We start from the raw sequence: 57,671 nt of genomic DNA, 5'->3' as shown, positions 1-57,671 counted from the left end.
GACGGTAGGTACGTCGGCGCGGAAGAAGGCGGTCGCGTCGCTCACGCCCGGGGTCTTCAGTGCGCTCGCGCGCAGCAGCAGCGGGGCCTGGTCGAACCAGGGCGCGACCGGGTCGACGTTGAAGCGCTGCTTGACCACATAGATCTGTTCCACCTGCGGCACGTGCGCGTCGTAGCGCCAGGAATACTGGACGAAGCCTAGCAGCAGCAGGCAAGCCGCGAAGGCAAATGAGAGGCCCAGGATGGCGATCGCGCTGTAGCCGGGCTCGCGCACCAGGTGGCGCAATCCGATACGGAAATCGTCCAGTCTCATGATGCCACCTGCATCAGGACAGCACCATCGGCTTCGATCCGGCCGTCGCGCATGCGCACGGTGCGTCCGGCCTGCGCGGCGTGCTCCGGCGAGTGGGTGACCATCACCACGGCGGTCCCTTCGTCGTTGATCTGGCGCAGCAGGCGCATCACCTCGTTGCCATGTGCGGTATCGAGATTGCCGGTCGGTTCGTCGGCCAGAAGCAAGGCGGGACGCGCCACCAGCGCGCGTGCGATCGCGACGCGCTGCTGCTGTCCGCCCGAGAGCTGGGATGGGCGGTGTCTGGCACGGTGGGCGATGCCGAGCCTGTCGAGCAGCGCTGCCACCCGTTCGCGCCGTTCCTGCCTGGGTACGTCGGTGTACGCCAGCGCCAGCTCGACGTTTTCGGCCACGCTCAGTTCTTCCAGCAGGTTGAAGTCCTGGAAGATGAAGCCGATGCGACCGCGCCGCAGCTTGTTCAGTTCCATCTCGCTCCAGCCGGCGATATCCCGGCCGTCGAACCAGTATTCGCCGCTGTCGCAGGTTTCGAACAGGCCCAGCACCGAGAGCAAGGTCGACTTGCCGCATCCCGAGGGGCCGGTGATGGCGAGGTATTCGCCGGCGCCGATGTCAAGCGACACACGATCCAGCGCGGTGGTCTTGACCTCGCCTCCCGTGAACGATTTATTGAGGCTGACTAGCTTGAGCATGCATTCTCCTTTGTTAGACGTCGCGGGCGAGCCGTGTGGATGAAGTGGCGTACTTGGTCGAGCGTTCGTGGTTCGGCCAATCGAAGCGATACAGCAGGAACCGTATTGCCAGCTTAGCACGCCATTTCGTCTATATAGCAATATTTTTACCTAGACCTAGCACTCCAGGCTTACCCATACAGTATTCATGCATTCCACATAAAAGAAGGTATATTGTCTATTCGGACGAATATTGATATTAGATGCGCAAACATTTCTAGCTACACTCAGTGCCCCGTACAAGGAAGCGAACACCATGGCACTCACCCCACCCGACGCAGGCGACAAAATCATTCACTCGGGTTCTCTGTCCTGCTCGCCCGCATCGTCGGGGTCTGAAGTGCATGCGATGAGCGCGGTGACCTTTGCGCCGCAGGACGCCCGACGACCTGGCATATGCCGCGTCGCTGACCCTGGCCGAAAACTGGCACAGTGAAACACTGGAAGAGTTCGAAGGGTTCTACTCACATGCTCCGGCAGGCTGTCTGGTCGCGGAACGGGACGGCCGAGCGGTCGCGATCGGCGTCGCGACGCCCTACGGGGATGCCGGTTTCCTGGGCCAGATCGTGGTCGCGCCCGAGGTACGCGGACAGGGAGTCGGCAGCCTGGTCGTCAACGCCCTGCTGTCCTGCCTGCAGAGCCAGGGCGTGCGCAGTGTCTACCTGAACGCCACCGCAGCCGGGGCTCCCCTCTACGAACGACACGGTTTCCGCATGATTCAGCCGTCGCTGCGCTATGCGGGCAAGGTACGTGGGGCGTCTCACGCGCATGTCCGTTCCATGCGCGCGGGAGATCTCGACCGGGTGTGCAGTCTTGACCGGCTGTGGTGGGGACAGGACCGCGGTTTCTTCCTCAATCGACGCTGGGGTCTGTACCCCGACCTCTGCCAGGTCCTGGAACAGGATGGCGCGATCGCGGGTTATGCGATGGCCCGCCGCCGTGGCGAAAAACTCTGGATCGGACCGTGGTGCGCTGCCACCCACGTCGCAGCGCCGGAAGCATTGCTCGAAGCGCTGGCGCAGCCGGGCGTCGAGGTCCAGGTGCATGCGGGCGTTCTCGCGTCGAGTGCGCGCGCGATCCGTGCGCTCGGTTGCCTGGGACTCGCGCAGTCCGCTACTGCGCCATGGCGGATGGTGTGGGGCCACGACGCCGCGCTCGGGCAGCAGATGGAAATACTGGCAAACGGCACGTCAGCCAAGGGCTGAACCGACCGGACGTCTCGAAGAAAAACCGGCACTCTGCCAGGTACGCGAGGTCAGGGCGTAATGCGCACGTAGTCGATATCTGCCCAGGCATCGCGGGCGCCGGTGGCGAACAGCCCGATCTGTGCGCCCACCCAGCGGCCCATGGTGGAGTCGAACGGCTCGCCCAGTGCCGTGAAGCGCACGCCGTCAGCGCTGTACGAGAACGCTACCCGTGCGCCATGCGTGACATGCATGCGCAGCGAGACCGCATACCCAGGCAGTGCCGCACCGATCGTCTCGGCGCAGGCACCATCCAGCGCGCAGCGCACCGACACAATGCGCGGTCGCCCCTCGACCCGGCGCACGCCGAACCAGTCACTCTCCAGGCCCATCGTTCCCAGGCCAACCTGGTCGCCATCACGCTGCGCGCGCAGTTCCACGCGCGCCGTGACGCCAAAGGCCGGCGCCGGGAATTTCTGCGTCAGCACCGATGGCAATGCGCGTACCGGCAGCGCAGGTTGCGCGAACAGGCGCAGGTGGCCGGCGCGCGCATCCAGCGCATGCCAACCCGGCTGCGGATTAGCCGCCCATTGCCACTGCGGCCCGAGCACCGCGCCGTCGAACTCGTCGCCGACGGCCGGCGCGCGGCGCGCGAACTCTCCCCCCACCGGCTTGGCATGCTCGCGCACCGGCTGGCCGACGCCGGGTTTACCGGATGGCTCTCCGATCAGCGGCCAGTCGTCAATCCAGCGCAGCGGCTGCAGTTGGACCACGCGGCCATAGGCGCGCCGGTCCTGGAAGTGAAAGAACCAGTCGCCGCCCTGCGGCGTCGTGACCCAGGCGCCCTGGTGCGGCCCGTTGATGTCGGTCGCGCCCTGCTCCATCACGATCCGGTCTTCGTACGGCCCTTCGATGCGGCGCGAACGGAATACCGATTGCCAGCCATGCTCCACGCCGCCGGCCGGCGCGAAGACGTAGTACCAGCCGTTGCGCTTGTACAGCTTCGGTCCCTCGAGGGTCCGATAACCCGGCAAACGGTTGCCGTCGATGACGACGCTGCCTTCGCGGTCCAGCAGCGAGCGCCCGTCCGGCGCCATGCGGCGCAGCGTCAGCACATTGTTGAAGCCCGCGCGGCTCTTGGCCCAGGCGTGGATCAGCCAGGCCCTGCCGTCGTCGTCCCACAGCGGCGCGGGGTCGATGATGCCCTTGCCCGGCAACAGCAGGTGCGGCGCGCTCCAGGGGCCAGAGAAATCAATGGCGGTGGTGACGTACACGCCGTGGTCGGGATCGGGATAGAAGATCCAGAAGCGGCCGTCATGGTGGCGCAGGCTCGGCGCCCACACGCCCTTGCCGTGCTGCGGCGTCGCGAACGCGGCCCCGGGCACCAGCTGCGGCAAGGCGTGGCCGACCAGCTCCCAGTTGACCATGTCGGTTGACGTCAGCAGCGGCAGGCCCGGTGCGTTGGCAAAGCTCGACGACACCATGTAGTAACGGTCGCCCACGCGGATCGCGTCGGGGTCGGAGTAATCGGCGTGCAGGATCGGGTTGCGGTAGCGGCCATCGCCCAGGTCGGGCGACCATGGAGCGCGCGCCGCCACCGGCCCGAGCGTGCGAGCCAGGAAGCCGGTCATGGCATCGACCGTGGGCGCTACCCACGGGTCGAACAGCCAGAACGAATGGGGTGCGCCGTCCAGTGCCACGGTGTCGGTCGGGATGCCGTATGTCGCCAGCCTGGCGGCCAGCGCCTCGCGTCCGCTCGAAAAACGCGGCACGCTGCTGACGATGAACTGCACCGGTGGGCTGTCCTTGCCGGCATGCGTCAGCGGCGACGCCTCGCGCCACAGCGCCGCCTTGTCGGCATAACGCCCGCCGAACCAGGCACCGGCGGCGGATGGATTCTTGGCCGGGTCGTCCTCGTGGCGCAATGCTTCCTGCGACGTGAAGTCGGACAGGCCGTCGATATTGATCACGGCGCGCACATCGTGCGGACGCGTCAATCCGACCAGGGCCGCGATCTGGCCGCCGGCCGAGCCGCCGGCGATCGCGACCCGCGCCGGATCGATCCTGTAGCCGCCCGCCTGCGCGCGTAGCCAGTCGAGCGCCGCCTTGACGTCGTCGATCGCGGCCGGATAACGGGCCTGGCCCGACAACCGGTAGCTGACCGTGGCGGCGGCGTAGCCGTGCGCCGCTAGGCGCGCGGCCAGCGGGGCCATGTTCGAACGTTCGCCGCTGCTCCAGCCGCCGCCGTGCACCAGCAGTACCAGCGGCGCCGGCGCCGCGCCGGGTGCAGGCAGGTACAGGTCGAGCGCCAGTGCCAGCTCGCCGCGCCGCACGTACACCAGGTCCTTGCGCACCTGCACCGGCGCAGGCGCCTCGGCGCTGGCGATGCGGAGGAAGGGGTAATCGCGTACCAGCTTGCGGTAGGTGGTCTCGGCGTTGTAAGGCGTTTGCGCCGCCGCCGGGACGGCGACAGCGGCCAGCATCAGCGCTGTCGCCAGCTGCGTGCACCTCATGTCGACGATCCGGTGAACACGCAGCGCCGCCGCAGCGTGGCGCCGGGCGCCAGCACGCTCAGGCCGGGATGCCCCGGCAGATTATGCGCATTGATCGGATGGTCGACCGGTTCGAAGCAGAAGAAGTCGCGTCCGGGCGGCGCGTACAGGATGAAGTAGTCCATGTCGGCTTCGATGCCGAGCGCCACGCCGCGCGCCGGCCAGTCGATGCGCGCCAGGCCGGACCAGCCGTCGAACACATGGTCGACGCCGTCCGGCGGCAAGGCGGCCGGCGCATCGAAGCGCCAGCACACCGGAATAGCGGTGCGCTCGACCGGCAGTTTATCGGGTCCGCTTTGCCAGACGCCGTCGGCGCCGGCCTGCAGACGCGCGCCCTGCGGGTCGGACATCCAGGGATGCAGGCCGATCCCGAACGGCAGGCTCTCCGTGCCCGTATTGCGCACTGCGATGTCGACCGCCAGCGCCGCGCCCTCCAGCGTATAGCGCAGTTCTGACTCGTAAGAAAAAGGTGTCGCGTCGCGGCGCTCGAGGACCAGCGTGAGCGAGGTATCGGTGTGCGCCGCCACCCGCCACTCCTGCTGCCAGCCGTCACCATGGATCGGGCACGGCTCGCCAACCCGGTTCGGCGCGGGCACATAGCAGCGCCCTTCGAAAACGAAGCCCGACGGCGCCATGCGGTTCGACCAGGGCAGCAGCGGGAAGCAGGCCAGCTGGCCCGGCGCCGGCTTGCCCTCGAAGTCGGCCGGCAAGGGGCGCAGCAGCGGTTCAGGCCGCGCGCCGCCGAGCCAGTCGAGCCGCGCCAGGCCACCGCCCACCTGCGGCACGACCTCAAGCAGCAGTCTGTCGTTACGCAGGATGAGGCGATCGATCATGGCGCCAAGGCGGAACTCAGTACTGCGGACCGTCGAGCAGGAACTTCCCGCCCTGGTACATCGTGGTGACGTCGTCCTTGGCCGGATACTCGGACGTGTCCGGGAACAGGTGCGCGAATTTACTCGAGCTGTCCTTCGGCTTGTAGCCCAGGTGCGAAGCCAGGCGGTTGTCCCACCAGACGCTGTCGTTGTCCGACACGCCGTACACGATGGTGTGGCCGACGCGCGGCGCGAACAGCGCACAGCGCAGCAGTTCGGTCAGGTCGTCGTAGGACAGATAGGTGCTCATCATGCGCTTGTTGGCCGGCTCCGGGAAGCTCGAGCCGATGCGCACGCACACGGTCTCGATGCCGAAGCGGTCGAAGTAGTAGCGCGCGATCTGCTCGCCGAACACCTTCGACAGACCGTAGTAGCTGTCCGGCCGGGTCGGCGAATCGGCATCCAGCACCGTGGTCACCGGGTGGTAGCCGATCGCGTGGTTCGAGCTGGCGAAGATCACGCGCCGGGTGCCGGCCTTGTGCAGCGCTTCGTACAGGTTGGCCACGCCGAGGATATTGGCCTGCATGATCGGCTCGAACGGCTTCTCGGTCGAGATGCCGCCGAAGTGCAGCACCGCGTCCACACCCTCCAGCAGCGCCAGCACCGCGTCCTTGTCGGCCAGGTCGCACTGCACCACTTCTTCGCCCTCGCCCGCCGGACCGAGATCGGCGATGTCGGACAGGCGCACCACCTCGGCCCATGGCTTGATGCGCTCGCGCAGCACCTTGCCCAGGCCACCGGCGGCGCCGGTCAGCAGGATGCGTTTGAAGGGTTTTACTTTTGCTTCGGACATGCAGGTCTCCTCTGTATTCGGTCAGGTCACGGGCGCAGGATTGAACAGCGCCAGTGCATTATGCAGCTTCCAGTGCTCGGCCCAGGTCTTGCGCCCGCTGGCCACGTCCAGGATCAGGCGGAACAGCTCCCAGCCGACGTCTTCGATGGTCGACTGGCCGCTGGCGATGGTGCCGGCGTCGAGGTCCATCAGGTCGTGCCAGCGCTGCGCCAGTTCAGTGCGGGTGGCAACCTTGATCACCGGGACCGCGGCCAGGCCGTACGGCGTGCCGCGACCGGTGGTGAAGATGTGGACGTTCATGCCGGCCGCCATCTGCAGCGTGCCGCAAATGAAATCGCTGGCCGGCGTGGCCGCGTAGATCAGGCCTTTCTGCTGCAGGCGGTCGCCCGGCGAGAGCACGCCGGTGATCGCGGTGGAGCCGGACTTGACGATCGAACCCATCGCCTTTTCGACGATGTTCGACAGGCCGCCCTTCTTGTTGCCGGGCGTGGTGTTGGCACTGCGGTCGACGCCGCCGCGCACTAGGTAATCGTCGTACCACTGCATCTCGCGCACCATTGCCGCCGCCACGTCCGGGCTCGAGGCGCGCGCGGTGAGCTGGTCGATGCCGTCGCGCACTTCGGTCACTTCCGAGAACATGACGGCGCCGCCGGCACGCACGATCAGGTCGGTGGCGAAGCCCACTGCCGGGTTGGCGGTCACGCCGGAGAAGGCATCGCTGCCGCCGCACTGCACGCCCACCACCAGGTCGGACGCCGGGCAGGTCTCGCGCCGGCGCGCATTCAGTTCCTGCAGGTGCTTTTCGGCGGTGGTCATCAGCGAATCGACCATCGACATGAAGCCGACGTGCTGCGGATCCTGCAGCGTCACCACCGACGGCGCACCGGTACCGATGGGGATTGCTCCCGCCGGGAACAGCCGCGCGGGCGGCAGCTTCTCGCAGCCCAGGCTGACCGCCATCACGCTGTCGCCGAAGTTCGGATTCTTCGAGAGGTTACGGATGGTGCGGATCGGGATGTCGGCGCCGGGCGCGTCGATCGCCACGCCGCAGCCGTACACGTGTTCGAGCGAGACCACGTCTTCGACGTTCGGATAGCGCGGCAGCAGTTCGGTCTTGATGCGCTGGACCGCGTAATCGATCACGCCCGAGACGCACTGCACGGTGCTGGTGATCGCCAGGATGTTGCGGGTGCCGACCGAGCCGTCCTTGTTGCGGTAACCCTCGAAGGTGTAACCCTCCAGGCGCGGGCCGGCGTCGACCGCGTGGGTGCCGACCGGCAGGTCGTCGAGCGAACGCGCCGCCGGCATGCGCAGCACGCGTTCGGAGATCCAGCTGCCGCGCGCGATGGGCCCGTCGGCGTAGCCGATCGTGACGCCATAGCGGATCACGGCGTCGCCGTCCGCCAGGTCGGTCAACGCCACCTTGTGCCCCTGCGGCACGCCCTCGATCAGCTCCAGGCCGTCCGGGAATACGGTGCCTGCGGGCAGTCCGCCGTCGTTGACGACGATGGCGACGTTGTCGCTTGCCTGCATGCGGATAGTGCGCGGAACTTGCTGGTTCATGTGTCTTGCCTGTCTGGTGGCCGATTGGGGAGGTTCTTTTTCAGTATGCCATAAAATATTCGAATGCGGCTAGTCCACCTTGTGATTTTGGCCGGACCAAATTAGAATGGCCTGACCAAAACGCAATACAAGATCAGTACGCAAGCACCCCGTAAGCAGCGCCTAGCAAAGTACCAGGCAAAGTACCGACAACCGGTAACACTAGAAAAGCGATTGGAGACAAATGAAAGGCCAACTGACACTGCGCCTGCTCGCAGCCTTGATAGGCTGCGCGCTCGCCTGCGGACCCGCCCTTGCCGAGGGCAAGTACCGCAATCCCGACAACAGCAACCTGGGCGACCCGGGCGAAGGCAGCTATCCGATTCCGTACAAGAAGCCGGTAGTGGCCGAAGTCACGGCCCAGCTGCAGTCGATCCGCGCCTTCATGGACCGCGCCACGCCGACCCGCATCGTCAGCAAGAAGACCGGCCAGCCGGTCACGGACCTGAAAACTCCGAGCGCCGACGCCATCTTTGAAAAGAGCGCAGGCGACTATGGCATCCAGGTATACGAAATGGGCGTGGTGCATTCGGGCCTGCTGAAGGCGGCGCAGGTCACCGGCGACGCCAGCTTCACCAGCATGACGCGCCGTCACTTCGGCTTCTTCAACGACACGCTTCCCTACTTCCGCGCCCAGGAGCAGAAGTTCAAACTCGAGCGCGGCAACAGCTTCTCGCGCTTCCTCGATCCACGCTCGCTCGACGACAGCGGCTCGATGTGCGCGGCGCTGATCCGCGCGCGCCTGGCAAAAGTCGGCCCGGATCTGAAATCGATGATCGATACCTGCAGCGACTGGGTCGTCAAGCGCCAGTTCCGGCTGGACGACGGCACCATGGCGCGCAAGCGTCCGCAGGAAGTCTCGCTGTGGGCCGACGACATGTACATGAGCATCCCGGCGCTGGCCGAGATGGGCCGCTTGAGCGGCAAGCGCGAACACTTCGACGATGCGGTCAACAATGTGCTGGGCATGTCGAGCCGCATGTTCAACCCGCAACTCGGCCTGTACACCCATGGCTGGCATGCCAACAACCCGGACGCGCCGCGCTTCTACTGGGGCCGCGCCAACGGCTGGGCGGTGCTGGCCATGTCCGACCTGCTCGACGTGCTGCCGAAGGATCATCCGGGCTACCCGAAAGTGCTGGCGCAGCTGCGCGCTTCGCTGAAAGGCATTGCCGAGCTGCAAAGCGGCAGCGGCCTGTGGCACCAGATGCTGGACCGGAACGACTCGTATCTGGAAACCTCGGCCAGCGCCATCTTCACCTATGTGATCGCACACGCCGTGAACGAAGGCTGGATCAGCGCCACCACCTACGGCTCGATCGCGCAGACCGGCTGGAACGCGCTCACCACCCGTATCAACGCGCTGGGCCAGGTCGAAGGCACCTGCGTCGGCACCACGCTGGCAAGCGACATGGTCTATTACTACCATCGCCCGACCAGCGCCGATGCGCTGCATGGCTACGGCCCGATGCTGCTGGCCGGCGCCGAGATCATCCGCATGGTGAGTAACCCGGCGTTCGAGATCCAGCACAAGGTGCGCACCTACCACTACCTGCCCAAGGGCGGGCAGACCGACTACCGCGAACATCACTGATCGGGGAAGATCATGCAAAAACTCATACTGGCAACGCTGCTGGCGGCGGCGCTCGCCCCTACCCAAGCTGCGGACCGGATCGCCGTCACGGTGCAGCACGACCTGGCCATCGCCCGTCCATCGGAAACCATCTCGATCCCATGGAAAGAGGTGAATGCCGCCATGCCGGGCGCGCTGGTCCAGAAGATCGCGGTCAAGGATGCAAGCGGCCGCGTGCTGCCGCACCAGGTGACGAACATCGCGCCGCAGGCCAAGGACCCGAAGAACGAAGGCATCGCCTATGGCGAACTGCTGTTCCAGCACAGCTTCGCCGCAGGAGAAAAGAGCGCCGGCTTCACCATCGAGCGTATCGATACGGTGGCACCGCCCTTCCCCACCAAGGTGTTCGCACGCCAGGTGCCGGAGCGCCTCGACGACTTCGCCTGGGAAAACGACAAGGTGGCGCACCGCACCTACGGCCCGGCCCTCGCCGCCCCGGCTCCGGCGGGCGTGGTCAAGGAAGTGCTGGTGACCAGTGGCCTCGATATCTGGTTCAAGCGGGTCGATTATCCGATCGTCGACCGCTGGTACAACAAGGGCCATGACCACTACCACAAGGACCAGGGCGAAGGCATGGACATGTACAACGTCGGCAAGTCGCGCGGCGCCGGCGGCAGCGGCGTGTGGGACGGCAAGACCTTGTATACCGGCGTGAACTACGCCAGCCACCGGATCCTGGCGAATGGCCCGATCCGCACCATCTTCGAGCTGCACTATGCAGCATGGGACGCGGGCGGACGCCAGGTCAGCGAAGTCAAACGCTTCACGGTCGATGCCGGCCAGTGGTTCGACCGCATCGACAGCACCTTCACCACGAACTCCGGCGACAGCGCCCCGCTCACTGTCGCGGTGGGCCTGAACAAGACCCCGGCCGACAAGGGCCAGGACGCCAAAGTCGCGGTCGGACGTGACGGCAAGGTGCTGCTGCAGTGGGTCGAGCAAAAGAGCAACGACGCCTTCGGTGTGGCGGTCGTGCTGCCGAGCGCCGGCGGCTTCGCCCAGGACACGCTCAACGAACTGGTGGTGGCGAAAGCCACGCCAGGCCAGCCGCTGCGCTACTACGCGGGCGCCGCCTGGAGCCGCGCCGGTGAGATCACCAGCCGCGCCCAATGGCAGCAGGCGGCGCAGGATGTCCTCGCGCGCGACGCCAGCCCGGTGCGCGTCAGCCTCAAACCACAGCAATAAGGAACACCATGCCATTTCAAGCAAAACGCCGCGCCCTGCTGCGCACCATGCCGGCGGCCCCGCTGCTGCTGTCGGGAGTGAGCGCCGCGCGCGCGGCCCAGGATGGCGCGGCGGCTGCCGCCGGCGCCGCCGTGGCGAACGCCAAGGCCGCCGCTGCCGGCGCCCAGGCCGATCCGTGGCAGCGCGCCGCCGCCATCGTCGCCCGCTTCGACGCGCCCTTCAAATTCCGCGACGAGGATTTCGTCATCACCGACTACCAGGCCAAACCGTGCAAGCTGGTCCAGGTCAAGGGCCAGGTGGCGTCGCTGGTGGACGGCACGCTCGACACCCCGGGGCCCGGCTCGCCCGACTGCTATCCGGCGATCGCCGCGGCGATCGCCGCCTGCCACGCCAAGGGTGGCGGCCGGGTCCTGATCCCGAAGGGCGAGTGGTACTGCGCCGGCCCGATCGTGCTTCGCTCGAACGTGCACGTGCACCTGGCCGCCGGTGCGCGCGTGCACTTCGCTGCCAACCCGAACCACTACGCGCGCCACGGCGAGCACGATTGCGGCGCCAACGGCAAGCTGGTGCTGTCGCGCTGGCAGGGCAACGATTGCCTGAATTATTCGCCGATGGTGTACGCCATCAACCAGAACAATATCGCTCTCACCGGCGAGGACTGGACCAGCATCCTCAACGGCCAGGGCGGCGTGCCGTTCGAGCCCGGCTTTGCGCCCGGCCCGGAATGCTGGTGGGACTGGAAAGGCCGCGGCAAGCCGCAGCGCCAGCGCACCGAAGTCCATCCGAACCCGGACAATCCGGCGCTGGACAAGGTGGTACCCGGCATCGACGCGCGGCGCCAGGCCAGCATCCAGGGCAGCGGGGGGCGCTGGCAGACCGATTCGCGCTACCTGCCGGCGCTGTCCGAAGCGGGCATGCCGGCATCCAGACGCGTGTTCGGCCACGGGCACTTTTTGCGCCCCTGCATGATCGAGCTGATCGGCTGCAACCGGGTGCTGCTGCAGGGCTATCAGGTCAATGCCGCGCCGTTCTGGCTGCATCACCCGGTCAATTGCCGCGACCTGTTGATCCGGCGCGTCAACATGGAAAGCCTGGGCCCGAACAGCGACGGCTTCGACCCGGAAGCCTGCGACGGCGTGCTGGTCGACGACTGCCTGTTCAACAACGGCGACGACTGCATTGCGATCAAGGCAGGCAAGAACCTCGACACCGGCCACGGACCGACGCGCAATGTGGTGATCCGCAACTGCGTAATGAACAGCGGTCATGGCGGCGTGACCCTGGGCAGCGAAATGGCCGGCGGCATTGAGCATATCTATGCCGAGAAGCTCGAGTTCCGCAACATCCATTGGAAGGATGACCCGCTCAATACCGCGATCCGCCTCAAAACGAACATGAACCGCGGCGGCTTCCTGCGCCACCTGTACGTGCGCGACGTCACTCTGCCGCACGGCGTGGCGCTCGAGCCGGGCCTGTACAAGCCGCTGCCCGGCGCGCAGGAGATCAAGGAACCGGTGGCGTCGGGCGCCGGCGCCATCGTCACCATCGACTGCGACTACGTGCCAGGCGACGACACCATGCGCATCCGTCCGCCGCAGGTGTCGGACATCGACATCCGCAACGTGCGCACCACGAACGTCGATACCGGCAACGGCAGCTTCTCGTGCTACCAGGCCTTCGTGCTGCTGGGACCGGTGGCATCGAGCTTCAACGGCAAGGCGGGCACCCCGATCCCGCCGATCACCCGCGTACGCATCAGCGACTCCGACTTCGGTACACCGCGCAATGCGGAAAAACCATGGTTCATGCATAACGCTGTCGACATCACGCTCGACAACGTGACCATTGACGGCAAACGCTACAACCAGGTACTGGGCAAAAAGACCTGATCGTCAAAAAATGCACCAAAACAGGTCAGGCCAGTCATGTAAATATTTATCATCTGGCCTGACCAAAATAACCATAACTATCATAGAATTCCAAAACTGGCCCGACCAGAAATAATAAGCAATTGCGGCACCGGCTTCGCGCCACCCCGACAAAAACGCATGGAGACAGCATGACCCAACCCTCGCAACGCGCAGCCTTGCGCAAACTTACCCTGTGCCTGCTCGGCACCGCTTCGATCTCGGCACTCTCGCTAGGCCCGGCCTTTGCCCAGGAGGTGCAAGCTTCCCCTGCCGGTGCCCCCGCCGCCGCGCCATCGAGCGCCCAGACCGTGGTCGTGACCGGCCTGCGCGCCTCGCTGGAAAGCGCCCTGAGCGCCAAGCGCCAGGAAAACGGCATCGTTGACGTGATCAAGTCCGAAGACATGGGCAAGTTCCCTGATACCAACCTGGCCGAGTCGCTGCAGCGCGTGCCGGGCGTGGTGATCGACCGCGATGCCGGCGAGGGCCGCAACATCACCGTGCGCGGCCTGGGCCAGGACTTTACGCGCGTGCGCATCAACGGTATCGAGGGCCTGGCCACCACCGGCGGCACCGACAGCTCGGGCGGCACCAACCGCGGCCGCGGCTTCGACTTCAACGTGTTCGCTTCCGAACTGTTCAGCTCGCTCACGGTGCGCAAGAGTTCGTCGGCCGACGTCGACGAAGGCTCGCTCGGCGCCACCGTCGACCTGCAGACGCTGCGCCCGTTCGACCTGCGCGGCCGCAACGCCACCATCGCGGTCAAGGGCAAGTACAACGACGGTTCGGAAAAGACCGATCCGCGCGTCGCCTTCATGGTGTCGGACACCTTCTTCGACCGCAAGGTCGGTGTGCTGCTGTCGGGCGCGTTTTCCAAGCGGCGGGTGCTGGAAGACGGCTTCTCCACCGTGCGCTGGGACAACGGCCCATCGTCCGGCGGCTGGTGCGCGCCGCAGGGCGTGACCGCCAACCCATCGAATTCGACCGCCACCACCTGCGGCCCGGCCGCGCAAGGCGCCGAGCGCCTGCCCGGCACGCCGCAGAACATCGCCGCCTACAACGCCGCCAGCGACCCGAACAACTTCCATCCGCGCCTGCCGCGCTACGGCCGCCTGACCCACGACCAGGACCGCCTCGGCCTGACCGCCTCGGTGCAATGGCGCCCGCAGCGCGGCACCCTGCTCACCTTCGACATGCTGTACTCGAAGCTCGACGCCACGCGCCAGGAAGACTTCCTGCAGGCGACTTCGTTCAGCCGCAGCGCCAGCCAGGGCGGCAAGCCGCAGGTGGGCGTGCTGGAAGCGGAATACTCGCCGAGCGGCCAGCTGCTGTACGGCCGCTACAACAACGTCGACCTGCGCTCCGAACAGCGCTACGACGAACTGAAGACCACCTTCACCCAGCCGACCCTGACGCTCGAGCACAAGTTCAACGACGCCTGGAGCATGAGCGCCAAGTACGGCCGCGCCAATTCCAAGTTCCGCAATCCGGTGCAGACCACGGTCACGCTCGACGCCCTGAACGTGGATGGCTACGCGATCGACTTCCGCGGCAACGACCGCCGCCCGGTGATCACCTATCCGGTCGACGTCAACGGCGCCGGCCTGGGCCTGATCGGCGTGCCGCAGGTGGCGGGCGGCGCCCAGCCGACCACGGTGCCGAACACCACCACCAGCGAGATCCGCATCCGTCCGCAAGGCACCGACAACGTCAACAACGTCGGCCAGTTCGACCTGGCCTTTGAGGCCAGCGAGTCGCTCACCTTCAAGGGCGGCGTCAACGCCAAGAAGTACAGCTCGGACACCTATGAATTCCGCCGCGTCAACCAGAACGACACCATCTTCGCGCCGCCCGCCGGCGCCACCGGCCTGACCAGCAACCTGACCGGCTTCGGCAGCAACCTGAGCATGCCGGCCGGGAACGCCACCGGCTGGGTGGTGCCGAACCTGCAGGCCATCGCCGCCGCCTACGACATCTACTGCAACTGCATCAAGAGCGGCCCGGCCGGCGGTCCCGGCGACTTCACGCTGTCGTCGATCGAGAACGGCAATGCGCGCGGCAACAACCGCTCGGTTACCGAGAAGTCGAACGGCGTGTACCTGATGGGCGAATTCCGCACCGAGCTGTGGAACATCCCGCTGCGCGGCAACTTCGGCGTGCGCCACGTGAAGACCGAACTGGAAACCATCGGCTACCAGGCCGCCGGCGGCGGCACCGCCGTGAAGGTCGAGCACGACTACAAGGACACCCTGCCGTCGTTCAACGTCGCCGCCAACCTGAGCGACGAATTCATCGTCCGCTTCGGCGCCGCCAAGGTGATGACCCGTCCGCAGCTGGGCTTCCTGTCGCCGGGCGGCAGCATCGCCACCACCGGCAACCTGTCGATCAACTCGGGCAACCCGTTCCTGAAGCCGTTCCGTGCCAAGACCTTCGACAGCAGCTTCGAGTACTACTTCGCCAACAAGGCATTCGTCGGCCTGGGCCTGTTCCAGAAGAACATCGACACCTATATCCAGAGCCTGCGCACCAACGTCGCGTTCCGCGATTCGGGCCTGCCGCTGTCGCTGCTGCCGTCGAACTTCACGGGCGAGGAAGTGTTCCAGCTGACCCAGCCGGTGAACACCGACGGCGGCAAGCTGAAGGGCTTCGAGATCAACTGGCAGCAGCCGTTCACCTTCCTGCCAGGCTGGGGCCGCAACTTCGGCACGCTGCTGAACTACACCAAGGTGTCGTCGAAGATCAATTACGCGGTCTCGCCGACCAGCAACGAGAGCATCACCGACGACCTGCTGAACCTGTCGCCGAAATCGTGGAACGCCACCTTCTTCTACGACGACGGCAAGTTCAGCGCGCGCCTGTCGGGTTCCAAGCGTTCGGGCTTCATCACCCGCGTGCCGGGGCAGAACAACAACGATGTGGAAGGCAAGAACGAGACCTTCAACGTCGACCTGTCGATTTCGTACAAGGTCAATGAGCGCCTCGAGTTCACCCTCGAGGGGGTGAACCTGACCAATGAGGAGAACGACCAGTTCATCAGCCGGGCGCGCAACAGCGTGGTGGTGAACAATGTGACCGGGCGCGAATATCTGGCCGGGCTGCGTTACAAGTTCTGACCAGACTTCCTGCTGTCTCTCCACGGCCCGCCCTGTGCGGGCCTTTTTTTCGTCCCTGCAAGCCCTTGGTGCGGCTTGTCAGCTTATTCAGAGAATTTGCCACAGGTAGGCTACAATCAGGTGGAACATGCACCATGCAGGGGCGCTCGCACAGCGCCACGCAGCTTCCACTCAACCGTTAGCGAAAGACCCATGACCACCTCGACCGAGCACGACACCGGACTTCCCCTCGACATGACCATCTTTGGCGGCATGGGCGACCTTGCGATGCGCAAGCTGCTCCCCGCGCTGTACATGGCCTTCTTGCACGGCAACCTGCCGCCATCGACCCGCATCCTGTCGACCGGCCGCCAGGACTACGACCGCGCCGCCTACCTAGCGTTTGTCGAGGAACATTCGCGCTCGTTCATTTCCGAAGCTAACTTTAACGACAAGACCTGGGCCGGCTTCCTCGACCTGCTGGTGTACGTTCGCCTGGACGTGTCGGCCGTCGAAGTCTTCGACAGCCTGCGCGAAGCCTCGCGCGACGGCGCCCAGCGCGTGTTCTATCTCGCCACTGCGCCGTCGCTGTTCACGATGATCTGCGACAAGCTGGCGGCCACCGGCCTGGTCGACGACAACGCGCGCGTGGTGCTGGAAAAGCCGCTCGGGCGCGACCTGGCGTCGGCGGTCGAGATCAACGAGGCGGTCGGCAAGCATTTCGCCGAGTCGCAGATCTACCGCATCGACCACTACCTGGGCAAGGAAACCGTGCAGAACCTGATGGTGCTGCGCTTCGGGAACTCGATCCTGGAACCGCTGTGGCGCGCGCCGAACATCGCCAGCGTGCAGATCACGGTGGCCGAGGAAGTGGGCGTGGGCAGCCGCGCCGGCTTCTACGACAGCGCCGGTGCGATGCGCGACATGGTGCAGAACCACCTGCTGCAGCTGCTGTGCATCGTCGCCATGGAGCCGCCGACCTCGCTGTCGCCGGACGCGGTGCGCGACGAAAAGCTGAAGGTGCTGCGATCGCTGCGCCGCATGACGCTGGCCGACATCGCGCGCGACACCGTGCGCGGCCAGTACAGCAAGGGCGTGAGCGGCAACCAGGAAGCCAAGGGCTACCACGACGAGAGCAACGTGCCGGCGGACAGCCACACCGAGACCTTCGTCGCCCTGCGCGCCCACATCGATACCTGGCGCTGGTCGAAGGTGCCGTTCTACCTGCGCACCGGCAAGCGCATGCAGCGCCGCTCGTCCAAGATCGTGGTCGAATTCGCCAATCCGCCGTTCCCGCTGTTCCCGCAGTCGCAAGGCAGCGTCGCCAACCGCCTGGTGATCGAGCTGCAGCCGGAAGAAGCGATCAAGCTGCAGATCATGGCCAAGCAGCCGGGCAGCGGGATGGAGATGCAGCAGGTGGCGCTCAATCTCGACCTGCAATCGGCATTCGCCCAGCGCCGCGCCGAAGCCTACGAGCGCCTGCTGATCGACGTGGTGCGCGGCCGCCTGACGCATTTCATGCGCCGCGACGAGCTGGAGGCGGCGTGGGAATGGGTGGAGCCGATCATCAATGGCTGGGAGTCGCTGAACGAGAAACCGCATGCGTATGCGGCCGGGTCGTGGGGGCCGGCGGAGGCGTTCGCGCTGATGGCGCGCGATGGGCACGCGTGGGTCGAGTAAGCGCCGCACTCGCACCCTGATCGTTCTTCCTTGCAGGCCATCCACGCGCGGGCGCGGATGACCTGCCGATGGAACAGGCGGCGAGTGCCCTTCAGTCTTCCTGCCGCTCCAGATTCGCGCGCACCCGGCCCAGCAACGCCATCAGCTGGGCCTTTTCATCGCCCGACATCCCCGCCAGCGCCACCTCTCCCAACGCATCGTTGTGCCGATGCAGCGACGCAAACACCTCCCGCCCCGCTTCGCTCAGCGACAAGCGCGTACTGCGCCGGTCCATCGCGTCCGCCACCGCATCGAGCAGCCCGCCGTCGCGCAGGCCCTTGATCAGCCGCGCCACCTGCGCCTTGTCGCGCCCCGAATGCGACACCAGCTCGCTCTGCGTGGCACCGGGGTTGCGGGCAAAATACATCAACGCTTTCACTTCCATGTGCGCCAGCTCGTGCGAGCCGGCGCGCAGGCCGCGCAGCTGCTGCGAACGGTAGAGATGCATGATCGCGTGCATCGTCTCCAGCGGATCGTCGCCCGACGTACCCCGCTTCGATTCATGTTTTTGGTTGACTCTATCAACTTCATTTCGCATAATGGTAGACACTATCAACTAATTCTGGAGTGTAGCATGTCCGAATCCAGTACCGCTGCCAATACCTCCGTCAACATTCCCGCCATCGAGCGCGTGCGCCACGACCTCAAGCTGCGCGACGTCGAAGTGGTCCGCGTCGAGCGGATGAGCCCCGGTTTCGCCGCCGTCACCTTCAAGGGTGAGGCGCTGGCCGACTTCATTTCGCTCTCGTTCGACGACCACGTCAAGTTCATGTTCGACGGCGCCGACGGCCAGCAGGTGCGGCGCGACTATACGCCGCGCCGCTTCGACCCTCAAGCGCACGAACTGACCCTGGAATTTGCTTTGCACGGCCACGGCGGCGCGGCCGAGTGGGCGCGCCAGGCGGCGGTTGGCCAGCGCGCCATCATCGGCGGCCCGCGCGGCTCGATGATCCTGCCGCTGGAGATGGACTGGCACCTGCTGATCGGCGACGATAGCGCGCTGCCGGCGATCACGCGCCGGCTGGAAGAGCTGCCGCAGGGCGCGCGCGCCCAGGTGGTGATCCTGGCCGCCGAAGCGGACCGCCGCGGCTTCTTCACCAATGCGAACGCCGACATCCACTGGGTGGAGTCGGGCGAGCAGCTGCTGGAAGTGCTGCAAGGATTGCCGCTGCAGCCGGGCGCCGGCCTGGCCTGGGGCGGCGGCGAAGCGGCGCTGATGGTGCGCGTGCGCCAGCTGTTGCTGGACAAGGGACTGCCGCGCCAGGCGGCGCGGGTGTCGGCCTACTGGAAGCAAGGCGTGCCCGACCACCACGAGCACCTGGAGTAAAACGTTACCTGATCGTTATTTCACCGGCGTCGGCAGCGGCTCGCCCGCGAAGTGCGCCGTCAGGTTGGCCACTGCGAGGCGTCCCATGGCGCGCCGCGCTTCGACCGTGAAACTGCCCACGTGCGGACTCAGGACCACGTTGTCGAGCGCGCGCAGCGCGGCCGGTACCTGCGGCTCGTGCTCGAACACGTCCAGCCCGGCCGCACCCAGGCGGCCGCTTTCGAGCGCCGCGATCAGCGCCGCTTCATCCAGCACCGAGCCGCGCGCGATGTTCACCAGCGTCCCTTCCGGACCCAATGCCTCGAATACCTCGGCGCCGACCATGCGCGTGGTCTCGGCGCCGCCCGGCATGCACAGCACCAGCATGTCGCTCTCCTGCGCCAGCGCCAGCAGCGATTCGCTGCGGCGTTCGGGCGCCGGGCCGGCGCTGCGCTGATAGTAGCGGATCTCGATGCCGAATCCCTGCAGGCGATTGGCCACCGCCTGGCCGATGCGGCCGAAGCCGACGATGCCGGCCACCTTGCCGCGCAGGCTGCGCGCCTGCGTCAGCGGCGCCTTGGCCGGCCAGCGCTCATCGCGCACGTAGCGGTCCAGCAGCGGCAGGCGGCGCACAGCGGCCAGCAGCAGGAGCACGGCGAAGTCGGCCACGTCGTCGGTCAGCACGTCCGGCGTGTTGGTGACGTGGATGCCGCGCGCGGCCAGCAGCGGCAAGGGAACCGCATCGACGCCGACGCCGTGCACCGACACGATTTCCAGCGCCGGCAAGGCTGCCACCAGGTCCGGCGTGATGCCGACGGTGCCGCTTGTGAGCACGGCACGGATGCGCGGCCCGATGGCCTCGAATCCGGGGCCGGATGCTTCGGCGATACTGCTCACGAAGTGGCATTCGAACGCCGCCTGTACCTGCTCACGTACCTCGGGCGACCATATGGTTCCCAATACTAGAATTTCCGGTTTCATTCGTCCTCTTCCTGCCTGGTTTGATGAGATATCGGTTCGAGTATGCCAGAGCGGTCGGCAGTGTGCAGGCGTGGGCGCTTTGCCGGGACTGGATATGCAGTACAATTTTTGGTTCGATTCAGCGCAGATAAGCATGACGTTCATTTCAACATCCAGTTTCCCGTTCATCGGCGCGCGTCGCCACGCGGAGCGCGCGCCATGAGCCCCACTACAAAACGCATCGCCTCGATCGACGTCGCACGCGGTCTCGTCATGCTCCTGATGACGGTCGACCACGTGCGCGAGACCTTCTTCCTGCAGCACCAGGTGAGCGACCCGATGAATGTCGCCGGTACCGATCCCGGCCTGTTCTTTTCGCGCATGGCAGCGCACTTCTGCGCGCCGATGTTCGTGTTCCTGACCGGGCTGTCGGCCTGGCTGTATGCCAATCCGCCGGGCGGACCGCGCGATGCGACTGGTTTCCTGGCCAAGCGCGGCGCCTTCCTGATCCTGCTCGAGATCGTGGTGATCAACTTCGCCTGGACCGGCAGCTTCACGCCGCACACCATCTATTTGCAGGTGATCTGGGCGATCGGCCTGTCGATGCTGGCGCTGGCGCTGCTGCACCGCTTGCCGCTGCCGGTGCTGGCGCTGCTCGGGGCCGCGATCGTCGGCGGCCACAATGCGCTGGCCGGCATCTCGTTCGAACCGGGCACGCTGGCCGCCGGCATCTGGACGGTGCTGGAACAGCGCGGCTTCCTGCTGGATGATCCGGTGCGGGTCAGGATCAGCTATCCGCTGCTGGCCTGGATCGGCGTGATCCTGCTCGGGTATGCCTGCGGTCCGCTGTACGCGCGCGCTACCGCACCCGACCTGCGCCGGCGCGCGCTGGTGCTGGCCGGCCTGGCCGCCCTGGCGCTGCTGCTGGTGCTGCGCACCTGGAACATCTATGGCGAAGCGCTGCCATGGGCGCCGCAAGAAGACCTCGTGCGCAGCGCGATGTCGTACCTGAACCTCACCAAGTACCCGCCCTCGCTCGACTTCCTGCTGCTCACGCTCGGCGTCGGCCTGCTGGTGCTGGCCTGGATCGAGCGCATCGACGCCGGCTGGACCCAGGTGGCGGCGGTGTTCGGCGGCGCGCCGCTGTTCTTCTACATCCTGCACCTGTACCTGCTGCTGGCCGCGCAGCGCATCGCCGCCGCCGTGCTGGACGTGCCGCGCGCCGACTTCGATCACCTGTGGCAGGTGTGGCTCGGCGCGGCGTTCGTATCGGCCTTGCTGTACTGGCCGACGCGCCGCTTCGGCGCCTACAAGCGTGTCACGGATAAAGCCTGGGTGAAGTACCTATAACGTACCTGTAACCGCCGAAACGCGCCGCGCCGGCGGCGGCTCGACTATACTGGCCGCATCGACCCGCCAGGAGCTGTGATGCCAGAACCGCGCCGTGCCCGTATCGTCTGTTTCGGTGAATTGCTGCTGCGCCTGTCCGCGCCGCAGGGCCGGCTGCTGCAGCACGCCGCCGCGCTCGACCTGTGCGTGGGCGGCGCCGAAGCCAACGTCGCGGTGTCGCTGGCCAGCCTTGGCCACGACGCGGCAATGGTCAGCACGGTGCCCGACAACGCGCTCGGCCAATCTGCCGTCGATGGGTTGCGCATGCACGGCGTCGACGTCGCCAGCGTAACGCGCGCCGCCGGGCGCATGGGCCTGTACTTCCTGACGCCGGGCGCGGTGCTGCGTCCTTCCGAAATCGTCTACGACCGCGCCGGCTCGGCCTTCGCCGCTGCCGATCCGGATGCCTACGACTGGCCCACCCTGCTGCGCGGCGCAGACTGGCTGCACGTGTCCGGCATCTCGCCGGCCGTCGGCGAGGGGCCGGCGCGCGCGGTGCTGGACGCGATGCGTGCCGCGCGCCAGCTTGGCATGCGGGTCGCCTTCGACGGCAACTACCGCGCTTCGCTGTGGGCGGCGCGCGGCGACGACGGCGCCGGCACCCTCAAGTCATTGTTCGAGCAGGCCGACCTGGCGTTCGCCGGCGCGCGCGACTTCGCGCTGGTACTGGGCCGGCCCGAACTGGCCCAGCCCGGCCGCGAAGAAGAAGCCGTGGCCGCGGCCTTCGATGCGTTCCCGAACCTGGCGCGGATCGCGCACACCGGCCGCCGGCAGCACGGCGTCGACCGCCACGATCTGGACGCGCACCTGCACACCCGCGACGGTATCCATTCGGCCGGCCCCTGCACGCTGCAGCACATCGTCGACCGCATTGGTACCGGCGACGCCTTTGCCGCCGGCATCCTGGACGGCCTGCTGCGCGGCGCCGCACCGGGTGAGGTGACCGCCTTCGGCCTGGCGGCAGCGGCGATGAAGCATTCGATCGCTGGCGACTTCAGCCCGGCGTCGCGTGCCCAGATCGAGACAGTGATGGACGGCGCGCTGGACGTGCGGCGCTGATGCATCGCGCAGGCGTGCTGCCTGCGTGCAAGTGAAATAGCTCTGCGGCCAGACTCCAGTAGGAAGGATTTGGCCGACCGCAAACCCCCGCGCGGTTCTGCGCGTGCGCGCTTGGACAGTGCGCGCACCAGGCGTACAGTCGCGTGATTGCCATTCAGACGGGACCGCCATGTACGCAATGAACTGGAACACCCTGGATCCATTTGGCACGCAAGCCCTGAAGGACATGGACCGCCGGCGCCAGGCCAGGGGCGCGATGCTGGAGCGCGCCGGCTACGGCCCGCAGCGCACACCGTCCAGCGTGTTGCACGCCGAGCCGGGGCTGAACCTGCTGAGCTACGACGGCGCGCGCAACGACGGCCCGCCGGTACTGCTGGTGCCGGCGCCGATCAAGCGCTCGTATATCTGGGACATGTCTCCCGAGATCAGCGTGGTGCGGCGCTGGCTCGAACGCGGCTACCGCGTGTATCTGGCCGAATGGGTGCCGACGCCGGACGGCGACAGCGAGGTCGGCCTGGCCGACTACGGCGACCGCCTGCTGGCTCTATGCGAAAGCAAGATCCGCGAGGACAGCGGTCAGGCCCGGATTACCATCGCCGGCCATTCGCTGGGCGGCATCCTGGCCGCGATCTACAGCGCCGCCCACCCGCAGCAGGTGGCGGCGACGGTGCTGCTGGAAGCGCCGCTGCGCTTCGCCCATGCCGCCTGCTGCTTTACGCCGCTGGTGAAGGCCACGCCCGATGCGCGCGCCATCGCGAATGCCTTCCGCCATGTGCCGGGCGCATTCCTGAACATGATGAGCGCGATGGCCGAGCCGCAAGCCTTCGGGTGGGAACGCATCATCGACCGCTACCTGTCGCTGACCGACCCGCGCGCGCTGGCCACCCACATGCGGGTCGAGCGCTGGACCCACGACGAATTCGCGCTGCCGGGCAAGCTGTTCACCGACATCGTCGAGTCGCTGTACCGGCGCGACGACTTCATGCAGGGGCGGCTCGAGGTCGGCGGACGCGCCATCGGTCCGCACGACCTGCGCGCACCGTTGATGAGCGTGGTCGACTTCCGCAGCAAGGTGATTCCGCCGCAATCGGTGCTGCCGTTCCACGAAGCGGCGGGCAGCGAGCGCAAGCAGGTGCTGTCGTACGGTGGCGACGTCGGCGTCAACCTGCAGCACGTCGGCGTGCTGGTGGGACGCAATGCGCATGCGGCGCTGTGGCCGCAGATCTTCGACTGGCTGGGCGCGCCGGCAGCGACGCCGCTCCTGACTGCACCGGCACCGGCGGCCTGACCTGGGTCCGTGGCGGCGCGAGCGCGCTCGCCACGGCGCCCGCGCATCGCTACCCGCCGCGCATTCAAATGTGCGCCCCCTGCTGGGCAGGCTCGCTATGATCCCAACCTGATCCGAACCTGTTCCGAAAAGCGGGTGAGCGCCGGTGGTTCGACACGTTCCCCTCCGTCAACCACGTGCGGCATCCGCCCTTGTTGTTTCGCGGTTGCCTCACCCTTGCGCAACCCCTTTCGACATGGATGCTATCGAAGCAGAACGCACCGCATCAGCCCTGCCCGGCACGCGCGTGCGGCCCACCATCGGCCTGCGTGAAGCAGTCGCCGTCATCGTCGGCGTCGTCATCGGCGCCGGCATTTTCAAGTCCCCTTCCATCGTCGCCGGCCTGAGCGGCGGCGCGAGCCAGATGTTCGCGCTGTGGATCGCAGGCGGCGTCATCTCCCTGATCGGCGCGCTGTGCTACGCCGAGCTGACCACCGCCTACCCGCACCCGGGCGGCGACTACCATTACCTGCAGCGCGCCTACGGCCGCTCGGTATCGTTCCTGTTCGGCTGGGCCCGTTTCTCGGTGATCACCACCGGCTCGATCGCCCTGCTCGGCTTCGTGTTCGGCGACTACATGCAGCAGGCGATTCCATTGAGCTTCCTGCCTGCCGGCTGGGGCAGCACGGTGTATGCGGTAGGCGTGATCGTCGCCCTGTCCCTGCTCAACCTGCGCGGCATCCGCACCGGCACCGGTACCCAGTCGGTCCTGACGCTGGCCGAAATTTTGGGTCTGCTCCTGATCGTCGGCGCCGCGGCGCTGTTCACCGATGCCGCGCCTGCGCCGGCTGCCGGCCCCGTGCCGGAAGTGGCCGGCGACGCCGCCGCCATTGGCGCCTCGCTCGGCATGGCGATGGTTTTCGTCCTGCTCACCTACGGCGGCTGGAACGAGGCCGCCTACATCAGCGCCGAAATGCGCGGCGGCCCGCGCCGCATGGTCAAGGCGCTGGCGCTGGGCATCGTCATCATCACCGCGCTCTACCTGCTGGTAACCTGGGCCTACTGGAAGGTGCTGGGCATGGAGGGCATGGCCGCTTCCGAGGCGGTGGCGGCCGACGTCATGCAGCAAGCCTTCGGCACCAATGGCGGCAGGCTGATCTCGGTGCTGGTGGCGATCTCCGCGCTCACCTCGATCAACGCCACCATGATCGTCGGCGCTCGCACCAACTACGCCATGGGCTGCGACTGGGGCCCGCTACGGCGCATGGCCGAGTGGGACAGCGAGCGCGGCACGCCGACGGTGGCGATGACGGTGCAGTGCGTGGCCGCGCTGGTGCTGGTCGCCATCGGCGCCGCGCTGGGCGGAGGCTTCAAGTCGATGGTCGAATTCACGGCGCCGGTGTTCTGGCTGTTCTTCCTGCTCACCGGCATCTCGCTGTTCGTGCTGCGCCGGCGCGAACCGCGTACGCCGCGTCCGTTCAAGGTGCCGTTGTATCCAGTGCTGCCGCTGCTGTTCTGCGCCAGCTGCGCCTACATGCTGTGGTCGAGCCTGTCCTACGTCTACAGCCAGACGCTGGGCGGGCTGAATGCGGCCTGGATCGGCGTCGCCGTGCTGGCCTGCGGCGGCGTGCTGTTGCTGTTGCTGCGCGCGCGCAGCCGATAACGATTTTTTCCGAAGCGTCCAACCTACCCAAGGAGATGTCCCGATGAAGCCGCAAGCACGCCGCCGTACCCTGCTCCTGTCCGCCGCCGCCCTGGGCGGCATGTCGATGATTCCCTTCGGGCGCGCCCTGGCCCAGGCCAGCGCCACCGCCACCCCGCCGCGCCTGGACGTGCCCTACGTGCCGACGCCGCAGGAAGTGGTCGACAAGATGCTCGACCTGGCCAAGGTCGGCAAGAACGACGTGCTGTACGACCTCGGCTGCGGCGACGGCCGCATCGTGGTCACCGCCGCCAAGGAGCGCGGCGCACGCGGCACCGGCATCGACCTCGATCCGGCGCGCATCGCCGAGGCCAAGGAAAACGCCAAGAAGGCCGGTGTGTCCGACCGCGCGGCATTCCGCGTGGGCGACCTGTTCAAGACCGACGTCTCCAGCGCCACCGTGGTCACCCTGTACCTGCTGCCGACTGTCAACGCCAAGCTGCGTCCGCAACTGTGGAAGCAGCTCAAGGTCGGCACGCGCGTGGTGTCGCACGCCTTCGACATGGGCAGCGAATGGCCGGCCGAGAAGACGGTCGAAGTCGACGGCCGCACGATTTATTACTGGACCATCACCGAGGCCAACAAAAAAGAAGTCGCCTGACCTCACGCGTTACAGCCATCCTCGCCGGCCAGCATGTCCGCGGCCGGCGAACCTGTTGCATCCTCGCCGCGTAGTGATAGTAAAAACGCCATGTTGCATTCCGGTATTGACAATTAAATGAGAATGGTTATCATTCATGGATTCATGATAGCCGGCGGCGTCGCATGCTATGCCAGGTCCGGCAACAACCACCGTCAACAACAGGAAAAAAGATGGAACAGCAGGTCTACGCAGCAGGTCGTCGCAGCATGAAAACCCTCGCAGCCGCCGTCGGCATGGCCTTCCCCGCCATCGCCATGGCGCAGGTGACCGATGCCGGCATCACCCGCATGCAGCAGGTGGAAGTGCAGGCGCAAAAGGTCAGCGACAACGGTGCCTACACCATCGGCGCTACCCGCACCGCGACCCCGCTCGACATGTCGCTGCGCGAGACCCCGCAATCGGTGTCCGTGATCACCCAGCAGCGCATCATTGACCAGAACCTGCTGAGCATCACCGACGTCGCCAACAACGTGACCGGCGTCTCGGTCAACCAGTACGAAACCCACCGCGGCGGCTTCACCGCGCGCGGCTTCGACATCGACAACCTGCAGGTCGACAGCATCCCGACCACCTGGAACCAGGCCTGGAGCTCGGGCGAAGTGATGGGCAGCCTGGCCCAGTACGACCGCGTGGAAGTGGTGCGCGGTGCCACTGGCCTGATGACCGGCGCCGGCAACCCGTCGGCCGCGATCAACCTGGTACGCAAGCGCGCGACCAGCAAGCAACTGGCGGGCAGCGCCGAAGTGACGGTCGGCCGCTGGGACAAGCGGCGCGTGATGGGCGACGTCTCCACCGCCCTGAACCAGGCCGGCAGCGTGCGCGGGCGCGTGGTGGCCGAGTACGTCGACAGCGACAGCTGGGTCCAGTACATCAAGAACAACGAACACACCTTCTACGCGACGGTCGAGGCCGACCTGGGCACCGCCACCAGGCTGAGCGCGGGCTTCAGCCGCCAGCAGATTTCGCCGGAAGGCTCGATGTGGGGCGGCCTGCCGTACCGCTATTCGGACGGCTCGCCGACCAACTGGGACCGCTCGAAGACCACCGGCACCCCGTGGACGCGCAACGCCAGCTCGGCCAACAACACCTTCGTCGAACTGGACCATAACTTCGCCAACGGCTGGAACCTGCGCGCCACCTATACCCGCGGCGAGCGCGAAGGCGACTCGCACCTGCTGTACCTGTCCGGCGTGCCGGATCGCGCCACCGGCGTCGGCCTGGGTTCCTTCCCGAACTCCTACCTGACCCACTCGCTGCAGAACGACGTCAGCCTGCACGCGAGCGGCGAATTTGCCCTCGGCGGCCGCCAGCACGAGGCCGCGTTCGGCTACCTGCACGCCAAGAACAAGTTCAATTCGGACCAGCGCGCACCGAGCTACGCCGGCCTCGGTCCGGGCGAAGCGCCGGCCGTCGGCGACTTCAACAACTGGAACGGCGCCGCCTATCCCGAGCCGACCTGGGCTCCGCGCGCCTTCTACGAGCGCAGCGAGCTGACCCAGCAAGGTCTGTACGGCATGGCGCGCTTCGCCCTGAGCGACACGCTCAAGCTGATCCTGGGTGCGCGTTTGACCAACTACGAGAAAGAAGGCTTCGGCGTGTTCACTCCGGCCTACCGCCTGAAGTACACCAATGAAGTCACGCCGTATGCCGGCCTGGTGCTCGACCTGAACGACACCTATTCGGTCTATGCCAGCTACACCGACATCTTCCAGCCGCAGAACCTGAAAGACGTGAACGGCAACCTGCTCGACCCGATCGTCGGCGAAAGCTCGGAAGTCGGCATCAAGGGCGAATTTTTTGACCGCCGCGTGAATGCCGGTCTGGCGGTGTTCTACATCAAGCAGGACAAGCTGGGCCAGGCGGCCGGCGTGTTCGAACCGGGCCAGGCCGGCGCGATCGGCGAAGCGTACTACCGCGCCGCCGACGGCGCCACCAGCAAGGGCATCGAGATCGACGTCTCCGGCGAACTGGCGCCGGGCCTGAACGCCAGCCTGGGTTACTCGATCTATCGCGCCGAAGACGCGGCCGGCAACGGCTTCAACACGATCTACCCGCGCGGCCTGCTGCGTACCTACGCCACCTACCGCCTGCCGGGCGACTGGAGCAAGCTGACCGTCGGCGGCGGGGTCAACTACGAAGGCCGCACCTGGACCGTCGATCCGGCGGTGCCGGCCGGCGTGAATGGGCTGATCCTGCAGAAGTCCTACGCGCTGGTGAACCTGATGGCGCGCTACGATTTCAGCAAGCAGCTGTCGGCCCAGCTCAACTTCAACAACGTCACCGACCGCAAGACGTTCGCGATGTTCGCCGCCTATAACCAGATCACGTATGCCGCGCCACGCAATGCATCGCTGACGCTGCGTTATCGCTTCTAAGCTCGCTTTCAAGCACGCCATTAAGCATCACCGCCTGCCAGCGCATTAGCGCTGCAGCGCTCCGACGCCGCGCGCCTCACGGCACGCGGCGCCCACCCTCCGGCACGCTCCGTCCGCTGCGCCACGCGCGCAGCGCGCGGCCACGCGTGCTGTTTCGTCCATTGGAACCACGATGACACAAGCAAGCAGCGCCACCAGGCGCTTTTCCCTGAACACTCTGACCGCCTGCGTCGGCCTTGCGCTGCCGTTCCTGGCCCAGGCCCAGTCCACCGAAGCCGGCACCACCGATATGCCGCAGGTCCAGGTCCAGGCCCAGAAGATGAACGACGTCGGCTCGTACACCATCGGCCGCACCCGCACCGCGACCCCGCTCGACATGTCGCAGCGCGACACCCCGCAATCGGTCTCGGTCATCACCCAGCAGCGCATCGAAGACCAGCACCTCTTGACCATCACCGACGTCGCCAACAACGTCACCGGCGTCTCGGTCAACCAGTACGAAACCCATCGCGGCGCGTTCACCTCGCGTGGCTTCGACATCACCAACCTGCAGATCGATAACATCCCGACCACCTGGGACGCGGCCTGGAGCGCCGGCGAAGTGCTCGGCAGCCTGGCCCTGTACGACCGGGTCGAAGTGGTGCGCGGCGCCACCGGCCTGATGACCGGCGCCGGTACTCCGTCGGCGGCGCTGAACCTGGTGCGCAAGCGCGCCTTCAGCAAGAAGCTGGCCGGCTCGGCCGAGGCCAGCGTCGGACGCTGGGATGCGCGCCGCGTGGCGGCCGACGTCTCGACGCCATTGAACGCCTCGGGCAGTGTGCGCGCGCGCGTGGTCGGCGAATACAGTGCCGGCGACAGCTGGGTCAAGTACCTGGAAAACAAGGACCGCACCTTGTACGCCACCATCGAAGCCGATATCGGCCTGGACGGCACCTTCGCGGCCGGCTTCAGCCGCCAGAAGATGAGTCCGCGCGGTTCGATGTGGGGCGGCCTGCCCTCGCGTTTCCGCGACGGCAGCTTCGCCAACTGGGACCGCTCGAAGACCACCGCCACCCCATGGGCGGGCTACGAAAATCAGTACGACAATTTCTTCGCCGATTACGAACACCGTTTCACCAATGGCTGGAACCTGCGCCTGACCTATACCGACGCCACCCGCGACGGCGACTCGCACCTGCTGTACCTGTCGGGTGTGCCGGTGCGCGCCACCGGCGCCGGGCTTGGCAGCTTCCTCGGATCGTACGTGATCCAGACCGCGCAGAAGGACATCGGCGTGCACGCCAGCGGCACCTTCGCATTGGCCGGCCGCGAGCACCAGGCCGCCTTCGGCTACCTGCATGCCAAGACCGATTTCCATGCCAACAACCGTCTCGGCAGCTACCCGAACGGCAGCCCCGTCGTTGCCGATTTCCGCAGCTGGGATCCGGCCAGCTTCACCGAACCGGCGTGGGGCCCGCAAAACCGCTACGAAACCGTCGACACCAAACAGGAAGGCCTGTACGGCATGGCGCGCTTCTCGCTCAGCGACCGCCTCAAGGCGATTGTCGGCGCGCGCGTGACCAATTATGAAAAGGCCGGCGGCCGGGTCGGCGGCGAACAGTACGTGCTGAAGTACGATCATGAAATCACCCCGTACGCGGGCCTGGTGTTCGACCTGGACGACACCTATTCGCTGTACGCCAGCCACACCAGCATCTTCCAGCCGCAGAACCGCAAGGACCTGGCCGGCGACCAGCTCGACCCGATCGAGGGCAAAGCGAGCGAAGCCGGGATCAAGGGCGAGTTCTTCGACCGCCGCGTGAATGCATCGCTGGCCGTGTTCCACCTTAAGCAGGACAATCTGGGCCAGGCCGACGGCAGGATCGACCGCGACGGCCCGACCGGCCCGCTGCTTGAAGAGACCTATTATCGCGCCGCCGATGGCGCCACCAGCAAGGGCATCGAGCTCGACGTATCGGGAGAAATCGCGTCGGGGCTGAACGCCAGCATCGGCTACGCGATCTTCCGCGCCAAGGATGCGGCCGGGGTCGACGTCAACTCGCTGTACCCGCGCAAGACGCTGCGCGCCTTCGCCAGCTATCGCCTGCCGGGCGCCTGGCGCAAGCTGACCGTGGGCGGCGGCGTCAACTGGCAGGGCAGCGTCTACACGGTCGACCGCACCGTGGCCGCCGGCCTCGACGGCCGTACCGAGCAGGAATCGTATGCGCTGGTCAACCTGATGGCGCGCTATGACTTTACCCGCCAGCTGTCGGCCCAGCTGAACGTCAGCAATGCGACCGACAAGACCAGCTTCGGGATGTCGGCCGGCTCCAATCAGATCACGTACAACGCGCCGCGCAATGCGACGCTGACGCTGCGTTACCGCTTCTGATCGATCACCAGGAAGCACCGGGGCGGCGCCGTGTCATCCGAAGCGGCGCCGCTTTTTTGTTCATGGATGAACAAGGCGTTCAGCGCTGCACCACGTCGACCGGTGTGTCCGGCAAGGTGCAGCTCTGCGCCACCGCCATCCCCTTCAGGAATGCCCGGCGCGCGGTACCCGCCGCAATGCAGGCGGTGACTTCGCGCGAGTGGCGCTCGGCGCCGCTCAGTTTGCGCACCCAGCCGCGGAACGGGATCAGGTCTTGCGCGGTGCGCTGCAGCGCGCCGACCGCGTGGTCCTGGGCCGCGCTCGAGGCCTTCCCCATCAGCGAGGTCCGTTTCTCGGAGACCGGCTTATCGAGGTCGGGGCCCAGCGCCACGTCAAGTTCCCGGACCTCAAGGCCGATCGCGACGCAATTCTGCTGCGCAGGAATCAGGTAGGGCTGCTGCTTGGCGCGTGCCAGGATGGCGGGAATGTCGGCCTTGGCGATGTTCAGGTCAGACAGCGGCGTGGTGGCGGCCGTGCCCATGCGGGAGGCAGTGTTCGAGGCGCAGGCGCCGAGCGTGCACGTTGCGGTCATGGCCAGGATAAGCGAGCGATAGGAAGACATGGTGGGGATCGAGGTTGGTTTCTGTTGGGCAACGACAGAACTCTACTGTTCGATTTCACGGCTGTCCATCGGAGAAGCTCGCCACACTGCATGTATATCGTCTGGATCAAATTCCGCGTTGCAAAACAGTCGTTCCGCCGGTCAGAACGACCTGTGCTCCTTTGGACACATTTCACTGACCCCGCCAGCTGTTATTGCCGAGCGGACGAATACTTGTTGACAGTGTCACCCCGGAAAAATACAGTTTCATTATAGAAGACTGCATTCCGCAAAGAGAAACAGCTTTTATGCATCCGGCTTGAAGCCTGGCATGACAACAATATTGGAGACAGCATCAGTGAAGAAACACATTCTCGCAGCCGCGGCGCTGTGCGCCTGCGCGTCGACCGCCTCCGCGCAGTCGGCGGTGACCATCTACGGCATCATCGATGCCGGCCTCACCAGCCTCGATAACGACGGTCCGCAGGGCCGCATGACCAAGGTCGATACCGGCCAGATGCAGGTGTCGCGCTGGGGCATCAAGGGGCAGGAAGACCTGGGCGGCGGCTACCGCGCACGCTTCGGCCTGGAAGGCACGCTGCTCAACGACACCGGCGGTGCCGGCGTCGGCTTCGGCACGCCGACCAGCACCAGCCTGTTCGACCGCGAAGCCACGGTCGGCATCTCGGGCGGCTTTGGCGCCATCGACATCGGGCGCCAGAACATCGTCGGCATCATGTCGGTCGGCATGGCCGATCCGCTCGGCCTGGGCTTCGCTTCCAGCAGCCCGAACGTCTTGTTCGCGGCGATGAACAACGCCGCCGTGTACGGCCCTTATGGCGCCAATAACGGCGGCACCGCGCTGCGCCAGAATAACTCGATCAAGTACACCTCGCCGGTGTTCAAGGGCTTGAGCTTCGCCGTGATGCGCGCCTTCGGCGAGCAGTCGGGCGATGCGCAGAAGAGCTCCTACCAGGGCGGCGCGGTGCTGTACAACACCGGCAAGCTGGCGGTGGCCGGTGCATACGCGCGCATGAAGAACAACACCAATACCGACCTGCTCACCTCGCACGCCTACGGCATCAAGTATGCCTTCCCGGCGGTGACGCTCAAGTCGACCTATTCGATGAACGAGTTGCGCAGCACCGGCCGCAAGATCGCGATCTTCGGCGCCGGCGCCGACGTGCCGGTGGCGCAGCAGTTCCTGGTCACGGCCGCGTACTACAATACCAAGCGCTCGGGCGATCTGGCGGACAACTCGCAGCAATACATCCTGATCGGCCGCTACCTGATGAGCAAACGCACCACCGGCTACGTCTCGATCGGCCGCGCCGTCACCGACGAGGTGGTGACGGCGGATCAGATCAACCTGGCCCAGAACTTCGTCGCGGTCGGCAGCGATTCGGCCAACCGCTTCACGATGGGCATCATGCACATGTTCTGATGCGTCGTCACTGCCCGGCCGTCTGGTGCCGGGCCGTGACCGATGCAGGAACACCAGACTTTCGACTATGACGACAAACGACAACGCACTTCCTGTACCACCCGGCTTCGAGCGCCTCAAGCGCGGCGGCCCCTACATGGCCAACCTGGGCGAGCTTTATTGCCGCCGCAACGACGGCGCAGGCGATGACAACATCGTGATCGCGATGCGCATCGACCAACGGCACACGAATATGCGCGGCATCGCCCATGGCGGCATGCTGGCCAGCCTGTCCGATTCTGCGCTCGGCATCGGCCTGACCCTGTATTGCGAAGGCAGGCACTCGTTCGTGACGGTCAACCTGAGTACCGATTTCGTCGATGCGGCGCGGCCCGGGGATTGGGTCGAGGCCCATGTCGACATCCAGAAGCTGGGCGGACGCATGGCGTTTGCCAACTGCTTCCTGCAGGTCGGCGAACGCCGCATCCTGAGGGCGAGCGGCGTGTTCGCGGTGATGAACGCGCTCAGTCCCGAGCAGCTGGCGGCGGGTTACTGAACCTCAGCTTTCGAGCCGCCGCGCGATCTCGATCAGGCGCGGCCGCACCTGCTCCAGCAGGAATTCCTTCGACACGCTCGACGACGGCCCGCCGCAGTTGATCGACATGAGCTGGCTGCCGCCGATCGGCATGAAGCCGACCGCGATGCCGTTGACATCCTTCTGCCAGTCGCCGAACGAGGTCGTGCAGCCATACTGCTCGTAGTCGCGCAGCCCCTGGTCGAGGCCCGCGCGCATGGTGTCGAACGCCGTCTCGTCCAGCTCCAGCGCGCGGCTCAGGATATCCTTGCGTTCCTGTTCCGAGGCGCGGGCCAGGTAGGCGCGGCCGATGGCGGAAGTCGCGAGCGGCATGCGCGAGCCGACCTGCAAGGCCAGCGCCAGCGCCGCGCTGCTGCGGCAGACTTCCACATAGATCATCGACAGCCGGTCGCGCATCGCGATCGACACCGTGGTGCCGGAGAATTCGGCCAGGTCCTGCATCATCGGCCGCGCCAGCTGGCGGATGTCGAGCCGCGCCAGCATGGCGCTGCCCAGGCCGAGCGTGGCGGTACCGAGCATGTAGCGGCCGCCGCTTTCCTGGGCCAGGTAGCCGAGCGTGGTGAGCGTATAGGTGATGCGGGTGACGGTGGACTTGGGCAGGCCGCAGCGTTCGGCGATCTGCTGGTTGGTCAGGCCCTTGTCGGCCGAGCGGAAGCAGGCCAGCACGTCGAGGCCGCGCGCCAGCGCCGTGATGTAGTAGCGGTCTTCCGCGCCGCGCGGCGCGTCGGCACTGTCCAGCAGCTCGTCTTGGTTGGTGCGGGTGGTGGCGCTGGCAGGCATGGTTCGGAACCCATAGAGAATTATTCTCGTTCCATTCTAAACCAGTTTATTTCACACTGCAAAACAGCTGAGCTGAGCGACCCACGGTCGCTCATTCTGCGTTTAGAGCACGCCGCGTTCTTTCAGAGCCGCCAGCTTGTCTTTCGACAGCCCCAGCAGATTCTGCAGCACGTCTTCGGTACCTTCGCCCAGGCATGGCGGCGCGCTGCGCACGGGCAGCCGTTCGCCATCGAAGCGGTACGGCGACGCCAGCACCGGCACACTGCCCACCTCGGGATGCGGCATGTCCTTCACCAGGCCACCGTCGACGGCGCGCTGCGAGGTCAGCGCCTCATGCAGTCCCGCCACTTCTCCACACGGAATGCCGACGCGGCTCATGGCGTCCAGCAGATCCTTGCGCTTACGCCGCGCCAGTTCGCGCTTGATCTCGGGCATCAGCTCGTCGCGGTGGGCGGTGCGGGTCAGGTTGGTCTTGAAGCGCTCGTCGGCGGCGATGTCGGGCCGGTCGATGACGTCGGTGCAGAAGCGGACGAACTGGCCGTTGTTGCCGACCGCGACCACCAGCGGACCGTCGGCCGCCTCGTACACGCCATACGGCATGATCGACGGGTGGGCGTTGCCGAAGCGCGGCGGGTCGTTCCCGCGCAGCAGCGCTTCCAGGCCGTAGTAGGCGGTGATCATCAGGCCGCAGTCGAACAGCGCCATGCCGATGTGGCGGCCCTTGCCGGTCTTTTCGCGCTCGTACAGCGCGGCCAGCACGCCCTGCGCCGCGTACATGCCGGTCATCATGTCGACCGCAGCGACGCCGAATTTCAAAGGCGGCTGGGTCGGTTCGCCGTTCAGTGCCATCAGGCCGGATTCGCCCTGGATCACCAGGTCGTAGCCGGGCCGCGCCGCTTCCGGACCGGTGCGGTCGTAGCCGGTGATCGAGCAGAAGATCAGCTCGGGCTGCTCCTGTTTCAGGTCGTCGTAGCCCAGGCCGAGGCGCTCGATGTCGCCGAACTTGAAGTTCTGGATCACGACGTCGCTCTTGCGAATCAGTTCGCGCGCGATCTCCTTGCCTTCTGGCGTCTTCAGGTCGAGGCACACGGAACGCTTGTTGCGGTTCACGCTGTTGAAGTAGGCGGTCTCGGTGGAGCCGACGCGCATGCCCCAGTCGCGCGTGTCGTCGCCCCGCTCGGGGTGCTCCACCTTGATCACTTCGGCGCCCAGGTCGCCCAGCACCATGGCGCACCACGGACCGGCCAGCACGCGCGACAGGTCCAGGACCCGCACACCGGCCAGCGGCAAAGCAGATTTGTCAGTCAACATAACACTCCAGATACCCGGCGTCTCCAAGGGGGAACCGGAAAAACTTTATTCTTGTCGTTGCCCGGCGCTCGATTGGCGCAGCGCCGTGAAATCAGGTGCGCGCTTGGCGAAGAAGGCCTTGATGCCTTCCTGCGCCTCGTCGCCGCCCTGCGATTGCACCATCAGCTCCGCTTCCAGGTCGAGCTGTTCGTCCAGACCGGCGGCGCCGGCATTCTCGCACAGACGCTTGATGCGGGCGTTGGCATTCGCCGGGCCGTCGGCCACGCGCGCTGCCAGCGCCAGTGCTTCCGTCAATGCCTGCCCGGGTTCACTCAGCCGGTTGACGGCGCCCAGCTGGTGCAGGCGCTCGGCCGGCAAGCGCTCGCCCAGCAGGCACAATTCGGTCAACAGCTGGCGCGACAGGAAGCGCGACAAGAAAGCGGTCGCTCCGCCGTCCGGACTCAGGCCGACTTTTACATAGGCCATCGAGAAGAACGCGCCCCTAGCAGCCACCAGCATGTCGCAGGCCAGCGCCAGCGACATGCCGGCGCCGGCGGCTCCGCCCTCCACCGCAGCGATGACCGGCTTGGGGCAGGCGCGGATCGAGCGCACCAGGTCGTGCAGGCGCTCGACCTTGGCGCGCCGTCCTTCCGGCCGCAGCTCGCGCCGCGTGGCCAGCTGGCGCAGGTCGCCGCCGGCGCAGAAGAAGTCGCCGTCGCCGGTCAGGACGATGGCGCCGATCGCCGGGTCGCGCGCCGCTTCCTCGAGCGCAGCCGGCAGCGCGTCGTACAGCGCCGGCGTGATGGCGTTGCGCGCCGCGTGGTTGCTGTTGACGAGGATGCGGACCGCGCCTTCGCTGCGGACCAGGAGCCCGGGCTCGCTCATGCCGCCGCCGCTTCCAGCTGGCGTCCGAGCGCGATGTAGCGTTCCAGGTGATGGTCTTCGTCGCCCAGCTGATGGTCGATCATCACCAGGCGCTTGGCGAAGTGCGCCATCGGCAGTTCCCAGGTCATGCCGATACCGCCGTGCAGCTGGATGCATTCTTCCGCCACCAGCGTGCCGATGCGGCCGATGCTGTACTTGGCGCTCGACAGCGCGCGCTCGCGCGTCATACGGTCCGCATCCAGGCTGGACGCGGCATTGATCACCGCCGAGCGGGCCTGCTCGATCTCGAGCAGCAGGTCGGCCATGCGGTGCTGCAGCGCCTGGAAGCTGCCGATCGGGACGCCGAACTGCTTGCGGGTACGCAGGTAGTCGAGTGTCGCTTCCTTGGCCGCTTCCATCGCGCCCAGCGCTTCGGCGCACAGGGCCAGGATGCCGCGGCCGACGGCGCGTTCCAGCACCGGATAGCCTTGGCCTTCGGCGCCCAGCAGCGCGCCGGCGTCGAGACGGATACTGTTAAAAGTCAGCTCGCCCACGCGGCCACCGTCCATGGTCGGGGTGCCGACGACCGACAGGCCGGCCGCATCAGCAGGGACCAGGAACAGCGAGATGCCGCTTTCGTCGCCGATCGCGCCCGAAGTACGGGCCGAGACGACGAACACTTGCGCGTGTTCGGCGTTGAGCACCACGGCTTTGGCGCCGTCGAGCACCCAGCCGTCGCCGTCGCGGCGTGCGGCCGTGGCCACGCGCGGCAGCTCATAGTGGGTATTCGGTTCGTCGTGCGCGAACGAAGCGACGATGCTGGCTTCCGCGATCTGGCCCAGCACTGCCTTCTGTTCGTCGCTGCCGGCCGCCGAAATCGCTTCCGCCGCCAGCACCGCGCTGCCCAGCAGCGGCTCGATCACCAGGCCACGGCCCAGCGCCTCGAAGACCACGGCGATGTCGAAACCGGCGCCGCCGAAGCCGCCGTCTTCTTCGCGCAGCAGCGCGCCCACCACGCCCAGCTCGGCGAACTGCTGCCACTTTTCCGGCGAGAATCCCTGGCTCGAGGCGGCAACGTGGTTACGCTTCTCGATGCCATACTGTTCGGCGATGAAGCGGTTCAGGCTATCGGCCAGCATGCGCCGTTCTTCGGTATGTTCGAAGTTCATGTCCTTGTCCTTACAGTCCGAGGATCATCTTGGAGATGATGTTCTTCTGGATCTCGTTCGAGCCGCCGAAGATCGACAGCTTGCGGTTGTTGAAGTACTGCGCCGAGGCGGCCGCCGCGAAGTCGTGGCCGAAGCTCGGGCCTTCGTAAGCAGCATCGAGCATGTCCTGGCTGAATGGGCGCGCATACACGCCCATCGCGCGCCGGGTCAGGGCGTTGATCTCCTGGCGGATTTCGGTGCCGCGGATCTTCAGCATCGAGCTCTCCGCGCCCGGCACACCGCCGCCGGCCACCGCCGCGATCACGCGCAGGTTGGTGGTCTTCATGTTCTCGAGGTCGATCTCGACCTTCGCCAGGCGGCGCGCGAAGCTCGGGTCCTCGCTAAGGGGCTTGCCGTTGCGGGTCTGCTCCTGCGCGATGCGCTTCAGGCGCGCCAGTGCCGCCACCGAGAAGCCGACGCCGGCGATGTTGGTGCGCTCGTAGGTCAGCAGATACTTGGCGCAGGTCCAGCCGCGGTTTTCCTGGCCCACCAGGTTTTCGGCCGGCACGCGCACGTCGGTGAAGAACACCTCGTTGACTTCGTGCTCGCCGTCGAGCAGCGTGATCGGGCGCACATCGACGCCCGGCGAATTCATGTCCACCAGCAGGAAGCTGATGCCTTCCTGCTTCTTGGCGTCACGGTCGGTGCGCACCAGGCAGAAGATCATGTTGGCGTGCTGGCCGAGCGTGGTCCAGGTTTTCTGGCCGTTGACGATGTAGTGCTCGCCGTCGGCGTCGACGCCCTTCACCGCGCTGCACTTGACGGCGGCCAGGTCGGAACCGGCGCCCGGTTCCGAGTAGCCCTGGCACCACCAGTCGGAGCCGTCCAGGATGCGCGGCAGCCAGTACTGTTTCTGCGCCTCGTTGCCGTACTTGATCAGCACCGGTCCCAGCATGTTGACGCCGAACGGCACTATGCGCGGCGAATTCGCCAGCGCGCACTCGTTCTCAAAGATGAACTTCTCGATCGCAGTCCAGCCCGGGCCGCCGTATTCTTCCGGCCAGTGGTTGGCCAGCCAGCCACGCTCGTTCAGGATCGCGTGCCAGCGCTCCATGTCCTGTTTCGAGAGATGCTTGCCGTTGGCGACCTTGCTTGACAATTCCTTCGGCAGTTTCTCGGCCAGGAAGGCACGGACCTCGTCGCGGAAGCGTTCTTCTTCAGGGGTGAAATTCAGATCCATGACTATCCTTTAGAAAATCTCGAACAGGCCCGCGGCGCCCATGCCGCCGGCGACGCACATCGTGACTACCGCATACTTGGCGCCACGACGGCGGCCTTCCAGCAGGATGTGGCCGGCCAGGCGCGCGCCGGTCATGCCAAACGGGTGGCCGATCGAGATCGCGCCGCCGTTGACGTTCAGGCGCTCGTCGGGGATGCCGAGGCGCTGCTGGCAGTAGATCGCCTGCGAGGCGAAGGCTTCGTTCAGTTCCCACAGGTCGATGTCGTCCACCGTCAGGCCAAAGCGCTTGAGCAGCTTCGGCACCGCGAACACCGGACCGATGCCCATCTCGTCCGGCTCGCAGCCGGCCACCGCCAGGCCGCGGAAGGCGCCGAGCGGAGTCAGACCAAGGCGCTCGGCCTCTTTCGCTTCCATCATCACGCAGGCCGAGGCGCCATCCGACAGCTGCGACGCATTGCCGGCGGTGACGAATTTACCTTCGCCCATCACCGGCGCCAGCTTGGCCAGGCCTTCGTAGGTGGTGCCGCGGCGGTTGCAGTTGTCTTCATCCACCGTCACTTCGCGCTTGGTGACTTCCTTGGTTTCCTTGTCGGTCACCGCCATGGTCGTGGTGCAGGCCACGATTTCGTCCTTGTAGCGGCCGGCCAGCTGCGCCGCTTCGGTCTTGCGCTGCGATTCGGCCGAGAAGCGGTCCTGCGCTTCGCGGCTGATGCTGTAGCGCGCAGCGACGATGTCGGCGGTGTCGATCATCGGCAGGTACAGCTCGGGTTTGTTTTCCAGCATCCACGGATCGATGTCGGCGTTGGCATTGTCGCGGCTGCGGATGTGCGAGATGCTTTCCACACCGCCGGCGATGACAGCCGGCGCGCCGCCGACGATGATCTGGCCGGCGCCGATGGCGATCGCCTGCAGGCCGGAGGCGCAGAAGCGGTTAACAGTGGTGCCGGCAATCGAAATCGGCAGGCCGGCGCGGATCACGGTCTGGCGCGCGATATTGCGGCCGGTCGTGCCTTCCGGATAACCGCAGCCGAGGATCGCATCCTCGATCAGCTCGGGGTCGATGCCGGAACGCTCGACCGCGGCGCGTACTGCGAACGCGGCCAGTTGGGCGCCGGGAGTGATGTTGAATTCGCCGCGGTGCGCCTTGGTCAGGGGCGTACGCGCGGTTGAAACGATGACTGCTTCGCGCATGGCGAGTCTCCAGTTCTGCTTTTAATCGTATTGGCGTTTATTTGTTCAGGCTTGCGAAGTCGGCGCCCTTGTCGACCAACTCCACCAGCAGCGGCGACGGCTGCCAGAAGATCGGATCTTCCTTGGCGAATTCGCGGATGTCGGCCAGGATCTTGGGCAGGCCGACCGTATCGGCGTACTTCATCGGGCCGCCGCGATAGCGCGGGAAGCCGTAGCCGTGCACGAAGGTGACATCGACGTCGAGCGGACGTAGCGCGATCTTCTGGTGCACCACGTTGGCGCCTTCGTTGATCATCGCGGCCAGGTAGCGGCGCACGATCTCGTCGTCGCTGAAGGTTCGTGGCGTCACACCGGCGCGGGCGCGTTCGGCATCGATGATCGCTTCGACCTCCGGGTCCGGCGTGCCGACGCGGGCGCCGTCCGGATACAGATAGTAGCCACGGCCGGTCTTCTGGCCAAACCAGCCGCGTTCGCACAGGCGGTCGGCGATCTGCACGTAGCGCGCACGTGGGTCGCGTGTGGCTGCGCGGCGCTTGCGGGTAGCCCAGCCAATGTCGCCGCCGGCCAGGTCCGAGACCTGGAATGGGCCCATCGGATAGCCGAAGTCGCGCAGCGCCTTGTCGATCTGGTACGGAGATGCACCGTCTTCCATCATCGCGTGCGCGGCCTGGCCGTACACCGCCAGGATACGGTTGCCGATGAAGCCGTCGCACACGCCGGCGCGCACCGGCACCTTGCGCAGCTTCTTGGCAAGCTCGAAGGCGGTGGCGACGACGTCGGCCGAGACCTTTGCCGGCACCACGATCTCGAGCAGCTTCATGATGTTCGCCGGCGAGAAGAAGTGCAGGCCGACCACGTCTTGCGGACGCGAGATGCCCGCCGCGATCTGGTCGATGTCGAGGTACGAGGTGTTCGTTGCCAGCACGGCGCCAGGCTTGCAGACCCGGTCCAGCTCCGCGAACACCGCGTGTTTTACGCCCATCTCCTCGAACACGGCTTCGATCACCAGGTCGACCTGCGCCAGCGAATCATAAGAGGTGCTGCCGCTCCAGCGCGCCATTACGGCGTCCTTCGCTTCCGGCTTGATGCGGCCCTTGGCCACCAGGCCGTCGTAGACCTTCTCGACGTTTCTGCGGCCTCGCGCCAGCGCTTCGTCGTCGCGCTCGATCATCGTCACCGGCAGGCCGGCGTCCAGCACCGCCACCGCGATGCCGGCACCCATGGTGCCGCCGCCAACGATGCCGACACTGCCGATCGGACGCGGTTTCGCATCGCGCGTTTCCGGCGCCTTGGCCGTCTCGCGTTCGGCGAAGAATGCGTGTACCAGACCGGCGCGCTGCGGGCTGTCCAGGCACTCCATGAACAGCTTGCGTTCCAGCGCCTGGCCCTCGTCGAACGGCAGCTCGACGGCGCCCTGCACCGCTTCCACGATCTTCAGGGGCGAAAACAGGCCGCGCGATTTCTTGGCCGTCTCGGTACGGGCGGCTTCAATGGCGGCCTTCTGCGCTTCGGCATCCGCCAGCGCGGTCGCATCGCGGGTGCGGCGCACCCGGGCGCCGGCCTGCAGCAGTTCACGGGTATAGGCCAGGCCGGCTTCGACTGGGTCGTCGCCTTCCACCAGGCGATCGACCAGTCCCAGTTTGGCCGCTTCGGCGGCGCCTGCGTGACGGCCGCTGAGCATCAGGTCGAGCGCGGCCTGGGCGCCGATCAGGCGCGGGGTACGCTGGGTGCCGCCGGCGCCCGGCAGCAGGCCAAGCTGCACTTCCGGCAGACCGAGTTTCGCGGCCGGCAGTGCAAGGCGATAGTGGGCGCTGAGCGCGATCTCCAGACCTCCGCCCAGCGCGGCGCCGTGGATCGCGACGACCACCGGCTTGGTGCAGGCTTCGATGCGGTTGCAGACGTCCGGCAGGAATGGCGTCAGCGGCGGCTTGCCGAATTCGCGGATGTCGGCGCCGCCGATGAAAGTCTTGCCGCTGCCGGTCAGCAGCACTGCCTCGACGGCGGCGTTGCTGTCGGCGGCTTTGATGGCTTCCACCAGGGCGCGGCGCACGTCGACGCCGAGGGCGTTGACGGGAGGGTTATCGATGGTGACCACGAGAATGTCGCCGTGCATGCTGCGGGCGACCGGGGCGGTTGCGCCGGTTTCCATGAACCTGTCTCCTTGTTTTATGATGTGAACACAGCGTTGGTTCGCTATGCGAAATTGCGTTTTGCATTTTGTTGTGTGGTCAACGATAACCCATTTTTGACGAGAATGTAAACGCCCTGCCGCAAGCGATTTTGCGGGAGAAATCGAAAAATCCGGCTATTCGCACAGCGAAACACGGCGTTTTCATAGCAATGTAAATATCATTCGTTTCGCACTGCGAACGACCATTTCACAAAAACAGTTGACACCTGAGTTTTCGGTATGTGAATATCCGCTCAGACCCAGCCAAAGATGCTGAGCATTGGAGACAAGAATGGACCCGATCCAGTCACTCGAACACCCCCTGCAGGACGAGCCGCGTAGCGATGCGGCAGCCGATTCCGCTGCACCGCTGGAAGACGATGACGCCGGCGGCAAAGACCGCCAGTTCGTCACCGCCCTGGCGCGCGGCCTGGAAATCCTGCGCTGCTTCCGCCCCGGCGAGGCTTATCTCACCAACAGCGAGATGGCCAAGCGCACCGGCATGCCGAAGCCCACGATTTCGCGCCTGACCTATACGCTGACCAAGCTCGGTTACCTCACATTTTCGCCTGACCAGGGCCGCTACCAGCTCGGCGCGCCGGTGCTGGCGCTCGGCTACACCCTGCTCGCCAACCTCGACGTGCGCAAACTCGCGCGTCCCGCGATGCAGGAACTGGCCGAATACGCCCAGTGCAGCGTGGCGATCGGCATCCGCGATCGCCTGCACATGGTGTATGTCGAAGCCTGCCGCGGCAGCGCGGCGGTGACGCTGCGGCGCGATGCCGGTTCGCGCATTCCACTGGCCACCACGGCGATGGGCAAGGCCTATCTATGCGGCCTGCCGCAAACCGACCGCGATTTTTTGATGGACCATATCCGCCTGACCGCGGACACCCACTGGCCCAAGATCAAGGCCGACATCGAGCAAGGATTCAAGGATTACCAGGACCGCGGCTTCGTTCTGTCGTCGGGCCTGTGGGACGCCAACATCAGCGCGGTCGGCGTGCCGCTGATCGATCCCGACATCGCCAAGACGATGGCGTTCAACTGCGGCGGCCCGGCCTTCCTGCTGCCGCAGGAAAAACTGGTCGAGGACCTGGGTCCGCGGCTGGTGCAGCTGGTGCGTAACGTGGAAATGAGCATGGGCCGCCATATCAGTTAACGGCGACCCCGTAGTACCCGGCTATTCGAACTGCAGCGCCGCACACCTTCATGTGCGCGGCGAGGCCCTCGGCTTGCCGTCGATATTTCAAAAACCCGAGACTTTCGAGAAAAAGGTGGAGACAATGAGCAAGGCAAAAAAACTGGTTCTCGCAATGCTGGCCGCAGGCATGGCCGGCAGCATCAACCTGGCCAGCGCCGAAGAGCTGCTGGTCGGCGTGCAGATTCCCCTGACCGGCCCGCTGGCGCGCGTCGGCATGGGCACCCAGGAAGGCATCCGCGTGGCGGCCGAAGTGTTCAACAAGACCAACGGCAAGCACACCATCAAGCTGGTCACCGTCGACGACGAGTCGGCGCCGGCCAAGGCGGTGGCCGCGGTCGAGAAGCTGGCCAGCCAGAACGTGGTCGCGATCACCGGCGGCTACGCCTCCAACAACATTTCGCCGGCGTCTGACGCGGCGGGCAAGCTGGGGCTGGCCTATGTGACTTCGGGCGGCGTCGACGACGGCCTGGTGAAGGCCGGCCGCAAGAACTTCTTCCGTATTAATAATACCCAGGGCTACCAGAAGGCCCTGGTCGGCCTGCTGTCGGACCTGAACGTCAAGTCGATCTCGATCATCTATTCGACCAAGGACGCCACCCACGGCCTGGCCGCCGACGTCGAGAAGACCCTGAAGGCCAAGGGCGTGAAGGTGGCGATGCACGCCTTCGATCCGCTGATCACCGACTTCAAGCCGATCCTGAACAAGGTCAAGCTGCGCGACCGCTCGGAATTCATCGCCATGGTCGGCTACGAAAACGAATACGTCGGCATCCTGCGCGCCGCGCGCGTGCTCAAACCGAACGTCAAAGGCATCGCCGGCGTGTGGTCGCTGGCCACGCCCAAGATGCAGGCCGACTTCCCGGACCTGATGCCGAACGTGTACGGCACCGCGGTGCTGCCGTTCCCGGTGCAGTTCTCGACCGAAGAAGGCAAGGTCTTCGCCGACGGCTACAAGAAGCTGCTGAACAAGGATCCTGACTACCTGGGCCAGTTCGGCTACGTCCAGTCGATGCTGCTGTTCGAAGCGATCGCACGCGCCGCCGACAAGGGCACGCTCAAGAAAGGCGGCGTAATCGAAGAGATGCGCAAGACCGACCGCCAGACCCTGATCGGCCGCGTGCAGTTCGACGCCAACGGCGACAACAAGAATTTCACCCAGCGCATGGGCCAGCACCAGGGCAAGAAGGTCGAACTGGTATGGCCGAAGGAAGCGGCGACCGCCAAGCCGGTGTATCCGGGCGTGCCTTGGTAAGCCGATACAAGTAAGGCAGGCCACGCGGGCAGGATCCCCCTGCCCGCCAGAATTCGATGGGATGCAAAGACTATGGACTTGATATTACAAGCCGTCTATTCCGGGTTGTTGCAGGGCGGCTCCTACGCCCTGATCGCTTTGGGACTGGCGCTGGTGTTCGGCGCCATGAAAGTGATCAACCTGGCGCACGGCGAACTGGTGTTGTTGGCGGCGTATATCGCCTACACCGTGGAATCGAAACTCGGCTGGAATCCCGTGATGGCGATTCCGGTCGCGGTGATCATCGTGACGATCACCTCGGCGCTGCTGTACTTCCTGGTCGGCCAGGTCAAGACGCACCGCGAAATCAATTCGCTGACCCTGACCTTCGGCGTCGGCGTGATCCTGACCAATGTGGTCCTGATGATCTGGAGCGCCGACGTGCGCACTACCAGCTCGCCGTGGATGCAGGAAGCGTTCATCCTGGGCGAACTGTATAGCATGCGCAGCGAAGTGCTGTTCTTCGTCGTCAGCATCGTGCTGATCGTGGCGCTGTGGTGGTGGCTGTCGCGCAGCTGGTATGGCCGCGCCGTGCGCGCCGTCTCCAGCAACCGCGACGCGGCCAAGCTGATGGGCATTAACCCGGGCCGCACCGAGCTGGTGTCGTTCATCGTGGCCGGCCTGCTGGCCGCCTTCGCCGGCGTTGCCCTGTTCAGCTATGGCGTGGTGACCCCGGCCTACGGCAGCGTGCTGACCGTGAAAGCCTTCATCATCACCGTGCTGGCCGGCCTGGGTTCGATCCCCGGCGTCCTGATCGGCGCGGTCCTGCTCGGCATCGCCGAATCGCTGACCATCACGCTGTTCAGCTCTGCGCTGCAGGAGCTGGCCGGGATGGGACTGTTCCTGCTGGTGCTGTTCGTCATGCCGAATGGCTTGTTCGGTGCTTCACGGAGGCGCGGATGAAATTCAATATCACCCTGGTCGCCACCCTGCTGGCGACGTATATCCTGGTCCCGCTGCTGCTGGGCGGCGACAGCTACGTGATGAGCCTCATCATCGCGTCCCTGATCATCGGCGGCATCGCACTGTCGTGGGCGCTGCTCGGTAACCTGGGCGGCATGGTCAGCTTCGGCCACGCGGCGTTCTTCGGCGTCGGCGCCTACACCTCGGCGGTGCTGACGATGCAGTACAACGTGCCGGTGTTCATCGGCCTGGTGCTGGGCGGTGTCGGCGCGGTACTGTCCGCGATCCTGATGCTGCCGGTGCTGCGCCTGCGCGGGCCCTACTTCGCCCTCGCCATCCTGGCCTATGCCCACATCTTCCGCATCGTCGCTACCGAATGGACGTCGGTCACCAACGGCGCCGGCGGCATCGCCAGCATTCCGTCGCTGCCGACCGTGTTTGGCTATGAGTTCAGCAGCCGTACCGGCAACTACCTGGTGATCCTGACGATGGTGCTGCTGTTCGCCTGGATCTACGACATCATCCGCCGCAGCCCGCACGGCCTGGCGCTGCGCGCGATGCACGACAGCGAAGACGCTACCCGCGTGGTGGGCGTGAACAACACCCTGCTCAAAGGCCTGATGCTCCTGGTCTCGGCCTTCATGTGCGGTGCGGTGGGCGCCTTCAACGCCCACTACATCAACTTCCTCGAGCCGGATTACGCCTTCAGCGCGCTGTGGGTGACGATCCCGATCGTGGCCGCGATCTTCGGCGGCTACCGCACCATCACCGGTCCGCTCATCGGCGCCGTGGTGGTGTACCTGGTCGACCAGCTGTTCATCAAGAACATCATGCCGACCGGTCACCAGATGATTCTCGGCGTGGTGCTGGTCGTGATGATCATCGCCAGCCCGGACGGCCTGCTCGGCCTCCTGCGGAAATTCATGAGGAAAAAAGATGCTGCAGCTTGAAAACGTCACCGTCCGCTTCGGCGGCCTCACGGCGGTCAACGATGTCACGCTGTCGGTCGGCACGGGTGACCTGGTCGGCCTGGTCGGCGCCAATGGCGCCGGCAAGACCACGCTGTTCAACGCGATCTCGGGCCTGGTGCGCCCGACCGCAGGACGCATCGTGTTCAACGGCACCGACGTGCTGAAGGCGCCGATGTACCAGCGTGCCCGCATGGGCATCGGCCGCACCTTCCAGATTCCGCAGCCGATGCACGAGCTGACCGTACGCCAGAACCTGGAAGTGGCGCAGCGCTTCGGTACCGGGGCCGTCGACAAGCGCCGCATCGACGAGATCCTGGAATTCACCAGCCTGGCGGCCAAGGCCGGGCGCGATGCGTCGACCGGCCTGGCGCTGACCGAACTGAAGGCGCTGGAAGTGGCGAAAGCGCTGTCCACCAATCCCAAGCTGCTGCTGCTCGATGAAGTGCTGGCCGGTCTGGAAACCAACGGCAAGCGCAACTTCATGAACATGCTGAAGGACCTGCATGCCAGGTTCGCGGTCGGGATTTTGATCATCGAGCACGATATCGAGACCATCAGCAATCTGTGCCAGCGGGTGGCGGTGCTGAACTTCGGGCAGAAGATCGCCGAAGGCACGCCGACCGAGGTATTCACCAACCCGGAAGTCATCAAGAGCTACACCGGAGGCGAGGTCGATCATGCTTGAGATTCAGAATGTACGCGCCGGCTATGGCGCAATCAACGTGCTGTGGGACCTGTCGCTCAGTGTCCAGCAAGGCAAGCTGACCACCATCATCGGCCAGAACGGCGCCGGCAAAACCACCCTGCTGCGCGCCATGATGGGCCTGATCCCGGTGTCGCAGGGTTCGATCACGCTGGACGGCAAGCCGCTGAACGGCACGCCGACCTGGGACATGAACAAGGTGTCGATGGCGATGATCCCGGAAGGCCGCATGGTATTTCGCGACATGACCGTCGAAGAGAACCTGATGATGGGCGCGTTCGCGCCGCAGCACCGGGCCGGCGCCGCGCGCAACCTGGAGAAGTCGTACGAGATGTTCCCGCGCCTGCGCGAACGTCGCAAGCAGCTGGCCGGTTCGCTCTCGGGCGGCGAAGCGCAGATGCTGGCGATGGCGCGCGGTTTGATGAGCGACCCGAAGGTCCTGATCATCGACGAGCCGTCGCTGGGCCTGGCGCCGGTGATGGTCAACGAACTGTTTTCCATCCTGGCGCGTCTGAAGGAAGATGGCCGCACCATGATCCTGGTCGAGCAGAACACGCATCGCGCGGTGGGCGTGGCCGACCACGTGTACCTGATGCAAAGCGGTAAAGTGGTGCTGTCGCAGGCGGCCAACGAGGTCAGTCTCGACCACCTGCACAAGCTGTACTTTGCGCGTTGATTCCGGAGTTTGCATAAATGAGTTTGATTGAAGAATACGGTCCGCGCGAGTCGATGGAGTATGACGTCGTCGTCGTTGGCGGCGGTCCTGCCGGCCTGTCGGCTGCGATCCGGCTGAAGCAGCTGGCGCTTGAGCAGAACCGCGAAGTGTCGGTCTGCGTGCTGGAAAAAGGCGGCGAACTGGGCGCGCACATCCTGTCCGGCGCGGTGATGGATCCGCGCGCGATAACCGAGCTGTTCCCGGACTGGAAAGAAAAAGGCGCGCCGCTGAATACCCCGGTCACCGAAGACCGCGTACTGTTCCTGACTGAGACCAAGTCGTACGCGACGCCTTCGTTTGCGGTGCCGAAGGCACTGACCAACCACGGCAACTACATCGTGTCGCTGGCGAACGTGGTGCGCTGGCTGGGCCAGCAGGCCGAGGCCCTGGGCGTGGAAATCTTCCCCGGCTTCCCAGCCGCCGAAGTGCTGTACAACGAAGACGGTTCCGTCAAGGGCGTCGCCACCGGCAATATGGGCGTCAAGCGCGACGGCGAACCGGGTCCGGACTTCCAGCTCGGCATGGAGCTGCACGCCAAGTACACCTTCTTCGCCGAAGGCGCGCGCGGCCACCTGGGCCGCCAGCTGATGGCGAAATACGATCTGCAAAAGGACTGCGATCCGCAGACCTACGGCATTGGCATCAAGGAATTGTGGGAGATCGACCCGGCCAAGCACCAGCCAGGCCTGGTGATCCATACCGCCGGCTGGCCGCTCGACAATGACGTCTATGGTGGCTCGTTCCTGTATCACCTGGAGAACAACCAGGTGGCGGTGGGCTACGTGGTCGGCCTGTCGTACCAGAACCCGTATCTGTCGCCGTACGAGGAATTCCAGCGTTATAAAACCCACCCGGCGATCCGCGGCTTCTTCGAAGGCGGCAAGCGCATCTCGTATGGCGCGCGTGCGATCGCTTCGGGCGGCCTGCAATCGCTGCCGAAGACCGTGTTTCCGGGCGGCTGCCTGATCGGCTGCGAGGCCGGCTTCCTGAACACGTCCCGCATCAAGGGCAGCCACGGCGCGATCAAGACCGGCATGCTGGCCGCCGAGGCAGCTTTCGCGGCGCTGGACGCGGACCGTCAGGGCGATGAGCTGACGGCGTATCCGGAAGCATTCAAAAGCTCGTGGCTGCACGAGGAACTGTACATCGCGCGCAACTTCAAGCCGTGGATGAGCAAGGGCCTGGTACTGGGCACGATCATGACCGGCATCGACCAGATCGTCTTCCGCGGCAAGGCGCCTTGGACGCTGCACCACAAGCACGCCGACCACGAATGTCTGAAGCCTGCCTCGCACTTCAAGCCGATCGTGTATCCAAAGCCGGATGGCAAACTGACCTTCGACAAGCTGTCGTCGGTGTTCATCTCGAACACCAACCACGGCGAAGACCAGCCGGTGCACCTGACCTTGAAAAACCCGAGCGTGCCGGTCGAAGTCAACCTGGCCAAGTTCGCCGGTCCCGAGCAACGCTACTGCCCGGCCGGGGTGTACGAATACGTGAAGAGCGACGAGGGCCGCGACCGGCTGCAGATCAACGCCCAGAACTGCGTCCACTGCAAGACCTGCGACATCAAGGACCCGACCCAGAACATCGTCTGGGTCACGCCGGAAGGCGGCGGCGGGCCGAATTACCCGAACATGTAAGCCGCTCCTGATACCACCATTTTTATAACGAGACCATCATGACCTCCAAAAAAGCCGCTTTCCACTGGGACGATCCGCTGCTGCTGAACAGCCAGCTAACTGACGAAGAACGCATGGTGCGCGAGGCCGCCGCTGCCTACTGCCAGGACAAGCTGCAGCCGCGCATCCTGGAAGCGTTCCGCCACGAAGCCATGGACACCTCGATCTTCCGCGAGATGGGCGAACTGGGCCTGCTCGGACCGACCATCCCGGAACAATACGGCGGCCCGGCCCTGAACTACGTCGCCTACGGCCTGATCGCGCGCGAAGTCGAACGCGTCGACTCGGGCTACCGCTCGATGATGAGCGTGCAGTCGTCGCTGGTGATGGTGCCGATCTACGAATTCGGCAACGAAGAAACGCGCCAGAAATACCTGCCCAAGCTGGCCACCGGCGAATGGATCGGCTGCTTCGGCCTGACCGAACCGAACCACGGCTCCGACCCGGCCTCGATGGTGACGCGCGCGCGCAAGGTCGACGGCGGCTACTCGCTCACCGGCTCGAAAATGTGGATCACCAACTCGCCGGTCGCCGACGTGTTCGTGGTCTGGGCCAAGGACGACGAAGGCGCGATCCGCGGCTTCGTGCTGGAAAAAGGCTGGAAGGGCTTGTCGGCCCCGGCAATCCACGGCAAGTTCGGCCTGCGCTCGTCGGTCACCGGCGAAATCGTGATGGACAATGTGTTCTGCCCGGAAGAAAACGCCTTCCCGGAAGTGCGCGGCCTGAAAGGCCCGTTCACCTGCCTGAACTCGGCCCGCTACGGCATCGCCTGGGGTGCGCTCGGTGCGGCCGAAGACTGCTGGCACACCGCGCGCCAGTACACGATCGACCGCCAGCAGTTCGGTAAACCCTTGGCCGCGAACCAACTGGTGCAGAAGAAGCTGGCCGACATGCAGACCGAAATCACGCTCGGCCTGCAGGGCTGCCTGCGCCTGGGCCGCATGAAGGACGAAGGCACGGCGGCAGTGGAAATCACCTCGATCATGAAGCGCAACTCGTGCGGCAAGGCGCTCGACATCGCCCGCGTTGCACGTGACATGCTGGGTGGTAACGGCATCTCGGACGAATTCGGCATCATCCGCCACATGGTCAACCTCGAGGTGGTCAACACCTATGAAGGCACGCACGACATCCACGCCCTGATCCTGGGCCGTGCCCAGACCGGCATCGCCGCCTTCTAAGCTCGACAATTTGCCGCAAAGCCCGTCTTTACGGGCGCGCTTTCGCGGCAGCCGTGCGCGGGTTTCCGATGAGCGTCCTACAATGGACGCCTTTGTTCAGCTATCGGGAGATTCGACATGACACGCACGGCACTTATCGCAGGCATCACCGGCATCGGCGGCAACCACGTCGCGCGCGAACTGCTTGCCAATGGCTGGAACGTGGTCGGCCTGTCGCGCCGTCCTCCGCAAGACCTGCCCGGCGTACGCCACGTCGCCGCCGACCTGCTCGACGCCGCCGCACTCAAAACCGCGCTGGCCGACGTCAAGCCGACCCACGTCTTCATCACCACCTGGATGCGCCAGGATACCGAAGCCGAAAACATCCGCGTCAACGCCGCCCTGGTGCGTAACCTGCTGGACGCGCTGTCGCCGCACAAGACCGTGCGCCACGTGGCGCTGGTCACGGGCCTGAAGCATTACCTGGGACCGTTCGAAGCCTACGCCAGCTCCGGCACCCTACCCGACACCCCGCTGCGCGAATCGCAGCCACGCCTGCCGCTCGAGAATTTCTATTACGCGCAGGAAGACGAAGTCTACGCCGCCGCCAAACGTGACCGCTTCACCTGGACCATCCACCGTCCGCACACCATCATCGGCCAGGCGGTCGGCAACGCCATGAACCTGGGGACCACGCTGGCAGTGTATGCCACGATCTGCAAGGAGACCGGCCGGCCGTTCCAGTTCCCTGGCTCGGCCGCACAATGGAACGGCCTGTCTGACGTGACCGATGCGCGCATGCTGGCCAGGCAGCTGGTCTGGGCCGCCGACACCGACGCGGCGTGCAACGAAGCCTTCAACATCGTCAACGGCGACGTGTTCCGCTGGAGCTGGCTGTGGCCGAAACTGGCGGCCTACTTCGGCGTCGAAGCGGCGGGCTTCAACGGCACCATCCAGCCATTGGAAGCGGCGATGGCGAACGACCACGCGCTGTGGCAGCAGATCGCGCAAAAGCACGGCCTGGTGGAAGCCGACCTGGATCGCCTGGCATCGGCATGGCACACCGACCTCGATCTGGGCCGTCCGCTGGAAGTCATGACCGACATGGCAAACAGCCGCCGCCTGGGCTTTACCGCCTACCAGGCGACTGACGATTCGTTCTTCGACCTGTTCGCGCGCCTGCGCGCCGAGCGCCTGATCCCGTAAGCGCTCGAGCCGGCCCGGGCCCGGCTTGCACGGGCTGCCGTAAATGGTGCGACAATCCACCCCGATATCGATGACACATCAAGGGGTGGACACCATGCACACATCTTCCGGCGGCGGCACGCTCGTGCGCCTGACCATCCGTGAATTCAGCGACGATCTGGCGCACCACTTCCATGACATCAACGCCGAGTGGATCACGGAGATGTTCGCACTCGAAGAGACCGACAAGGAAGTGCTGCGCAATCCGCGCACGCGCATCATCGAGCCGGGCGGCGCCATCCTGTTCGTGGAAGCCGAAGGACTCGGCATTGTCGGCACCTGCGCGCTGCAGCATACCGGCGGCAACGGCTTCGAACTGACCAAGATGGGCGTGCGCGCCGACGCGCGTGGCTTGAAGGCCGGCGAATTCCTGCTCGACGCGATGATCCGCCGCGCCGCCGAACTGGGCGCCGATCCGCTCTACCTGCTCAGCAACGCCAAATGCGCCGCTGCCATCCACCTGTACGAAAAGGCGGGCTTCAAGCACGACGCCGACATCATGGCGCGCTACGGCGCCCGCTATGAAAGGTGCAACGTGGCGATGCGCTACCGGATCGAGCGCAGCGCCTGACCGTCAGCAGGCGGGCGCCTGCCCCGCCACCTGGGCGCGTACGCCATCCGCGATACGTGCCGACAGCTTGGCCAGCGCCGCGCGGTGCCCGGCCACCAGTCCCGCATGGCCACTGCCGGCCGATTCGCGGAACACGCTGCGGCAGGTCAGCACCGCCTGGTCGCCGGCGCGGCGCACGCTCCATACCGTGTCGATCAGCGCGTAGTCGTCGAGCTTCGATTCGAAGCGCTGCACGCTGGCGCTGATACGGTAGATCGGCGCACCGGCCGGCGCCGGGTTGCTGTACACATCGACCGCACCCAGTTGCGCGGCGATGCCGAGCGACAGCGCGCTGCCGATCTGGTCGTCGAGCTTACTGGCCCAGCGATGGTGTTCGAGCAGGTCGACCTGGCCTTCGCCCTTGGCCACCACCATTTGGTTGCGCCGCACCTGGTCCGGCACCGTCACCGGCCGCATTTCGATGTACGTGCGGCCGGCGCCGGCCGCCGGCGCGGGAACGGAACCGCTGTCGCTCAGGGTATAGAACTGGTCGGGCGGCGCGCTGGCGCAACCGGCCAGCACGGCGGCCAAGGCCAGCGGGGCGCACGCCTTACGGGCGAATGTGAATCCCTTCATTTCTTCTCCTGCGGTTTGCCCCGGATGAGCGATTCCGGATGGCGTTCGAGATAGTCGGCCAGATCGTTGAGCTTGTCCATCGTGTCGGTCACTTCCTGCAGCGCGCGGCGCAGGTCGGACTGCAGCGGCGAATCCTGGGCCAGCAGGCTTTCGGCGCTGGCGAAGGTCTGCTTGGCGGCGACCAGCGTGTCCTTCATCTCCGGCAGTACCTGGCCGTCCAGGCGCGCGATCAGGGCGTTGGCCTTGATCAGGGTCTGGTTCAGGTTATTGCCTATTTCGTCGAACGGAATCTTGTCGAGCTTGCGCGCGATATTCGCGACCTGGGTCTGCAGTTCGTCGAGCTGGCCCGGCACGGTCGGGAACACCAGCTGGCCGTTCTTCATCGCCAGCGCCGCCTTGGGCGCGTTGCGGTGGAAGTCGAGCGCCACGTACAGCTGGCCGGTGAGCAGGTTGCCGTTCTTGAGCTGGCCGCGCAGGCCGCGCCCCACCATCTGCGCCAGCGCGTCGCCGCCGGTGGTGCTGTTGAGCGTCTCCAGGAACGATTGTCCCAGGCGGCCCGGATACAGGTCGACCGTCACCGGCATGTTCAGCTTGCGCCGTTCGCGGTCGAACTCGACGCCGATGCTGCGCACCTCGCCCAGCGCGATGCCGCGGAAGTCGACCGGCGCGCCGACCGTCAGCCCGCGCAGCGAACCGTCGAAGTACAGCACCGCGCTCACCGCCGGGCCATCGGGCGGACGCAGCGCCGCGGTGCGGTCTTCGGCCAGCACGAAGCGCGCTCCCGCAGCCGCCGGCGCGGCGGGCTTGCGCCCATCCACCGATTCGAAGGCGATGCCGCCGGTGGCCAGCGCCGCCAGCGACTGGGTATTGAGTTTCAGGCCGTTGGCATCGAGCCGCAGGTCGACGCCGCTGGCGTGGAACCAGCGCGTGTCCGATCCCACCAGGGCCGTGTACTTGTCTTCGACGAAGGCCGACATGTCGATCCCCTGCCCGCTGGCGTCGAGCGTCACCGACGCCACCTGGCCCACCTTCACGCGCCGGTAGTAGACCGGCGAGCCCGGTGCCACCGAACCGAGGGTGTCGGCGTGCAGCCGGTATTCGCGTCCTTTCAGGCCGTACGGCACGGCGGGCGGCGTCTCCAGGCCGGCGAAGGCATCCTTGGTGTTTTCGCTGGTACCGGGTGCTGCCCCGATGTAGGCGCCGGACAGTAGCGTGTTCAGGCCCGACACGCCGGCCGCGCCGATCTGCGGACGCACCACCCAGAAGCGGCTGTCCTCGGCGGTGAAGCGGCGCGCTTCCTTGGCCATCTGGATCTCGGCCACCACGCGGCCGGCGTCCTCGCCGAGGCGCACCGACTCGACCTGGCCGATGTCGACGTCGCGGAACTTGACCTTGGTCTTGCCCGCTTCCAGGCCCTCGCCGGTGGCGAAGGTGACGGTGATGGTCGGCCCGCGGTTGCCCATCCAGACCGCCACCTGCCAGGCGCCGATGATGGCGGCCAGCACCGGGATCAGCCAGATCAGCGAAGGCAGCCAGCGGCTGGGGCGGTCGATCGCCGGCTTGGGCGCGCGCGGACCGGCCGGGCCGGACGCCTGCGGCGGCACCGGCTCCGGGCCAGGCGTGGACGAAGATGCAGGCGGGCGTACGCCGTCCTGTTCAGACATGTTGGTGTTCTCCATGTGAATCGATCGGGTCCCAGATCAGGCGCGGGTCGAACTGGCGCGATGCCACCATCGTCAGGATGACCACGCAGCCGAAGGCGATCGCGCCGGGGCCGGCGGTGATCACCGCCACCAGGTCGAAGCGCACCAGCGCCACGGTAAGGGTGACCACGAAAATATCGAGCATCGACCAGCGGCCGATGAATTCCACCACGCGGTAGGTGCGGGTGCGCGCCAGCGGCGCTTTTCGCGAGCGCAGCTGGGCCGATCCATTGAGCCAGGCGAGCGCCGCCAGCTTCGACACCGGCACCACCACGCTGGCAATGAAAATGATGATCGCCAGGCCGGGCGACCCGGTATTCCAGAACAGCAGTACACCGCTCATGATGGTGTCGCCTTCGGTGCCGCCGACCGACTGGGTGTACATCACCGGCAGGATGTTGGCGGGAATATAGAGCAGCGTGGCGGCGGCCAGCATGGCCCAGGTCCAGCCGATGCTGTTGGGGATGCGCCGGTGCAGCGCGGCGCCGCAGCGGCAGCAGTGTTCATGGGTACGCGCGCCGTCGGTGGCGGCGGCCTGCGCGTCGAGACGGTTCACCAGGCCGCAGGTGTCGCAGGCGAGCAGCTCCGCCGGTTCCCGATGATGATGGTGATGGTGACCGTGGTGCGCGGCGGCCTGGGCGCGGCGCACGTCGTCCGGCTGCGGCACCTGGCGGTCGGCCAGCGCCCACAGCGCGCGCGGTTCGTAACGCATCACGATGGCGCACAGAATAGTAAGAAAGGCGAACGCGAACAGGCCCGGATGCGGCTCCACCCGCGCCAGGCTGGTCATCTTGATGACGGTGATCAGGATGCCGATCATGAGCACTTCGGTCATCGCCCAGTGGCGCGCGCCCTGCACCGTGCGCAGCACCAGGTTAAAGCCCGGCACGCGGCGCCGACGGCGAAGGCCAATGGCGACATACAGCAACGCGCTCAATTCGATGCCGGGGAAAACCACGGCGCACAGCAGCACCATGGTGGCGATCACGCCCATGCCTTCACCCCACAGCACGCCGATGGCTTGCAGCAGGGTGACGCCGGAGGTCATACCGGCCAGGCGCAGATTGACGATCGGGAAAGTCTGGGCCAGGATAAATACCAGCACCGCCGCCAGCGTCAACGCCACCATGGCGTCGGTCTGGGCGGTCGGGCCGGAGGCGTGCCAGCGGTACAGCTCGAGGTGGCAGCGCGCGCAGCGCGCACGCTCGCGCACCGACAGCGGCTGCCATTGGTACAGGCAGCCGCAGTCGTGACAGCCGATCAGCTCACCAGGTTTCATACCGCGCGGTCTTTCATCATGCAATAGCACTATGTATCATGACCGGCAGCAACTAGGCGCGCGTTTCAGCGAAGCGCGAATACCTGCGCAGGTCAGAAGCGGACCTTGACGAAAGCCGACGGGCCGGTCAGTTTCAGATCCATTTCGGCGGCGCGTTCGTTGTTGCGCTTGAGTGCGATCTTCTGGATGCCGTAGTCGAGCACCAGGCCGACGTTCTTGTGCGGGAACCATTCGACGCCGACCGAACCGCTGTACACGTGGCCTTCGGTGCTGCCGCCATTCTTCTTGACGCCCGAGGCTTCGGCGAACAGGCGCCATTGTTCGTTGAACTGGTGGCGGTAGCCGAAGTCCAGCACCGGAGCGTAGGCGCTGTCGCTGGCCGACGCCGAACCGCTCCAGCTTTCGGTCTGGGCCGGGTTGGTGGCGGTGACGGTGGCGCTGGCCGAGCCGGAGATCTTGCCGCGCAGGTAAGCCGCGCCCAGGCCGACGCCGAACACGTCGTTGCCGGTGCCGAACCAGTAACGGTAGGTCAGGCGCGCCAGTTCGATGCGCAGCTTGGCGTTGCCGCTGGCGGTGCCGCTGACGTCGCGGCCTTCATAGACGGTGCTGCCAGCGAAGTCGCCGCTGTAGTCGTTGTCGTAACGGAAGTAGTCCAGGTGCAGGCCATGGTTCGAGCCGAACAGGATGTTGGCCTTCACGCGCGGCAGGGTTTCCTCGTCGATCTTCTCGTCCGGGGTATCCAGGCGGCCGAACTCTTCGGTGTTGGCGCCCAGGTGGATTTTCGGCTCGGCGTAGAAGGCACCGACCGCGATATCCATGCGGTCGAGCGCAGGCGACACCGTCGACTGGGTCTGGGCCTGCGCCATGCCAGCGGTGGCAGCGCCCAGGACGAAGGCGCCCTTGAGCAGGTTGGCGATCAGGGTCGGACGGGTACGGAAATCAGCGCGGAACATTTTTTATTCTCCAATCATGACAAGGTCAAATCAAACTGCCCGCCAGAGGGGCTCTTGGCGCAGCGACAGTGGATTATCGCCAAATGACACATTGATAACCCGCACGATTGAACGGAAATGTTGCGAAAATGACGCACGAGTCATTAATTAACCGTTGTGCGCGCTGGCGTACGGACAGCACGATCGAAGACGCCGATGGTTTATGATTGATCAACAATAACTTTTAATACCAGTCAATGAAGCAATACACCCTTCCGCAAAATTCCTTCCTGCTTCTGTTGGCGCTGGTAACGATCGCCTTCTTCTGGATTCTGCTGCCCTATTCCGGCGCCGTGTTCTGGGGCGTGGTGTTCGCGATCGTGTTCGCTCCACTGCAGTCGCGCCTGCTGCGCGCGACCAAGGGCAAGCCGACCGTGGCGGCGCTGCTGTCGCTGCTGGTGATCCTGCTGATGGTGATCTTCCCGCTGACGATGATCGCCGCCTCGCTGATCGACCAGGCCGCCGCCATCTACGTGCAGGTCGGCTCGGGCCAGGTGAACTTCAACGCCTACTTCCAGCGCATCGTCGCCGTCCTGCCCGACTGGGCCACCTCGCTGCTCGAGCGTTTCGAGCTGACCAATCTGGCCACGCTGGAAGCCAAGCTGACCGACGCCGCCGCCGAGATCAGCCAGTCGGCCGCGCGCTATGCCGTCCGCTGGGGCAGCAATACGCTCGACTTCGTGGTGAGCACGACCATCATGTTGT

At 65.8% G+C, this 57,671-nt stretch carries 47 protein-coding genes (2 of these 47 only partly in view); 27 read left to right on the top strand and 20 right to left on the bottom strand.

The features are described from left to right. A protein-coding gene (locus tag RTQ83_RS05525) for an ABC transporter permease (protein ID WP_312511893.1) crosses the window boundary here: on the bottom strand, positions 1-312 show its beginning. It extends 2,121 nt beyond the left edge of the window; the window shows 312 of its 2,433 coding nt (coding positions 1-312); it begins with the start codon at positions 310-312; its stop codon lies beyond the left edge, outside the window. Further along, positions 309-1,001, bottom strand: a complete 693-nt coding sequence (locus RTQ83_RS05520) for an ABC transporter ATP-binding protein (protein ID WP_312511891.1) — start codon at positions 999-1,001, stop codon at positions 309-311. Before RTQ83_RS05520 ends, RTQ83_RS05525 begins: the two co-directional genes overlap by 4 nt. 404 nt (positions 1,002-1,405) lie before the next feature. Between RTQ83_RS05520 and RTQ83_RS05515 the strand changes: the two genes are divergently transcribed. Continuing rightward, the gene (locus RTQ83_RS05515) at positions 1,406-2,245 is read left to right on the top strand and encodes a GNAT family N-acetyltransferase (protein ID WP_312511889.1); all 840 of its coding nucleotides are present in this window, start codon (positions 1,406-1,408) and stop codon (positions 2,243-2,245) included. Positions 2,246-2,295: 50 nt separating this feature from the next. Here the strand turns inward: RTQ83_RS05515 and RTQ83_RS05510 are convergent, their stop codons facing one another. From RTQ83_RS05510 to garD, 4 genes are read right to left on the bottom strand one after another with little or no spacing between them, the layout of a single operon-like run. Beyond that, a complete protein-coding gene (locus RTQ83_RS05510) occupies positions 2,296-4,737 on the bottom strand; it encodes a family 43 glycosylhydrolase (RefSeq protein WP_312511887.1) in 2,442 nt (813 codons plus the stop codon). Beyond that, positions 4,734-5,609 (bottom strand): aldose 1-epimerase, encoded by an 876-nt coding sequence (locus tag RTQ83_RS05505; RefSeq protein ID WP_312511885.1) that lies wholly within the window; start codon positions 5,607-5,609, stop codon positions 4,734-4,736. Before RTQ83_RS05505 ends, RTQ83_RS05510 begins: the two co-directional genes overlap by 4 nt. 16 nt (positions 5,610-5,625) lie before the next feature. Next, positions 5,626-6,441, bottom strand: a complete 816-nt coding sequence (locus RTQ83_RS05500; RefSeq protein WP_312511882.1) for an NAD(P)-dependent oxidoreductase — start codon at positions 6,439-6,441, stop codon at positions 5,626-5,628. Positions 6,442-6,462: 21 nt separating this feature from the next. Then, entirely contained in the window at positions 6,463-8,004 is a 1,542-nt protein-coding gene (gene garD / locus RTQ83_RS05495; RefSeq protein WP_312511879.1) for a galactarate dehydratase, read from the bottom strand. 223 nt (positions 8,005-8,227) lie between these two features. On the opposite strand from garD, the gene RTQ83_RS05490 reads away from it, so the two are divergent. The 5 genes from RTQ83_RS05490 (at position 8,228) to zwf (ending at position 17,540) form a co-directional block, all read left to right on the top strand. Then, entirely contained in the window at positions 8,228-9,637 is a 1,410-nt protein-coding gene (locus tag RTQ83_RS05490; RefSeq protein ID WP_312511877.1) for a glycoside hydrolase family 88 protein, read from the top strand. 12 nt (positions 9,638-9,649) lie between these two features. Beyond that, positions 9,650-10,861 carry a DUF4861 family protein gene (locus RTQ83_RS05485; RefSeq protein WP_312511874.1) on the top strand — a complete coding sequence of 404 codons (1,212 nt, stop codon included), beginning with the start codon at positions 9,650-9,652 and terminating at the stop codon, positions 10,859-10,861. 8 nt (positions 10,862-10,869) lie between these two features. Then, on the top strand, positions 10,870-12,750 hold the full coding sequence (locus RTQ83_RS05480) for a glycoside hydrolase family 28 protein (protein WP_312511872.1): 1,881 nt from the start codon (positions 10,870-10,872) through the stop codon (positions 12,748-12,750). A 170-nt stretch (positions 12,751-12,920) separates the two neighbouring features. Further along, positions 12,921-15,881 (top strand): TonB-dependent receptor, encoded by a 2,961-nt coding sequence (locus RTQ83_RS05475; protein WP_312511870.1) that lies wholly within the window; start codon positions 12,921-12,923, stop codon positions 15,879-15,881. 192 nt (positions 15,882-16,073) lie between these two features. Beyond that, on the top strand, positions 16,074-17,540 hold the full coding sequence (gene zwf / locus RTQ83_RS05470) for a glucose-6-phosphate dehydrogenase (protein ID WP_312511868.1): 1,467 nt from the start codon (positions 16,074-16,076) through the stop codon (positions 17,538-17,540). Between the two features lie 91 nt (positions 17,541-17,631). Here zwf and RTQ83_RS05465 read toward each other — a convergent pair whose 3' ends face one another. Further along, on the bottom strand, positions 17,632-18,027 hold the full coding sequence (locus RTQ83_RS05465) for a MarR family winged helix-turn-helix transcriptional regulator (protein ID WP_312511866.1): 396 nt from the start codon (positions 18,025-18,027) through the stop codon (positions 17,632-17,634). A gap of 126 nt (positions 18,028-18,153) precedes the next feature. On the opposite strand from RTQ83_RS05465, the gene RTQ83_RS05460 reads away from it, so the two are divergent. After that, the gene (locus RTQ83_RS05460) at positions 18,154-18,906 is read left to right on the top strand and encodes a siderophore-interacting protein (protein WP_312511864.1); all 753 of its coding nucleotides are present in this window, start codon (positions 18,154-18,156) and stop codon (positions 18,904-18,906) included. 15 nt (positions 18,907-18,921) lie between these two features. On the opposite strand, the gene RTQ83_RS05455 is transcribed toward RTQ83_RS05460, so the two are convergent. Beyond that, positions 18,922-19,866, bottom strand: coding sequence for a 2-hydroxyacid dehydrogenase (locus tag RTQ83_RS05455; protein WP_312511862.1), 945 nt, complete (start codon positions 19,864-19,866; stop codon positions 18,922-18,924). A 198-nt stretch (positions 19,867-20,064) separates the two neighbouring features. Between RTQ83_RS05455 and RTQ83_RS05450 the strand changes: the two genes are divergently transcribed. The 7 genes from RTQ83_RS05450 to RTQ83_RS05420 all read left to right on the top strand — a co-directional run bounded on the left by RTQ83_RS05450 (position 20,065) and on the right by RTQ83_RS05420 (position 30,651). After that, positions 20,065-21,195: a heparan-alpha-glucosaminide N-acetyltransferase domain-containing protein gene (locus tag RTQ83_RS05450; protein ID WP_312511860.1), complete on the top strand. Its 1,131-nt coding sequence runs from the start codon at positions 20,065-20,067 to the stop codon at positions 21,193-21,195. Between the two features lie 78 nt (positions 21,196-21,273). Then, positions 21,274-22,293, top strand: a complete 1,020-nt coding sequence (locus RTQ83_RS05445; protein ID WP_312511858.1) for a sugar kinase — start codon at positions 21,274-21,276, stop codon at positions 22,291-22,293. 169 nt (positions 22,294-22,462) lie between these two features. Then, entirely contained in the window at positions 22,463-23,581 is a 1,119-nt protein-coding gene (locus tag RTQ83_RS05440; RefSeq protein WP_312511857.1) for an alpha/beta fold hydrolase, read from the top strand. Between the two features lie 235 nt (positions 23,582-23,816). Continuing rightward, the gene (locus tag RTQ83_RS05435; protein WP_312511855.1) at positions 23,817-25,223 is read left to right on the top strand and encodes an APC family permease; all 1,407 of its coding nucleotides are present in this window, start codon (positions 23,817-23,819) and stop codon (positions 25,221-25,223) included. A gap of 43 nt (positions 25,224-25,266) precedes the next feature. Next, positions 25,267-25,863: a methyltransferase domain-containing protein gene (locus RTQ83_RS05430; RefSeq protein WP_312511853.1), complete on the top strand. Its 597-nt coding sequence runs from the start codon at positions 25,267-25,269 to the stop codon at positions 25,861-25,863. Between the two features lie 248 nt (positions 25,864-26,111). After that, a complete protein-coding gene (locus RTQ83_RS05425) occupies positions 26,112-28,280 on the top strand; it encodes a TonB-dependent siderophore receptor (protein ID WP_312511851.1) in 2,169 nt (722 codons plus the stop codon). Positions 28,281-28,452: 172 nt separating this feature from the next. Beyond that, positions 28,453-30,651: a TonB-dependent siderophore receptor gene (locus RTQ83_RS05420; RefSeq protein ID WP_312511849.1), complete on the top strand. Its 2,199-nt coding sequence runs from the start codon at positions 28,453-28,455 to the stop codon at positions 30,649-30,651. Positions 30,652-30,730: 79 nt separating this feature from the next. Here RTQ83_RS05420 and RTQ83_RS05415 read toward each other — a convergent pair whose 3' ends face one another. Next, positions 30,731-31,252 carry a hypothetical protein gene (locus tag RTQ83_RS05415; protein ID WP_312511847.1) on the bottom strand — a complete coding sequence of 174 codons (522 nt, stop codon included), beginning with the start codon at positions 31,250-31,252 and terminating at the stop codon, positions 30,731-30,733. Positions 31,253-31,589: 337 nt separating this feature from the next. Between RTQ83_RS05415 and RTQ83_RS05410 the strand changes: the two genes are divergently transcribed. Next, on the top strand, positions 31,590-32,675 hold the full coding sequence (locus RTQ83_RS05410; RefSeq protein ID WP_312511846.1) for a porin: 1,086 nt from the start codon (positions 31,590-31,592) through the stop codon (positions 32,673-32,675). 67 nt (positions 32,676-32,742) lie between these two features. Then, positions 32,743-33,210, top strand: a complete 468-nt coding sequence (locus tag RTQ83_RS05405; RefSeq protein ID WP_312511844.1) for a PaaI family thioesterase — start codon at positions 32,743-32,745, stop codon at positions 33,208-33,210. Positions 33,211-33,213: 3 nt separating this feature from the next. Here the strand turns inward: RTQ83_RS05405 and RTQ83_RS05400 are convergent, their stop codons facing one another. From RTQ83_RS05400 to RTQ83_RS05370, 7 genes are all read right to left on the bottom strand, one after another. Further along, positions 33,214-34,029, bottom strand: a complete 816-nt coding sequence (locus RTQ83_RS05400) for an IclR family transcriptional regulator (RefSeq protein WP_312511842.1) — start codon at positions 34,027-34,029, stop codon at positions 33,214-33,216. A 102-nt stretch (positions 34,030-34,131) separates the two neighbouring features. Then, positions 34,132-35,340 carry a CoA transferase gene (locus tag RTQ83_RS05395; RefSeq protein WP_312511839.1) on the bottom strand — a complete coding sequence of 403 codons (1,209 nt, stop codon included), beginning with the start codon at positions 35,338-35,340 and terminating at the stop codon, positions 34,132-34,134. Positions 35,341-35,385: 45 nt separating this feature from the next. Next, on the bottom strand, positions 35,386-36,204 hold the full coding sequence (locus RTQ83_RS05390) for an oxepin-CoA hydrolase, alternative type (RefSeq protein WP_312511836.1): 819 nt from the start codon (positions 36,202-36,204) through the stop codon (positions 35,386-35,388). Beyond that, positions 36,201-37,352 (bottom strand): acyl-CoA dehydrogenase family protein, encoded by a 1,152-nt coding sequence (locus tag RTQ83_RS05385; protein ID WP_312511833.1) that lies wholly within the window; start codon positions 37,350-37,352, stop codon positions 36,201-36,203. Before RTQ83_RS05385 ends, RTQ83_RS05390 begins: the two co-directional genes overlap by 4 nt. 10 nt (positions 37,353-37,362) lie before the next feature. Continuing rightward, positions 37,363-38,571: an acyl-CoA dehydrogenase family protein gene (locus RTQ83_RS05380; protein WP_312511830.1), complete on the bottom strand. Its 1,209-nt coding sequence runs from the start codon at positions 38,569-38,571 to the stop codon at positions 37,363-37,365. A 9-nt stretch (positions 38,572-38,580) separates the two neighbouring features. Next, positions 38,581-39,762 carry an acetyl-CoA C-acyltransferase gene (locus RTQ83_RS05375; protein ID WP_312511828.1) on the bottom strand — a complete coding sequence of 394 codons (1,182 nt, stop codon included), beginning with the start codon at positions 39,760-39,762 and terminating at the stop codon, positions 38,581-38,583. Positions 39,763-39,799: 37 nt separating this feature from the next. Continuing rightward, complete coding sequence (locus tag RTQ83_RS05370) at positions 39,800-41,911, bottom strand: 3-hydroxyacyl-CoA dehydrogenase NAD-binding domain-containing protein (protein WP_312511826.1); 2,112 nt, start codon at positions 41,909-41,911, stop codon at positions 39,800-39,802. Positions 41,912-42,224: 313 nt separating this feature from the next. Here RTQ83_RS05370 and RTQ83_RS05365 point away from each other — a divergent pair, with 313 nt between their 5' ends. The 10 genes from RTQ83_RS05365 to RTQ83_RS05320 all read left to right on the top strand — a co-directional run bounded on the left by RTQ83_RS05365 (position 42,225) and on the right by RTQ83_RS05320 (position 52,377). Then, positions 42,225-43,094 carry an IclR family transcriptional regulator gene (locus RTQ83_RS05365; protein WP_312511824.1) on the top strand — a complete coding sequence of 290 codons (870 nt, stop codon included), beginning with the start codon at positions 42,225-42,227 and terminating at the stop codon, positions 43,092-43,094. 124 nt (positions 43,095-43,218) lie between these two features. Next, positions 43,219-44,388: an ABC transporter substrate-binding protein gene (locus RTQ83_RS05360; protein ID WP_312511822.1), complete on the top strand. Its 1,170-nt coding sequence runs from the start codon at positions 43,219-43,221 to the stop codon at positions 44,386-44,388. A 72-nt stretch (positions 44,389-44,460) separates the two neighbouring features. Beyond that, entirely contained in the window at positions 44,461-45,330 is an 870-nt protein-coding gene (locus RTQ83_RS05355) for a branched-chain amino acid ABC transporter permease (RefSeq protein ID WP_312511820.1), read from the top strand. Then, the gene (locus RTQ83_RS05350; protein WP_312511818.1) at positions 45,327-46,280 is read left to right on the top strand and encodes a branched-chain amino acid ABC transporter permease; all 954 of its coding nucleotides are present in this window, start codon (positions 45,327-45,329) and stop codon (positions 46,278-46,280) included. The genes RTQ83_RS05355 and RTQ83_RS05350 overlap by 4 nt, the downstream gene beginning before the upstream one ends. Further along, positions 46,267-46,986, top strand: coding sequence for an ABC transporter ATP-binding protein (locus tag RTQ83_RS05345; RefSeq protein ID WP_312511816.1), 720 nt, complete (start codon positions 46,267-46,269; stop codon positions 46,984-46,986). Before RTQ83_RS05350 ends, RTQ83_RS05345 begins: the two co-directional genes overlap by 14 nt. Beyond that, the gene (locus tag RTQ83_RS05340; RefSeq protein ID WP_312511814.1) at positions 46,979-47,680 is read left to right on the top strand and encodes an ABC transporter ATP-binding protein; all 702 of its coding nucleotides are present in this window, start codon (positions 46,979-46,981) and stop codon (positions 47,678-47,680) included. The genes RTQ83_RS05345 and RTQ83_RS05340 overlap by 8 nt, the downstream gene beginning before the upstream one ends. A 53-nt stretch (positions 47,681-47,733) precedes the next feature. Beyond that, complete coding sequence (locus tag RTQ83_RS05335) at positions 47,734-49,362, top strand: electron transfer flavoprotein-ubiquinone oxidoreductase (protein WP_312511928.1); 1,629 nt, start codon at positions 47,734-47,736, stop codon at positions 49,360-49,362. A 38-nt stretch (positions 49,363-49,400) separates the two neighbouring features. Further along, positions 49,401-50,582, top strand: a complete 1,182-nt coding sequence (locus RTQ83_RS05330) for an acyl-CoA dehydrogenase (protein WP_312511811.1) — start codon at positions 49,401-49,403, stop codon at positions 50,580-50,582. 117 nt (positions 50,583-50,699) lie between these two features. Further along, on the top strand, positions 50,700-51,767 hold the full coding sequence (locus tag RTQ83_RS05325) for an SDR family oxidoreductase (protein ID WP_312511809.1): 1,068 nt from the start codon (positions 50,700-50,702) through the stop codon (positions 51,765-51,767). A gap of 94 nt (positions 51,768-51,861) precedes the next feature. Continuing rightward, a complete protein-coding gene (locus RTQ83_RS05320) occupies positions 51,862-52,377 on the top strand; it encodes a GNAT family N-acetyltransferase (RefSeq protein WP_312511806.1) in 516 nt (171 codons plus the stop codon). A 3-nt stretch (positions 52,378-52,380) separates the two neighbouring features. Here the strand turns inward: RTQ83_RS05320 and RTQ83_RS05315 are convergent, their stop codons facing one another. From RTQ83_RS05315 to RTQ83_RS05300, 4 genes are all read right to left on the bottom strand, one after another. Next, the gene (locus RTQ83_RS05315) at positions 52,381-52,992 is read right to left on the bottom strand and encodes a PqiC family protein (RefSeq protein WP_312511803.1); all 612 of its coding nucleotides are present in this window, start codon (positions 52,990-52,992) and stop codon (positions 52,381-52,383) included. Beyond that, the gene (locus tag RTQ83_RS05310; RefSeq protein ID WP_312511801.1) at positions 52,989-54,656 is read right to left on the bottom strand and encodes an intermembrane transport protein PqiB; all 1,668 of its coding nucleotides are present in this window, start codon (positions 54,654-54,656) and stop codon (positions 52,989-52,991) included. Before RTQ83_RS05310 ends, RTQ83_RS05315 begins: the two co-directional genes overlap by 4 nt. Then, on the bottom strand, positions 54,649-55,974 hold the full coding sequence (locus RTQ83_RS05305) for a paraquat-inducible protein A (protein WP_312511799.1): 1,326 nt from the start codon (positions 55,972-55,974) through the stop codon (positions 54,649-54,651). The genes RTQ83_RS05310 and RTQ83_RS05305 overlap by 8 nt, the downstream gene beginning before the upstream one ends. 92 nt (positions 55,975-56,066) lie before the next feature. After that, on the bottom strand, positions 56,067-56,927 hold the full coding sequence (locus RTQ83_RS05300) for a hypothetical protein (RefSeq protein ID WP_312511798.1): 861 nt from the start codon (positions 56,925-56,927) through the stop codon (positions 56,067-56,069). Between the two features lie 236 nt (positions 56,928-57,163). On the opposite strand from RTQ83_RS05300, the gene RTQ83_RS05295 reads away from it, so the two are divergent. Next, positions 57,164-57,671, top strand: the start of a protein-coding gene (locus RTQ83_RS05295; protein ID WP_312511796.1) for an AI-2E family transporter. 551 nt of this gene lie beyond the right edge of the window; 508 of the gene's 1,059 nt are visible here — the first part of the coding sequence; it begins with the start codon at positions 57,164-57,166; the stop codon falls past the right edge of the window.

This window comes from Massilia sp., assembly GCF_031995545.1.
Taxonomy (GTDB): Bacteria; Pseudomonadota; Gammaproteobacteria; order Burkholderiales; family Burkholderiaceae_D; genus Telluria.
The sequence above is the reverse complement of the archived record's forward strand: the minus strand, read 5'-3'. Positions and strand labels throughout refer to the sequence as shown.

Bases quoted from the DNA above. Each gene is read 5' to 3' on its own strand.
- RTQ83_RS05325 (WP_312511809.1), top strand. From the start codon at position 50,700: ATGACACGCACGGCACTTATCGCAGGCATCACCGGCATCGGCGGCAAC.
- RTQ83_RS05390 (WP_312511836.1), bottom strand. From the start codon at position 36,204: ATGAGCGAGCCCGGGCTCCTGGTCCGCAGCGAAGGCGCGGTCCGCATC.
- RTQ83_RS05415 (WP_312511847.1), bottom strand. From the start codon at position 31,252: ATGTCTTCCTATCGCTCGCTTATCCTGGCCATGACCGCAACGTGCACG.
- RTQ83_RS05380 (WP_312511830.1), bottom strand. From the start codon at position 38,571: ATGGATCTGAATTTCACCCCTGAAGAAGAACGCTTCCGCGACGAGGTC.
- RTQ83_RS05435 (WP_312511855.1), top strand. From the start codon at position 23,817: ATGGATGCTATCGAAGCAGAACGCACCGCATCAGCCCTGCCCGGCACG.
- RTQ83_RS05455 (WP_312511862.1), bottom strand. From the start codon at position 19,866: ATGAAACCGGAAATTCTAGTATTGGGAACCATATGGTCGCCCGAGGTA.
- RTQ83_RS05385 (WP_312511833.1), bottom strand. From the start codon at position 37,352: ATGAACTTCGAACATACCGAAGAACGGCGCATGCTGGCCGATAGCCTG.
- RTQ83_RS05330 (WP_312511811.1), top strand. From the start codon at position 49,401: ATGACCTCCAAAAAAGCCGCTTTCCACTGGGACGATCCGCTGCTGCTG.
- RTQ83_RS05460 (WP_312511864.1), top strand. From the start codon at position 18,154: ATGTCCGAATCCAGTACCGCTGCCAATACCTCCGTCAACATTCCCGCC.
- zwf (WP_312511868.1), top strand. From the start codon at position 16,074: ATGACCACCTCGACCGAGCACGACACCGGACTTCCCCTCGACATGACC.
- RTQ83_RS05485 (WP_312511874.1), top strand. From the start codon at position 9,650: ATGCAAAAACTCATACTGGCAACGCTGCTGGCGGCGGCGCTCGCCCCT.
- RTQ83_RS05420 (WP_312511849.1), top strand. From the start codon at position 28,453: ATGACACAAGCAAGCAGCGCCACCAGGCGCTTTTCCCTGAACACTCTG.
- RTQ83_RS05355 (WP_312511820.1), top strand. From the start codon at position 44,461: ATGGACTTGATATTACAAGCCGTCTATTCCGGGTTGTTGCAGGGCGGC.
- RTQ83_RS05340 (WP_312511814.1), top strand. From the start codon at position 46,979: ATGCTTGAGATTCAGAATGTACGCGCCGGCTATGGCGCAATCAACGTG.
- RTQ83_RS05475 (WP_312511870.1), top strand. From the start codon at position 12,921: ATGACCCAACCCTCGCAACGCGCAGCCTTGCGCAAACTTACCCTGTGC.
- RTQ83_RS05350 (WP_312511818.1), top strand. From the start codon at position 45,327: ATGAAATTCAATATCACCCTGGTCGCCACCCTGCTGGCGACGTATATC.
- RTQ83_RS05490 (WP_312511877.1), top strand. From the start codon at position 8,228: ATGAAAGGCCAACTGACACTGCGCCTGCTCGCAGCCTTGATAGGCTGC.
- RTQ83_RS05310 (WP_312511801.1), bottom strand. From the start codon at position 54,656: ATGTCTGAACAGGACGGCGTACGCCCGCCTGCATCTTCGTCCACGCCT.
- RTQ83_RS05440 (WP_312511857.1), top strand. From the start codon at position 22,463: ATGTACGCAATGAACTGGAACACCCTGGATCCATTTGGCACGCAAGCC.
- RTQ83_RS05505 (WP_312511885.1), bottom strand. From the start codon at position 5,609: ATGATCGATCGCCTCATCCTGCGTAACGACAGACTGCTGCTTGAGGTC.
- RTQ83_RS05305 (WP_312511799.1), bottom strand. From the start codon at position 55,974: ATGAAACCTGGTGAGCTGATCGGCTGTCACGACTGCGGCTGCCTGTAC.
- RTQ83_RS05450 (WP_312511860.1), top strand. From the start codon at position 20,065: ATGAGCCCCACTACAAAACGCATCGCCTCGATCGACGTCGCACGCGGT.
- RTQ83_RS05320 (WP_312511806.1), top strand. From the start codon at position 51,862: ATGCACACATCTTCCGGCGGCGGCACGCTCGTGCGCCTGACCATCCGT.
- RTQ83_RS05370 (WP_312511826.1), bottom strand. From the start codon at position 41,911: ATGGAAACCGGCGCAACCGCCCCGGTCGCCCGCAGCATGCACGGCGAC.
- RTQ83_RS05395 (WP_312511839.1), bottom strand. From the start codon at position 35,340: ATGTTGACTGACAAATCTGCTTTGCCGCTGGCCGGTGTGCGGGTCCTG.
- RTQ83_RS05520 (WP_312511891.1), bottom strand. From the start codon at position 1,001: ATGCTCAAGCTAGTCAGCCTCAATAAATCGTTCACGGGAGGCGAGGTC.
- RTQ83_RS05300 (WP_312511798.1), bottom strand. From the start codon at position 56,927: ATGTTCCGCGCTGATTTCCGTACCCGTCCGACCCTGATCGCCAACCTG.
- RTQ83_RS05465 (WP_312511866.1), bottom strand. From the start codon at position 18,027: ATGCATCTCTACCGTTCGCAGCAGCTGCGCGGCCTGCGCGCCGGCTCG.
- RTQ83_RS05360 (WP_312511822.1), top strand. From the start codon at position 43,219: ATGAGCAAGGCAAAAAAACTGGTTCTCGCAATGCTGGCCGCAGGCATG.
- RTQ83_RS05510 (WP_312511887.1), bottom strand. From the start codon at position 4,737: ATGAGGTGCACGCAGCTGGCGACAGCGCTGATGCTGGCCGCTGTCGCC.
- RTQ83_RS05500 (WP_312511882.1), bottom strand. From the start codon at position 6,441: ATGTCCGAAGCAAAAGTAAAACCCTTCAAACGCATCCTGCTGACCGGC.
- RTQ83_RS05405 (WP_312511844.1), top strand. From the start codon at position 32,743: ATGACGACAAACGACAACGCACTTCCTGTACCACCCGGCTTCGAGCGC.
- RTQ83_RS05315 (WP_312511803.1), bottom strand. From the start codon at position 52,992: ATGAAGGGATTCACATTCGCCCGTAAGGCGTGCGCCCCGCTGGCCTTG.
- RTQ83_RS05425 (WP_312511851.1), top strand. From the start codon at position 26,112: ATGAAAACCCTCGCAGCCGCCGTCGGCATGGCCTTCCCCGCCATCGCC.
- RTQ83_RS05480 (WP_312511872.1), top strand. From the start codon at position 10,870: ATGCCATTTCAAGCAAAACGCCGCGCCCTGCTGCGCACCATGCCGGCG.
- garD (WP_312511879.1), bottom strand. From the start codon at position 8,004: ATGAACCAGCAAGTTCCGCGCACTATCCGCATGCAGGCAAGCGACAAC.
- RTQ83_RS05345 (WP_312511816.1), top strand. From the start codon at position 46,267: ATGCTGCAGCTTGAAAACGTCACCGTCCGCTTCGGCGGCCTCACGGCG.
- RTQ83_RS05445 (WP_312511858.1), top strand. From the start codon at position 21,274: ATGCCAGAACCGCGCCGTGCCCGTATCGTCTGTTTCGGTGAATTGCTG.
- RTQ83_RS05430 (WP_312511853.1), top strand. From the start codon at position 25,267: ATGAAGCCGCAAGCACGCCGCCGTACCCTGCTCCTGTCCGCCGCCGCC.
- RTQ83_RS05365 (WP_312511824.1), top strand. From the start codon at position 42,225: ATGGACCCGATCCAGTCACTCGAACACCCCCTGCAGGACGAGCCGCGT.
- RTQ83_RS05335 (WP_312511928.1), top strand. From the start codon at position 47,734: ATGGAGTATGACGTCGTCGTCGTTGGCGGCGGTCCTGCCGGCCTGTCG.
- RTQ83_RS05375 (WP_312511828.1), bottom strand. From the start codon at position 39,762: ATGCGCGAAGCAGTCATCGTTTCAACCGCGCGTACGCCCCTGACCAAG.
- RTQ83_RS05400 (WP_312511842.1), bottom strand. From the start codon at position 34,029: ATGCCTGCCAGCGCCACCACCCGCACCAACCAAGACGAGCTGCTGGAC.